The organism is Amycolatopsis sp. NPDC043887, from assembly GCF_056435665.1.
Genome location: NZ_JBWKEB010000026.1, coordinates 1 through 55,385, shown reverse-complemented (window position 1 = coordinate 55,385; position 55,385 = coordinate 1). Strand labels below are relative to the sequence as shown.

Sequence of the window (55,385 nt, the reverse complement as noted above, 5' to 3'; positions counted from 1 at the left end):
GCGCAGCGGGGTCTCCTTCCAGGTGAACGCGTTCCCGTACGGGTTCCGCGCGCCCATGGGGATCCGTTCGACGTCGACCTCGACGAGCGAGTTGCGTTCGCCGTCGATCGCCACGTCCAGCCGCGCGCAGAACAGGTGCTGGTGCACCGGTGCGAACAGGCCGGGCGCGATCTCGTTGGCGTGCGGGTGGTCCGTGCCGGGGTGCGCGGCGCCGGCGAACACGATGCCGGTGGCCTTCGCCTCCAGTTCCACGGTGCCGTCGAGGTAGAAGTACCAGAAGAAGCCGTAGTCGTAGTTGCCGATGGTGGAGATCGACGAGATCACCAGCCGTCGCGAGCGGCGGACCTCGGCGCGGCCGTCGAGATCCGTGTGCTTCCAGAGGATCCCGTAGTCCTCCTCGTGCATGCAGATCGCGCGGGGGATCTCGACCGGATGGCCGTGGTCGTCGGCGACGAACGCGGGGAAGTAGTGGATGACGCCGAGGCAGTCGCAGCCCAGCCGCAGATCGTTGCCGTTCTTGCCGAGCAGGTACTCGCCCGCGTCGAAGTAGCTGATCCAGAACCGGCCGGGCGCGGTGTCGCCGTAGGGCACCACCATCTCCGGTACCGACGCGCGGTGCAGCACCGACCGGTCCTGGAAGCTGATCCGGTGCAGCGTCAGGCCTTCGCGGGCGTTGAAGCCGACCCGGAGCTTCCAGCCCTCCCAGGTGACCTCGTTGCCGTCGACGGTGAAGCTCGGGCCCGCCGGCTGGGTGATCTCGATCGGCTTGAGCGTGGTTCGGGCCGGGACGTCGCCGTAGCGGCCGTGCTCCGGCGGTACGGGCACGTCGCCTTCGTCCTCCACCCGGATGACGCGCTGCCCGGTCAGGTCGATGTGCACGATCAGGCCTTCGACCGGATGCGCCCACGGGCTGTCGGACGCGTCGTCGCGCAGGAACGTCAGCGAGCGGATGACCCGGCCGGTCTCGTCAGACCTGCCGAAGAAGCCGGGGGCCAGAGGAGCGCAGAAGGCGTGCTCGATCCGGTCGCCGAGCCCGCGCCGCTCCATCGCGGTCTGCCACTCCGGTGACGCCTTGGTGATCGACGCGGCGAGGTCGTACTCCTCGAACAGGTACGCAGGCTGACCTGCGCCGCAGTCCTCGTTGGAAACCACTTCGCGCTTAGCCAGCGAGACGACCACGTCGCGCGCCTCGCCGGTCGCGGTGTCCAGCAGCGTGTACTGGACACGGCGGTCGGGGGCGGCGTCGCCTTTCTCGGGCTCCACCGGCAGCACGGCCGGGAACCGCGTGGTCGCGGCGAGCAGGCCTTCGGCGGCCAGGATCTCGCGGCCTGCGGTGAGTTCGTCGGCGGTCAGCGGGTCGAGTGGGTGCGGCCTGGTCATGGTTCGCAGTCTTGCCGGTCCACCTCTCCCTGAAAAGGCCGTCATGCGGCTGCCGACAAGAAGGGTGCACTGACGGCCAACCTCCGTGAAAGGTCCGGACCGGAGGATGGCGGCATGGGTCTGGATCTCGCGGGCAAGGCCGTGCTGGTGACCGGCGCGGCATCCGGTATCGGCCTTGCCTGCGTCCAGGCCTTCCTCGCCGAGGGCGCGCGGGTCGGCGCCCTCGACCGGGCACCCGTCCCCACACTGGCCGACGGTCTCCTGGCGATCAACGCCGACGTGACCGACGAGCCGTCGATGGCGGCCGCCGTCGAGGCCGTGGCGAGCCGGTTCGGCGGACTCGACGTCGTGGTGGGCTGCGCGGGGATCTCCGGACCGGTGGGCACACCGGTCACCGAAACCTCGGCGGCGGATTTCGCCGCGCTCCTGGCGATCAACGTCACCGGCCAGTTCCTGCTGGTCAAACACGCCGCGCCGTGGCTCACCGCGTCGGGTGGCTCGGTCGTGCTGCTGGCCAGCGACTCGGCGTTCACCAGCGCGCCCGGCATGGTCCCGTACTGCGCTTCGAAGGGCGCCGTGGTCGCGATGACCAGGGCTCTCGCCGTCGATCTTCCCGGTGTCCGGGTGAACTGCGTCTGCCCGTCGGTGGTCGACACCCCGATGGCGCGCGGCGATCTCGGCGACGTACTCGACGATCCCGCTTTCCCGGTGCAGGCTCCCGAAGAGGTCGCCTGGCAGGTGCTCCACCTCGCGTCCGCGCGTTCGCGGGCGGTCAACGGCCAGGCCGTGCTCGCCGACTTCGGCGTCTCCGCCCGTTCCGGTTTTCCCGCTTAGAAAGGACTCCGCAAGTGAAGAAGGTTGTCGCGATCACGGGTGGCGGTACCGGTATCGGCGCCGCGGTGGCCCGCCGGTACGCCGACGAAGGCGCCCAGGTGGTGGTGCTCGGACGGCGGCTCGAACCGCTGGAGAAGGTGGCCGCCGAAACCGGCGCGCACGTCATCGCCTGCGACGCCAGCGACCGCGAAGCCGCCGAGAACGCCGCGGCGGAGATCGTCGGCAAGTTCGGCAGGCTGGACGTCGTGGTGGCCAACGCCGGTGGGCACGGCCTGTCCTCGGTGACCGACACCGGTGACGAGGAATGGGAACTGGCCCTGCGCTCGAACCTGTCCAGCGCCTTCGTGTTCTGCCGGGCCACGCTGCCCTCGCTGGTCGAAACCGGCGGTCAGGTGGTCATCGTGTCCTCGCTGGCGGGGTTGTTCGCCGGGCCGAACGTCGCCGGCTACACCGTCGCGAAGCACGCGCTGATCGGCCTGACGCGCTCGATCGCCCGCGATTACGGGCCGAAGGGCGTGCGCGCGAACGCGGTCTGCCCCGGCTGGGTGCGGACCCCGATGGCGGACGGCGAAATGGACCAGTTCGCCGAGGCGGCGGGCTTCGACGGCGGCCACGACGAGGGCTACCGGCGCGTCACCGCCGAGGTCCCGCTGCGCCGTCCCGCCGAACCGGAGGAGATCGCGTCGATCGTGCGGTTCCTGGGGTCTTCGGAGTCTTCGTACATCACCGGTGCGGTGATCGTGGCGGACGGCGGCGCGCACGCCGTCGATCTCCCGACCTTGGCCTTCGAACGGGCGGGGATGGGTTCTTAGACGGGTGCGGGCTCCGTGAAGGCCTCCTTCCCTACCTTGAGAGTAGGGAAGGAGGCCTTCACGGACTTCCGAACGGTCAGGATTCGCCGAGGTAGGCCGCGTGCAGGGTGCCGGGCGAGTCCAGCAGGCCCTGCGCGGAACCCGCATAGGTGACCCGCCCCGAAGAGACCACCAGCGCGTCGCTCGCCACCCCGAGGGCCAGATGCGTGAACTGCTCGACCAACAGGATCGCCGCGCCCTCCTCGGCGAACCGGGTCACCATCGGCAGCAGCCGCGTGAACACCACGGGCGCCAGGCCCAGCGACATCTCGTCGATCAGCAGGAACGACGGCCGCGCGGCGAACGCGCGGGCCAGCACCACCATCTGCTGTTCGCCGCCGCTGAGCAGCGCGGCCGGTGAATCGCGGCGCTTCTCCAGTTCCGGGAACAGCTCGAACAGTTCGTCGGCCCGCGCGCGGGTGCGCGCGGTCAGCATCAGGTTCTCCAGCACGGTCAGGCCGCCGAACACCGCGCGCCCCTGCTCGATATGCGCCAGACCCCGCCGCGCACGGGAGACCCGCGACTGCTTCGTGATCTCGTCGGATCCGATGTGGACGGTTCCGGCCGAGGCGGGGACCACGCCGGAGACGGCCTCCAGCAGGCTGGTCTTGCCGGCGCCGTTCGGGCCGACGAGCGCGGTGATCCGGCCCGGCTCCAGGGTCAGGTCGACGTCCCGGATCACCGGCCCGGCGCCGCGGGTGACGGTCAGTCCCGCTATCCGCAAAGCGTTCACAACAGCTCCGTTTCACCCATGTATGCCTTGAGTACGGCCGGATCGGCGAGCACTTCGGCCTGCGGGCCGGAGGCCAGCACGCGGCCGAAGTCCAGGACGGTGATCGTGTCGCAGACCGAGCGCACCAGGTCGAGGTCGTGCTCGATGAGCAGCACCGACACCCCGAACCGCGCGGGGACCTGCCGCAGCCGTTCCCCGAAGGCGACGTGTTCCTCGTGCGGAAGTCCCGCGGCGGGCTCGTCGAGCAGCAGGACACGCGGCCGCGCCAGCAGATGCCCGACGACCTCGACCAGCCTGCGCGCGCCGACGTCCACTTGCGACAGCGGAGTGCGGGCGGCCGGGCAGCCGAAGAAGTCCAGCGCATCGCCGATTTCGTCGGCGGTGAGCCGCCGCCTGGCGAGGAACTTGAGGTACGCCCCGACCGTCAGCCCCGGCGGGACGCGATCCTGCTGGAACGTCCGGCGCAACCCGGCGCGGGCCCGGTTCGACGGCGACCCGGTCAGCGGGCTGCCGCCGAGTTCCACCTGGCCCTCGGCGTTCGGCAGGAAGCCGCTGATCGCGTCGACCAGCGTCGACTTCCCCGCACCGTTCGGCCCGATGACGCCGAGTACCCCGTGTTCCGGGACCGATATGTCCACTGACGATAGTGCGGCCACGTGGCCGAAGTTCACGCTCAGCCCGCGTACGGTGAGCACCGGTGGACCAGGTGAGACCGGTTCCACCGTGCTCGTCCCGGCGGCGAGATCGAGTTTCGCCGGTTCCTTCCTGGCGCGCCGATACCACACCTGGCGCACCGTGGTGCCCAGGTTCCCGCCGCCGGCCAGCGCCTGGACCCCGAGCACGCCGAACACCACGAAACCCCAGTCCTGCGGGATTCCCCAGCGTTTCAGCAGTTCAGGAACTCCGACCCACAGCACCGCGCCGAACACGGCCATGTCGATCAGGTGCGCGCCCGACATGATCGCCAGCACGTAAAGCGCCAGCGACTGGATCGCGGTGAAACTGGCCGGGAAGGCGAGCCCGACCTGCCCGGTGAGCAGGCCGCCGCTGATCCCGCCGAGGGTGGCGCTCACCGCGAACGCGGTCAGCTTCGACGTCCGCACGCTCGTCCCGGCGGCGGCCGTGCCGCGTTCGGAGAACGCCACCGCCTGCCAGGCGCTGCCCCAGCGCCCGCGGCGCAGGAAGTACACGGCGAGGCAGCAGAGCACCAGTACCACGACGGCGAGCTGGAAGTAGGCCCGGTCGTCGGAGAAGGCGTCCGGCCGTTCGACCGAGATCCCGCCGGAGACGCCGGGGAACTGGAGCTGGACCAGCGCGAGGTCGGCCGCCGCGGCGAGCCCCAGCGTCACGACGGCGAGGTTGATTCCACGCAGCCGCAGCGCCGGCAGCCCGACGAGCACCCCGACCACCCCGGCGGCGAGACCGCCGAGCACCAGCCAGGTGAGGAACCCGCCCGGAGCCTGCGCCTCGTTCAGCGCCGACACCGTCCAGGCGCCGACGGCACCGAAGGTCAGCTGGCACAGGGAGATCATGCCCGCGCTGCCGGTGACCACGCCGAGCCCGAGCAGGGAGATCCCGGCGACGACGGCGCTCATGCCGAGGTAGACGAAGTACCCGTCGAGCCCGACGCTCAGGCCGTACCCCACGGCGATCGCCACGATGGCGACCGCGAACGGAATCCCGCGTTCAGCGAGCCGCATCCCACACCTCCTTGCGCTGTGACCAGAGCAGCAGCGCGACGATGACCGCGAACGGCAGGAAGTACCGCACCACCGAAAGGCCGTCGACCTGCGCGGCCGCGCCCTGGATCAGGCCGAGGCCCAGCCCGCCCGCGACCGCGAGGTCGAGACGGCGGAATCCGCCGAGCAGGGCGGCCGCGGCCGCGGGGACCACGAGCATCGCCAGCGACGTCGCGTCGTTGGACTGCGACGGCGCCACGATCGAGATCACCAGCGTGCTGACCACCCCGGTGACCGCCCATACCGCGACACTGAGCCGTTTCGCCGGGATGCCCAGCAGCTCCGCCGTGGTCGGGCGTTCGGACAGCGCCCTGAGCCGGACCCCCGCCGGGGTCCGGCTCAGCACGATCCGGCTGGCCACCGCCACGAGGACGGCCAGCGCGACCGTCACCACGGTGACCTGGCTGATCACCACGCCGCCGACGGTGACCGCCGGACCGTCCAGGATCGGGTGGAACGGCTGTGGCTTGTTGCCGAACAGGATGAACGACAACGAGATCAGCAGGAGCAGCACCGCCACGGTGACCGCCGATCGGGTGCCGGTGTCCGCCTCGGCGAGCCAGGTGGACACGATCCAGCCGAGCAGCGCGCTCAGCAACCCGCCGAGCAGGATTCCCGCCACCGTGGCCGGCCACGTCGGCAGTCCCGCGTGGACGGACAGGAACACCGCCACGTAGCAGCCGAACATCCCGGTGGCCGACTGGGCGAAGTTCACCACCCGCACCAGGCGCGACATCAGCGTCAGGCACACCGCCAACACCGCGTACAGTCCGCCGGAGGCCAAGCCTGCCAGCGCTCCCTGCAGCATGTTTCCTCCTGTGTGAGGGAAGGGAGCGGTGCGTAGTGGGGCGCGGTGGTCGTGAGTGGCGTTTCGGGTTAGAACCCGAAACGCCGCTCACGACCCAGGTGACCCACCACGCACCCGCCTCCCGTTACTTCTGGGGGATCCGCAGCCAGTCGTCGGCGACGAGCTCCCATTTGTTGGTGCCGGAGGCGAGCTTGATCGGCCAGCCCGCGGTGTTGTCGTGGTGGGTCTGCCCCGGTCCGAAGACGTACGGGGTGCCGACCATCGGATCGGTGATCGGCTTCATCTCGCGCAGTGCCTTGGTCACCGATTCGCGGGTGATGTCACCTTGGATCCCGCGGATGACGTCGAGGAAGTACTTCGCCGCCAGGTAGCCGCCCTGGCTGAACGAGGTCAGCGGGATGTTGTTCTTGGTCATCAGTTCGCGCCAGTCCTTGTTCTGCGGGCTGGTCGCGTCGGTGAACGGGTAGAACTCCGCGGGCACGTACACTCCGGCGCCGGCGTTGGTGATGGCCTTGGCGTAGTTCTCGCTGTAGACGCTGGTGAGCAGCAGCCACGTGACGTCGTTCCAGCCCTGCGCCGCGGCGGCCTTGAGCTGCCCGATGGAATCCGGCTCGACCGGGTTCACCGTGATCGCCTTGCACCCTGCGTTGCGCGCCTTGACGATGTACGAGGTGTAGTCGGAACCGCCGTAGGGCACGGTCGCGTCGAGGTACTTGAGCTTCTTGCCGGTGATGGCCGACCACTCGTCGATCGCCGCCTGGTACGACGGCAACGTGTTGCCCGCGATCTCCAGCAGCGCGCAGATGTCGTTCAGCTTCAGGGTTTCCGAGCCGTAGAGCAGGGTCAGCGTCATGTCGTGGTACGGGCCGACGTTGACCGGGGCGATGTTCGGGCTGGAGAAACAGGCCGGGTCCACGCCGATACCCTGCATGGACAGGATCTTCTGCTGTTCGTAGTACTTGTTGTTGATCTCGCACTCGATGAGGCTGGACGAGCCGACGAGCGCCACCGCCTCGTCCCGGCCGACGACCTCGCGGGCCGCGGCGGCGGCCGCCGCCGGGTCACCCTTGTCGTCGAGGGCCTTGTACTGGATCTGTCTGCCGTTCACGCCGCCGCTCGCGTTGGCCGCGTCGAAGACCGCCTTGGCCGCCTGGGAGGCCTCGGGGAACGTGGCCGCGCCGCTCAGCGCGTTGACCGAACCGACCACGATCGGCCCGCTCGAACCGCTGTCGGAACCGGCGCAGCCTGCTGTGGCGACCAGGACGGCCGCGGCGAGGGCGACGAGGCGCCGCGCGGGTTTCACCGGTTCTCCGAAGCGTTCATAGCGTCGGCCACGGGGACCGAGTCGACGATCTGCTCGAACGAAGTGACCTTGCCGTCGGCGAACTTCCACACGTGCGCGACGCGGGCGGTGAACGAGCGACCGGTCCCGCGGTGCTTGCCCTCGTAGGTCCCGATGCCGATCACCGCGTCACCGGCGTCGAAAAGGTCGCCGAGGGTGAAGGTGTAGCCGTCCCAGTCCTTCGCGATCGCGCCGAAGACGTTGTCCCGGACTTCTTCGGGGCCGGTGTAGGTGCCGGCGTAGGGGAAACCGGCCGCCTCCGTCCAAGTGGTCCCGGGATCGAGCGGGGCCAGCATGCCCGCCAGATCGCCCCGGTCGCTCGCGGCGTAGTGCGCGGCGATGATGTCTAGATTGGACACTGAGGCTCCTTAGACCGGTTGCGCGTCGGGATAGGCGACGGCGCCGAGTGGGTAGATGTGCCCGCCCGCGCGGGAATGTTCCGACCGGCCGTCGCCGGTCAGGCCGAGGAAGACGCCGGTGGTCTTCAGCGCGTAGCCGAGATCGTGCAACCACACGCTGGCCACGGCGATGCGGAATTCGCGGAAACAGAACAGGTAGAGCCCGTCCTGGAACTTCCACACCGTCGACAGGTCCATGTCCCCGTGACCGCGCTGCACACCTTCGAGGCATTGCCAGGCATAGCGTTGCGAGGACACGTACACATGCTCGTAGAGGTGTTCGGGGCTGTAGCGGTAGATGTTGCGCTTGCCGATCAGGTCGCGCGACGGACCCGGTACCTCGCCGGTCGGTGTGCCCGCGTCGGTCGTGCCGGACCAGAACGTCTGCGAGACACGGGGAACGCCTTCGACGTCCTCGGCGCCGATGACCGAGCGCACGGCGAGCGCGCGATGCGTCGTCGTGGAAAAGACGACGGTGAGCGCCTCACCTTCCACGCTGGTGTGTGGGAGATTGACGAAGAAAACGTCTTCCCGGACGGCGACCGCGTCGTACGGATCCTTGATGCCGTTGCAGGTGACGGTTTCAGCGTCCTCGAATCGCAGCGCGAGCGTCTTTCCGTCATCGAGGGTGACGGTGAGCTCGCGTCCCGACAGGTCCGCGTTCGGCAGGCGGTAGGTGGCTATTCCGGCGGCGAACTCGTCATAGGTGCGCCACTGTTCCTCGGGTGCTTCGGGCATGCGGTCATCGTCGAGGCGACCGCACCGGCGAGGCCAGCTGTCACGCGCTGGGCGGCAACAACCGGTCGCTCACGGTCAAGCCGCGGCGCAGTTCGCTCGGCGAGCAGCCGAATTCCGTCTTGAACACCCGGCTGAAATGCGGCGCGTCGACGAAACCCCACTTCGCCGCGATGGCCGCGACGGGCCGGGAAAGGTGCACGGGGTCGAGCAATTCGCGGCGGCAGTGTTCGAGCCGCCGGGTGCGGATCCAGCCCGAGACGGTCGTGCCCTGTTCGTGGAAGAGGCCGTGCAGATGCCGGGTGGAGATGTAGTGCTCGGCCGCGATCTGCGCCGGGCCGAGGTCGGTGGAGGAGAGGTTCGAGTCGATGTAGGCGAGTACGCGGCGCATCAGCTCGTGGTGCGGCCCGGCGGTCGCGCGGGCGAGGTCCAGTTCGCTGGCGAACAGCGTGGCGAGCAGATCGACCGCCGTATGCGCGAGCCGGACGCCCGCCGGCCCGCCGAGCTGGTCGAGGTTGCTGCCGAGTTGCGCGAGGAAGGGCACCACCACGTTGCCCATGCCCCGCTTGCCCGACATGGGTACCGCGGTCAGCTGGCCGACCAGGTCACGGGGGAGATCGATGAGCCGCTGCGGGAACATCACCACGAGCGTGCGGAAATCCTCCTCGAACGCCAAGGTGTACGGCCGGTGCGTGTCGTACAACGCCACGTCCCCGGGGCGCAGCATCGCCTCGCGGTTGTCCTGGACCAGGAGCCCGGTGCCGGACAGGATCAGGCTCAGCTTGTAGTAGTGCCTGTCCGCCCTGGCGATGAGCTCGGGCGTCCGTTCGACCACGTGCGCGGACGCGGTCACCTCGGTCAGCTGGACGTCGTCCGCGCCGCACGAGCGGATGCGACCGCGGAAGTGGTCCCGGTGCTCGCTCGTCACGTGCAGCGGCACGAAGGACTGCGACACCACCGTGCGGAAATCGGTGAAATCTCGCGCGACCGTGGTGGTGGTCGGGTCGGCGGTGGCGGTGGTCACGGGGTCACCTCGCAGCATCGGGGGGTGAATTTCATATACGATAAGCGATACGATGCTGCCGGGCAATGATCGCGGCGAGGTCAGTCGGCGAGGCGGAACAGGAGGGTCCTCGGGTCCACGTCGACGGGTACCACCGTGCCCGTTTCGTAGCGGCCGACGTCTTCGGTGAGGACGCGCGCACTGAACGGAGTCACTCCCGGGCCGGTGACGACGAGGTCGACGTCGTCCGCGGGTGTGCTCACTTCGCCGACCCAGATCCGTTTCCTGGAAACGACTTCGGCGTTCGCGCGGACCCCGGACCGGTCGAGCCCGCGGTGGGCCTCGCGAGCCTTGGCGTTCTGCCTGAGGTGCGAGCCGACGGTGCCCAGGCCGCCGAGCGTGAACACGACGCCCATGGCGATGACCACCAGGCGGTCGTCGTCGCCGGGTTCGAAGTAGCTGCTGATCCAGAGCAGGCCCGGGCCGATCAGGACCAGGATGGTCATGAAGAAGCCCAGGAGGCACCCGTTGACGGTGAAGGCAGGCAGCTCCGGTGCTTCCTTGCCCTCGCGGTCCGTCTCCACGGGCGTGAGGTTACTGGCCGGTTTCCGTCGGTGGTCCGGTAAAAATGCCCGCTTGCCGAAGCGGGTCCGCGCCGAGACGGACCCGTGGTCAGCCAATCACCCGCGAAGGGATTTGTTCGTCCTTTGTGGACATACGGTGGTCTTCACCGGTCAGGCAAGGCAAGGCAGAGGGCGTCCAGCGCGGCACCGAAGGCGTGTTCGGGTGGGGTGCCGTACCCGATGACCAAGCCCTCGCGCCGGGGCATCGCGCTGTCCGGATGCGGATACGCGGCGAGGCCGTCGAGAGCGAGCCCCTGACGCCGTGCGGCGCGCAGCGCGGCTTCCTCGGTACCCGCGGGCAGTTCGAGCACGGCGTGCAGCCCCGCGGCGATTCCACTGACCGTGATGTGCGGGGCGCGGTCGGCGAGTGTGGTCGTGAGCAGGTCGCGACGGTGCCGATAGACCTTCCTCATCCGGCGCAGATGCCGGTCGTAGGCGCCGCTGGTGAGGAAGTCGGCGAGGGTGAGCTGATCGACGACGCCCGACCAGATCTCCCGCGGTCCCTTGGCGGCGACGACCTCGTCCGCCAACCAGCCGGGTACGGCCAGCCAGCCGAGCCGGAGCGCGGGGGAGAGGCTCTTGCTCGCCGAACCGAAATAGACGACGTGATCGGGGTCGAGACCTTGTACGGCGCCGACCGGCTCGCGGTCGTAGCGGAACTCGCCGTCGTAGTCGTCCTCGAGGAGCAGGCCGCCGGTCGCGCGTGCCCAGTCGATGACCGCGGCTCGGCGCTCCGGAAGCAGGGCACCTCCCATCGGGTACTGGTGGGCGGGGGTCAGCAGGACGGCGTCCGCGCCGGTGCCGTCGAGCTCCTCGACGCGTGCTCCGTGGGCGTCCACCGTCAACGGCACCGTTTTCAGCCCGGCCTCTTCGAGCAGCGAGCGGTGGAACTCGAGTCCGTACGACTCCACGGCGACAGGGCCGCGCAGGACCCGGCGCACCAGGCTCAGCCCGTGCGCGAATCCGGAGCAGACCACGATCCGGTCCGGTTCCGTGCGTACGCCCCTGGTCCGCGCCAGGTACTCCACCAGAGCCGTCCGCAACTCCGGCCTGCCGCGGGGATCGCCGGCGCCGAAGGCTTCGTTGGGAGCGGTCGCGAGCGCCCGCCGGGCCGAAGCCGCCCAGGCCGAACGTGGGAAGGCGGAGGCGTCCGGGGAACTGGGCATCAGGTCGTGGACCACGCGCCGTGAGGCCGGGCGCGCCGGACCCCGTGATCGGCCGGGTTCCAGCGGCGTGGCGCGATGCGCGACGCGCGTGCCCGAACCTTGGCGGGCGATGAGCCAGCCTTCTTCGGCCAGCTCCGCGTACGCGTCGGCGACGGTGTTGCGAGCGATGCCCAGGTCGGCGGCGAGGGCGCGATAGGGCGGCAGCCGGGTGCCGGGCGCGAGCCGTTCGGACCGGATCGCTTCACGCAAGGCTCGCATCAGCCGGAACCGCACGCTCCCACTGCCGGCGAGCTCCAGATGCAGATCGCTGCCCCGGTCCATCACGACGCCGCGAGCCGACGGTAATTGACCCATGAAATCTCCACGAGAATGCACCATACCGTGGGTCACTTGCGCTTCTAGTGTCCTTGGCATGACCACAGTTCACATTCCCGAGCGGATGGATTTCTCCCACGTGGCCCCGCGAGTCTTCAAAGCCGTGCTGGCTCTGGACGCCGCGGCCCGCGCCGGTCTGGATCCGGTCCTCCTCGAACTCGTGCAGATTCGCGCGTCCCAGATCAACAGGTGCGCGTACTGCATCGACTACCACACCAACGACGCGCGCAAGGCAGGCGAAACCGAAGAGCGCGTCAACCAGCTGAACGCTTGGGAAGAGTCGAGCCTCTACACCGCGAAGGAGCGCGCGGCGCTCGCTCTCACCGAAGCCGTGACCCTGCTGCCACAAGGGGTTTCGGACGCGGTGTACGACCAGGCGGCTCTGCACTTCGAGGACGCGGAGCTCGCCCAGCTCATCGCGCTGATCTTCACGGTCAACGCCTGGAACCGGATGAACGTGACCACCCGCAAGACGCCGGGTACCGAATAGCCGCTCCCCGCACACGAAGGGCGATGGCCGCTCGCGCAGCCATCGCCCTTCGATGACTCCCCTCCGACCATGCTCTCGAAAGGCTGACCTCGTGACCGCCGCCGAAACCCTGCCCAGGAGCCACTCACCGGTCAAGGGCTGGCTCGCCGTCCTGGCCGTGACACTGGGCATCTTCGCCCTGATGACCTCCGAACTGCTGCCCGTCGGCCTGCTCACGCCGATCGGTTCGGCCTTGGACATCTCCCCGGGAACGGCGGGGCTGATGGTCACCGTGCCCGGTCTGGTCGCCGCGATTTCGGCGCCATTGGTGACCGTGGCCATCGGCAAGACCGATCGGCGGCTGGTGCTGGCGGTGCTGGTCGGTCTCGTGGGCGCGGCCAACCTGGCTTCCGCGTTCGCCACCGGCTTCGCGCTCGTTCTCGTCGCCCGCTTCCTGATCGGGATCAGCGTCGGCGGTTTCTGGGCCCTCGCCGGCGGTATCGCGCTGCGCCTGGTGCCCAAACACCACGTCGCGCGCGCCACCGCCGTCATCTTCGGCGGTGTCGAGACGGCATCGGTGCTGGGCGTGCCCGCCGGTACCCTGATCGGCGACCTCGGCGGCTGGCGGACGGCTTTCGCGACCGTGGGCGTCCTCGGCCTGATTTCCTTGGCCTGCATGGTCTTCCTGATGCCGAAGGTGGAGCCGGACCAGACGATCGCCTTCGCGGATCTGCCGCGGGTGTTCCGTTCGCACGCCGCGGTCCGCGCGGGTATCGCGATGACCTTCCTGGTCATCACCGGTCACTTCGTCGCCTACACCTTCGTGCGGCCGATCCTGCAGGAAGACGGCGTCGCGGACGGCATGATCGGTGTGGTGCTGCTGATCTTCGGAGTCGCGGGCATCTGCGGGAACTTCCTCGCCGGCGCGCTGATCGACCGGTACCTGCGGCAGACCGTGTGCGGGATCGGCGTGGTTCTCGCGACGGCCATGGCCGTGTTCGCCGTGACCGACAACGACACCTTCTCGGCCGCCGCGATCCTCGTCCTCTGGGGGCTGGGCTACGGCGCCGTCCCCGTCACCTTCCAGACCTGGATCCTCGCCGCCGCGCCGGATGCGACCGAGGCGGCTTCCTCGCTGTACGTGTCGGCGTTCAATTTGTCCATCGCCCTCGGCGCGCTCTTCGGTGGCTTGGCCGTCGACGCCATCGCCACCGTCAGTGTGCTGTGGATCGGCGGAGCACTGGTGCTGCTGGCGGTCCCGGTGGTGGGGCGGCGGAGAAGGTGAACGAAACGATCCGCTTACGCGAGCGCGGCGGGGAGCGTTTCGAAGCCGCGCAGGATCCGGGTCTCCCGCCGTCGCGCACCGTCGAGCAGCCGCAGGTCCGGGAAGCGCTCGAAGATCGACCGCAGCCCGATCTCGCCTTCCATCCTCGCCAGCGAAGCGCCGAGACAGTAGTGCCGCCCCGCGCCGAACGACACGTGATCCCGCGCGTTCGCCCGCTCGACGTCGAAGGTGGCGGGGTCGTCGAAGATCTCCGGGTCCCGGTTGGCGCCCGCGAGCACGGTGGTGACGATCGCGCCGCGCTCGATGCGGGCACCGCCGATCTCGGTGTCCCGCGCGGACAGCCTGCCGGTCAGCAGAACCGGCGGGTCGTAGCGGAGGATCTCGTCGACGGCGTTGCTCCACAGGTCCGGATCCGCCCGCAGTTTCGCGAGTTCACCCGGGTGCCGGGTGAGCAGGGCGATGCCGTTGCCGAGGAGGTTGACGGTCGTTTCGAAGCCGGCCGCCAGGACCAGTCCGGCGGTGGCCTTGAGTTCCCGCTCGGTCAGGCCCACTCCGTCCTCGCGCGCGGCGATCAGCTTGCTGAGCAGGTTGTCGCCGGGGTTCCTCCGCAGTTTCTCCAGATGCACGGTGAGCCATGAGTCGAACTCGGCCAGCGTCGCCTCCACCGTGCGGAAGGTCCGCCACGGCAGGCCGAGGTCGAGGCTCGGGGCCGCCGCGCCGCCCAGCGCGAGCACCTTGTCGCGTTCCTCCGAGGGGACGCCGAGGATCTGGCTGATCACGGTGACCGGCAAGAGCCCGCAGTAGTGCTCGATGAGATCGACGGGGTTCGCCGGATCGAGGCCGTCGAGCAGTTCGTCGGTGATCGCCTGGGTGCGCTCGCGCAGCTGCTCGACCGCACGGGCGGTGAAGACGCGGGTGACCAGCTTCCGGTAGCGCGTGTGGTCGGGCGGTTCGCTGGCGAGCAGCGACGGCGGCTCGATCGGATGGATGAGGCCGGACGCCGACCACGCGACCAGCTTGTTGAGCAGCGGGTTGTCCGGGACGAACCGCACGGTCTTGAACGCGTCGCTGGTCAGCACCTCTTTGCACGCCGAATGCCGGGTGCTGACATGGCCGACCCGGGTGGTGGCGATGGCGCCGTGCGAGCGGATTTCGTCGAACAGCACGCTCAGATCCGCTCCGCCGCTCGCCTCGACGGACAGCCTGCCCTGGAGGTCGCCCCGGCGTGCCGCGGCCCGCAGGGCGACCCGGGGGATGGCGTGACCGATGCCCCAGCGGGTGACCGGTTTGGCGATCGCCACCGCCTTGTGCCGGAAGGTCCGTGCGGGAGCGGTCTTGAGTGCGAACATCAGGACTCCGTCCGTGCGAGTTCCCCTTCGAAGGTATCGGAACGACGTGTCAGTAGCCAGCGGCTCCGATTTCTGCGGACGCGACTTCCGCTCGGTAATGTTCTGCACTTCGGGCGGGCCGGGGAGTGCTTGTGGGCGGCTACGGGTTCGACATCGCGCTGGTCGCGGTGCTGGTGGTGCTCAACGCGGTGTTCGCGGGCAGTGAGATGGCGCTGATCTCGTTGCGCGAGGGGCAGTTGCGGGCGTTGGAGCGCGACGGTCGCGCGGCCGGCCGCACGCTGGTGCGGCTGGCGCGCGACCCGAACCGTTTCCTGGCGACGATCCAGATCGGCATCACGCTCGCCGGTTTCCTCGCTTCGGCGACGGCGGCGGTGTCGCTCGCGCAACCCCTGGTGCCGTTGCTGGATTTCCTCGGCGACGCGGCCGGGGCGGTGGCCGTCGCGCTGGTGACGATGGTCCTCACCTTCCTGACCCTGGTACTCGGGGAACTGGCGCCGAAACGGCTCGCCATGCGGAACGCGTTGCGGTGGGCGTTGCTGGTGGCGCGTCCGCTGAATCTGTTGTCGGCGATCTCGAGACCTGTGGTGTGGGCGCTGAGCGTGTCGACGAACTTCGTCGTGCGGGTGCTGGGCGGCCGGGGGGAAGCCGATCCGGATCAGATGTCGCCCGAGGAACTGAGGGAACTGGTCTCGGCGCAACGCGGCCTGAACACCGAGCAGCGCATGATCATCAACGGCGCCTTGGAGATCCACGAGCGACGGCTGCGGGAGGTGCTCGTCCCTCGCCGGGCGGTGCTGACGCTCGCGGCCGAGCAGGACATCGAGTCGGCGCGGAGGCAGCTGGCCGAGTCCGGCCATTCCCGGGCGCCAGTCGCCCGCGGCGGCCACCTGGACGACGTCGTCGGTGTCGTGCGGCTGCGTGATCTGCTCGGCGACCACGAAGACCTCGCCGAGGCCGTCCGGCCGGCGGTCGTGTTCCCCGATTCGCTGCGGGTCTCGGACGCGCTGCGGAGGTTCAAGGCCGAGCGGGAGCAGATGGCGCTCGTCGTCGACGAACACGGCGCCGTCGCGGGCATGGTCACACTGGAGGACCTGCTGGAGGAGATCGTCGGCGAGATCTACGACGAGACCGACCGCGACGTGCTGGCCGTCCGCGACGGTACGGACGGTTCCCTGGTCCTGCCCGGCACCTTCCCGGTGCACGACCTCGTCGACGTCGGCGTCGAGCTGCGCGACGCCCCGCCGGGGGAGTACGCGACGATCGCGGGACTGATCCTCGTGATCCTCGGCCGGATCCCGGAGAAGCCGGGCGACCGGGTGACGGTGTCCGGCTGGACCGTCGAGGTGCTCGGCGTGGAGCATCACGCGATCACGCGGGTGGCGCTGCACCGTGGAGCGAACACGGAGCGGTGAGTTGCGCCGGGCGCGCCGGGTTGGCAGCGTGCCCGGTGTCCCGCCACGAAGAAGGGTGTCCCGATGCCGCAAGACCAGCCGGATTTGAAACCTCGTTCGCGCGACGTGACCGACGGCCTGGAGCGTGCGGCGGCCCGCGGCATGCTCCGCGCGGTCGGGATGGGCGACGACGACTTCGCCAAACCGCAGATCGGCGTGGCGTCCTCGTGGAACGAGATCACGCCGTGCAACCTGTCGCTCGACCGGCTGGCCAAGGCGGTCAAGAACGGCGTGCACGCGGCAGGCGGCTATCCGCTGGAGTTCGGCACGATCTCGGTGTCCGACGGCATTTCCATGGGCCACGAGGGCATGCACTTCTCGCTGGTGTCCCGCGAGGTGATCGCGGATTCGGTCGAGACGGTGATGATGGCCGAGCGGCTGGACGGCTCCGTGCTGCTGGCGGGCTGCGACAAATCCCTGCCGGGCATGCTCATGGCGGCGGCCCGGCTCGATCTCGCTTCCGTTTTCCTTTACGCGGGCTCGATCATGCCCGGCCAGGTGGACGGCCAGGACGTCACGATCATCGACGCTTTCGAAGCTGTCGGCGCTTGCCTGGCGGGGAAGATCAGCCGCGCCGAAGTGGACAGGATCGAACGCGCGATCTGTCCCGGCGAAGGTGCCTGCGGCGGGATGTACACCGCCAACACGATGGCGTCGGTCGCCGAGGCGCTCGGCATGTCGCTGCCAGGGTCGGCCGCTCCGCCCGCCGTCGACAGGCGTCGTGACGGGTTCGCCCACCGGTCGGGGGAGGCCGTCGTCGGGATGCTCCGCCAGGGCATCACCGCGCGCCAGATCATGACCATGGAAGCGTTCGAGAACGCCATCGCCGTCGTGATGGCGCTGGGCGGTTCGACCAACGCCGTCCTCCACCTGCTCGCGATCGCGCGCGAGGCGGAGGTCGACCTGCGCATCGACGACTTCAACCGGATCGGGGACAAGGTCCCGCACCTCGGCGACCTCAAGCCGTTCGGGAAGTACGTGATGAACGACGTCGACAAGGTCGGCGGCATCCCCGTGGTGATGAAGGCGCTGCTCGACGCCGGGCTCATGCACGGCGACGTGCTCACCGTGACCGGCAGGACCATGGCCGAGAACCTCGAAGGCATCGCCCCCGCCGGGGTCGACGGCGAGATCATCCGCCCGCTCGACCGGCCGATCCACAAGACCGGCGGGCTGACCATCCTCAAGGGATCGCTGGCACCCGAAGGCGCGGTCGTGAAGTCGGCGGGCTTCGACGAATCGACGTTCACCGGCACCGCGCGGGTGTTCGACGGCGAGCGAGCCGCTCTCGACGCGCTCGCGGACGGCCGGATCGTCGCCGGGGACGTCGTCGTCATCCGGTACGAAGGGCCCAAGGGCGGGCCGGGGATGCGGGAGATGCTCGCCATCACCGGCGCGATCAAGGGCGCCGGACTCGGGAAAGACGTCCTGCTCATCACCGACGGCCGGTTCAGCGGCGGCACGACCGGGCTGTGCGTCGGCCACATCGCCCCGGAAGCCGTCGACGCCGGGCCGATCGCGTTCGTACGGGACGGCGACCCGATCACCCTCGACGTCGCGAACCGGACACTCGAAGTCGAGATCGACGACATCGAGGCGCGGAAGGAAGGCTGGGCCCCCAAGCCGCCGGCGTACACCCGCGGAGTGCTCGGCAAGTACGCCAAGGTCGTCCGCAGTGCCGCGCACGGAGCCGTTTGCGAGTAGGCGCCACTGCGCGTGAAGGCCCCCTTCCCCTTGGCTGAGCCGAGGGAAGGGGGCCTTCACGCGCTTCACGAACGGGTGATGCGTAGGCCGGAGAGACGCGAGTACGTAATTCACCCGATGTGCCCCGCTACTCCGGAGTAGCAGACTCGGCGGCCCGACGATTCCCGCTGCTCCGGAGGTCGATGATGACCCTGACCGCGTCCCATGCCCCAGCCCGCACCGCCGCCCTCGTGATCGCCCGCGTGGTCGTCGACGGGATCCGGCATTCGCTGCCGGAGCACGCGCCGCTGTTCGACGCGCGCGCCACGGAGTTCGTCGCCTCGGTACTGGAACACGACGGGATGAACCTGGGCATCGCGGCCGGTGCGGACGCCTTCCGCCAGGTCGGCGTCGCCGAGTACGCGGCGGGCAAGGACCTGGAACGGCTCACCCGCGCCTACCACTCCGCGGGCCGGTGCGCCCTGCCCGCGCTGGCCTCGCTGTCGCGGCAGCCCGGGGCCGGGTCGGCCCTGATGGACACCGGGGTGGAGGCCCTGCTCCGCTGCGCGGACGTCCTGATCCGGCTGTCCACCGCCGCCTACCGCGCGGCGCGCACTCCTTCGGTCGCCGAACTGCGGCAAGACCTGCTGAAGGAGATCTTGAGCGGCCGCCCGCCGTCGAAATGGGCGGGCCTCGCGGCGGAGGCGGGCTGGGTGCCGCCCGCCCGGGTGGTGGCCGTCGCCGCGGAGCCCGGCGCGGTCCGCGCCTCGTTCGGCCCGGAGGTGCTGGCCGACCTCACCAGCGAGTACCCGCACCTGCTCGTGCCGGACGACGTCGAGATCGGTGGCGTGCCGGCGGGGACGCGGGCGGCGGTCGGGCCCGCGGTCGCGCCCGCCGAAGCCGCGGTGTCCCTGCGGTGGGCGCGCCGGACCCTCGAGCTGGTCCGGCGTGAGGTGATCGAGGACGGCCCGCTCGTGCGCTGGTCGGACCACCTGACCACGCACTGGCTTTTCGCCGACGAGGTGCTGACCACCGCGCTCGTCACGCGCAGCCTCGCCCCGATCGACGGCCTGCCCGCGAACGAGCGCGCCAAACTCGCCGAAACCCTCGACGCCATGCTGTCGGCCCGCGGCGGGGCACCCGAGATCGCGGACAACCTCGGCGTCCACCCGCAGACGGTCCGCAACCGCCTGCGCCGCCTCCGCGTCCTGTTCGGCGCCCGGCTCGACGACCCGGAGGCGCGGCTGGACCTGAGGATCGCCTTGCGCGCTGAGCTGCTCACGCCCGAACCGGGTCGGCAGGCGACTCCGATGAGGGTGGCCTGAGCGTCAGGCGGATTCCGCGGACCGGGTCACCCACGTGGCGACCTGGACGCGGTTGGAGTAGCCGAGTTTGGTGAGGATGTGGTCGATATGGGTGTCCACCGTCCGCCGGGCGATGCCGAGCCGGTCGGCGATCTCCTGGTTCGTCAGCCCCTCGGCGATCACGTGCGCGATCTCGGTCTCGCGTTTCGTGAGCACCCCTGCGGCCTGCTTCCGCAGTTCGGGGGACCGTTCTTCGAGGGCGTACCCGATGGCGTCGGCGATGGGCATCGCGGCGCCGTCGGTGAACTCCTTGATCGCGACTTCCCAGCCCAGCGCGGCCGTCACGGCCTCGGTGTCGGCCTGCAACGGCTCGGTGAACGCCTCGTACCGCGTCGGCCAGGCGCCCACCGTGCGCCAGACGTCCATCGCGGCACCCTGCAGGATCGCGGCCCGGTTGGGCCGTCCGGTGCGGGCGGCGCAGCCGGCCAGCACGGTGAGCGTGAACCCGACGACGACGCGGTCGTCCACCCGGGCGTGCAGGCGCAGGACCTGCTCGCAGCAGCGGCTCGCCACCGCGAGGTCACCCTGGAGGTACTCGGCGGCGGCGCGCGACCACAGTGCCCAGCCCCGCCAGAAGACCTCGCCCCGCCGCTCGCAGCGCTCGACGGCTTCCGCGAGCACCGCCCGGCCGCGGTCGATGTCGCCGTTCAGCCAGATGGCCAGCCCGTGGTTGTAACTCGCCCAGAGGTCCGCGCCTTCGTCGCCGTGGGCGCGGAACAGGTCGATGGCCGTGCCGAAGAGGCGTGACGCCTCGGCCATGTCGTTGCCGATCAGCGCGGCGTAGGCGCGGACGTGGAGCACGTACGCGGCGGCGAGCTCGTCGCCGCTGGACTCGGCTTCGGCGGCCGCCCTCTCCAGCATGCGGCGGTGAGCGGGCAGGTCTCCCTGCACCAGGGCCAGGAAACCGGAGAGCCACAGCACGTGCGCCCGCTCCGGAACACCCGGCGCCGCGGCCTCGTCGAGACGGCGGACCCAGATCCGGCCTTCGGTGTTCAGGCCGCGGACGATCCAGAACTCCTTGACGTCGCGCAGCATCCGCAGCCCGATGATCGCGTCTTCGGGGTCGCCGGTGCAGTAGTCGAGGGCGACGCGAAGGTTCGCGTGTTCGCGCCGCAGCCGTCCGATCCAGCCGAGCTGATCGGTCTCCAGCCATTCGGTGGCGTACCGGCCGGCGAGCTCGGCGAACCAGTCCCGGTGCCGTTTCCGGAACTCCACCGTCCCGCCTGTCTCGGTGAGCCTGTCGACGCCGTACTCGCGCACCGATTCCAGCATGCGGTACCGCACGCCGCCGGGGTATTCCTCGCGCAGCAGGATGGACTTGTCGAGCAGCCCGTCGACGACTTCGAGGACCCGTTCGCGCGGCAGTTCGCCGCCGGAACAGACCTGTTCGGCGGCGTCGAGGTCGAAGCTGCCGGAGAACACCGACGCACGCGCCCACAGCAGCCGTTCGGGCCCGGTGCACAGGTCGTGGCTCCAGTCGATCAGGGCCCGCATGGTTTCGTGCCGCTCCGGCCGCCCTCGCCGGTCCTTCGTGAGCACGGAGAACTGCCGGTCGAGGCGGTCGGCCAGCTGACGCACGGACAGCGCCCGCGCGCGGACGGCGGCCAGCTCGATGGCCAGCGGCAGCCCGTCGAGCCTGCGGCACAGCCGGATCAGCGGTTCGGTGTCCTCGTCGGTGAGCCGGAACGACGGCGCGACCGCGGTCGCGCGGTCCACGAACAGCCGCACGGATTCGTCGTTCATCACGCGCTCGAAGGACTCGCCCTGTTCCGGGATCGCCAGCGGCGGCACCGGCAGGACACGTTCGCCCGCCACGCCGAGGGACTGCCTGCTCGTGGCCAGCACGGTCACCTGGGGGCAGGCTCGGACGACGGTGTCGGCGAACCAGGCGCAGCTGTCGACCAGATGCTCACAGTTGTCCAGCACCAGCAGCAACCGGCTCGCCTGAAGCGCCTCGACGACCACCTCGATGGCCGGTTTCGCCGAGCGGTCGCCGAAACCGAGGACGTTCGCCACGGTCGGCACGAGCAACGCCGGTTCCCGCAGCTCGGCCAGCGACACGAACGCGACCTCGTCGGCGGTCGCCTCGCGGTGGGCCGCGGCGACCCGCCACGCCAGCCGCGTCTTGCCCACGCCACCCGGCCCGGTCAGCGTGACCAGCGACGACGCCTCCAGCAGGCGCCGCGCTTCACCGGTTTCGGCATCGCGGCCCACGTAGCTGGTCACTTCGGTGGGATCGGCAGACCACCCCGCGAGTGAGCCAACTCCGTCCGCCATGCATTCTCCCGCTATCGACCAGACCCGCGAGTTCCGTCCGATGTAGACGGAAATCGCCCGGCTGCGGATACTAGCGGACCGGCGTCCTCCTAGCGGGAAGCTTGCTTCCCGCGATCATGGGCCCAGCCCGCCAGTACCGTTCCCGCGGCCACGAGCAGCAGGAACACGATCAACCTGCCGCTCCAGTCACCGGGTACCCAGTCGAACGCGCCCCACAACTGGGTCGCGGAATGATCGAACAGGCTGCGGATGGCGGCCTGCGCGAAGACGGCGATGGCCACCATCCCGACGATCTGCAGCCCCAGATAGCCGCCCTTGGTCATGCTTCCTACCTCCTGGTTCACGGTCGGGCCCCAGCATCGCCGCCGCGGGGCCGGGCGCACATCGGCAGCGCGTCGCACTTCGCGTCCGACCAAAGTCGAGCCCCGGGTCGTCCTGTGTCCGGCTGCGCCGCCGCGAGCGGGTCGACCATGATGGGCCCGTGATCACCGACGCCGGCGCCCAGCCGCCCCTCAGTCCGTGGGGACAGGCCTGGCGCCTGCTCGCCGCGGCCGGACTGGGCGTGCTGCTCTGGCTCGTCACGGCGTCGCAAGTTCCGGTGGGCGCGACGGGGTCGAGGGTCGACTGGATGATCACCGGTGATCCGCTGATCGCGCTCGCCTGCTTGACCGCCCTGCTGTGGCGCCGCCGCTTCCCGGTCGTGATCACGATCGCGGTCATCCTCGCATCGACGGTCTCGGTATTGGCGGGCGGCGCGTCGTTGCTGGCGCTCTGCTCGCTGGCCGCCCGGCGGCGACCGGCCGAAACGGCGGTCGCGGCGGTGTTGTCGGTGATCACGGCGGTGCTGACCGCCGACCTGTACCCGCAGCGCGAGGTGCCCGGACCGCTGTGGCTGGTGATCAGCCTCCCCACCTTGATGGTGGGCATCGTGGTGGCCGTGGGCGCCGCGATCGGAGCGCGCCGGGAGGAGGTCCGCTCCCTGCGCGAACGGGTCGAAAGCGTGGAGCGGGAGCAGGCCGCGCGGGCGGCCGAGGCGCGGATCATGGAGCGGCACCGGATCGCCCGCGAGATGCACGACGTCCTCGCGCACCGCGTCTCGCTGGTCGCGATGCAGGCCGGGGTGCTCGGGCATCGTCCGGATCTGCCCGCCGACCAGGTCGCGGAACTGGCCCGCGGGATCGCCGACGGCTCCCATCAGGCGCTGGAAGAGCTGCGGGACGTCCTCGGCGTGCTACGGGCCAGCCCGGATGAGGTGGAGCCCCCGCAGCCTTCGCTCGCCGACCTGTCGGCGCTGGTCGCGGACGCGCGGGCGCTGGGACTGGACGTCACCTTGACGACCACGATCTCGGGCGAGCCGCCCGACGCGATCGCGAGGACCGTCTACCGGGTCGTCCAGGAAGGCCTGACCAACGCGGGCAAACACGCGCCGGGTGCGAGAGTGGCCGTCACCGTCGAGGGGGAAGCGGGGGACGGCGTGCGGGCGACGATCCGGGATTCCGGCGCGGCGCGGGCGGTCGCGGGGCCGCCCGCCTCGGGTTTCGGGCTGCTCGGCCTCTCCGAGCGGGTCGGACTGGCAGGCGGCGAGCTGGACCACCACGCGGAACCTGGCGGCGGGTTCGTCCTCGCCGCGCGGTTGCCGTGGCCGGTCCGCGAAGGGAGCGAGTGAATGGGCAACGAGCGGGTGCGGGTCGTGCTCGTCGACGACGAACACCTGGTGCGGATGGCGCTGCGGCTCATCGTCGACGGCGAACCCGACCTCGTCGTGGTCGGCGAGGCCGCCGACGGCGACGCGGCGGTGACCGTGGTGGGGGAGCAGCGGCCCGACGTCGTCCTGATGGACGTCCGGATGCCCGGGCGCGACGGCCTCAGCGCGACCGAGGAGATTCTCCGGCTCCCGGAACCGCCCCGCGTCCTGGTGCTCACGACGTTCGACTCCGACGAAATGGTGCTGGGCGCGCTGCGCGTCGGCGCGCTCGGGTTCCTCCTCAAGGACACGCCGCCGCCCCGGATGCTCGCGGCGATCCGGACGGTCGCGACCGGCGAACCCGCGCTCTCGCCCGCCGCGACGTCCCGGCTGATCGCCGCGGCCACCGGGCCGCACTCGTCCGACGCGCGCCGGGCGTCCCGGGAAACCGCCCGCGGGTTGCTGGCGACGCTGACCGACCGCGAACGCGAGACCGCGAACGCCATCGCCGAGGGCCTGTCCAACACCGATGTCGCGCGGAGACTGGACATCACCGTCGCCACGGTGAAGGCGCACACGAGCAGCATGCTCGCGAAACTCGGCGTCGAGAACCGGGTGCAGATCGCCTTGCTCGTGCGCGACGCGGACGGCTGAAAATTTTTCTGGCGCGGTGTCGAATCCGGCGTTCCCCGGTCGACGCAGTGTCGGAAGCAGGTTGAAACAACCCAAGGAGAAACCAGATGCGCACCCTGATCGCCACCGCGTTCGTCTCGCTCGACGGCGTCGTCGAAGGGCCCGGCGGGGAGCCGGGCTACCGCAATTCCGGCTGGACCTTCGACGGTATCGAGTTCGACGAAGCCGCCTACGAGCTCAAGGGGCGTGAGCAGGGCGAGGCGACCGCGATGATGATGGGCCGGGTCAGTTACCAGGCGTTCGCGCCGGTGTGGCCAGGCATGACCGAGGAGTTCGCCGAGTACAACGCGATGCCGAAGTACGTCGTCTCGACCACCCTGCGGGACGAGGACCTCGTCGGCAACTGGGGCGAGACCACGATCCTGCGTTCGCTCGACGACGTCGCGAAGCTCAAGGAGACCGAGGGCGGGCCGATCATCATCCACGGCAGCGCGGAACTGAACCGGAACCTCGCCGACGCCGGGCTGATCGACCGCTACCACCTGCTGCTGTTCCCGGTCCTGCTCGGCGCGGGCAAGAAGATGTTCGGCGACACCGACAAGGACAAGCAGAACCTCAAGCTCGTCGAGAGCGAGGCCTACGGCAACGGCGTCCAGAAGCTGGTCTACGACGTCATCCGATGATCGGACCCCAGGCGGGCGCCTGGCACGTGTCCTGCGATCATGAACCGCGTGAACAAGCCCGTCTTCGTGCAGCCGAACCTCGACGGACCGGCGGTGGAGCTGTCCGGGGTCGAGGTCCACGTGGGTCGCGTGCCGCTGGTGTCGGACGTCGACTGGCGGGTGGACTACGGCCGGCGCTGGGTCGTCCTCGGCCGCAACGGGGCCGGGAAGTCGACCATTCTTTTCGGTGGCCGCGACCCAGCGGTTCCCCAGCGCGGGGACGGCCGTCGTGCTCGGCCATCGCATGGGCGCGGTCGACCTGCGTGACGTGCGGACGCATATCGGCTTCGTCGGCGCGAACCAGCGGCTGCCGGACGCGGAGAACCACGACGCGCACACCGTGGTGCTCACCGGGTTCAGCGGAAGCGTGCTGCCGCTGTGGGATCGCTACGACGACGCGGTCCGGGACAGGGCGTCGAAACTGCTCGAACTGGTCGGCTGCACCGAACTGCGCGACCGGCCGGTGCGCGTCTGCTCGCAGGGCGAACGCGCCCGGGTCCGGCTCGCCAGGGCCCTCATGGCCGACCCGCTGCTGCTCCTGCTGGACGAGCCGTTCGCCGGTCTCGACCTGCCCGGCCGCGAGGATCTCCTGATGGCGCTGGAAAACCTGACTTTGGCCCAGCCGGAGCTCGCGACGGTCACGCACGCGCTGATGGTGCGCCGCGGCAAGGTCACCGGCGCGGGGCCGATCGACGAGGTCCTCACCGGCGAAGGGCTCTCCGCCTGTTACGAACGGGACGTCGAGGTCCACCGCATCAACGGGCGCTGGGCCGCGCACGTGGTGCGACGTTCGTGAAGACGCTCGTCACCTTGCCCTTCCGCCTGACACCCGTGTCAGGCGGAAGGGCAAGGCCAGGCGAGCCGGACGATGGTCCCGGTCGGCGTGCTCGTCACCGTCGCCTCCGGCGCGAAGGCGCGGATGATCGGCAGGCCGCGTCCGCCGTCCGGGCGGCCTCCGTCGCGCCAGCGGCCCTCGTCGGCGACGCTGATCCTGAGGTGACCGTCGCCGTGGGCGGCGGTCACCTTCATGACGTTGTCGTCGGTGCCGTCGGGGTAAGCGTGCTTGACGACGTTCGTCATCGCTTCGTAGGCGGTGAGCTTGAGATCTTCGGCCAGTTCCCGGGGAAGACCCCGTTCGAGTGCCCATTTCGCCAGGACGTCCCGTAGCGCGGCTGCCTGGGCGGCGACGGCGGCGACCTCGAGGACCAGCTCGTCGGTGCCGTCGCGCACCGGCTCGTCGATCGGTATCACGAAGCTTCTCCTCGTCGTCCGCCGCGGTCCACGACCGCCTGATCCATCGACAAGGCTAAGGCACCGCCGGGGATCGGGACACGAGTGTCGCGCGAGCGGGCGCTGTCATCCGATATGTTCGGAGTATTCGGGTACCGATCACGAGGGGTGGATGACGGTGACGAGCGGAGACGGCGAAAACCTGGAAGTTCCGTTCTCGGTGACCGTCGCCAGGCCGGATGGCGCCGAGGTCGTCATCGCGGTGGCGGGGGAGATCGATCTGACGACCTCCGAAGATCTCAAGGAGACGTTCGAGAACGCGCTGGAGCCCGCGCCGGGCAGGCTCGTCGTCGATCTCGAAGGTGTGGAGTTCTGCGATTCCACCGGTTTGGCGACCCTGGTCAGGATCAACGACCGGTGCAGTACCCAGGGGGTCGACCTGAGTTTCCTGCCGTCGCCCACGATCCGGCGGCTGGCCTCGAAGACTGGACTCTCCACGCTCCTGCCGCTCGCCGGATCCTGAGCGGCAGGCGGCTCAGCGGTTCGGCACTTCGAGGAGTGCGTGGTCGAGGTGCCGGTACACGGGGACATGGCTGTCGACGCCGAACAGGTGCAGCAGGCGCAGTACCGGCCGGGCGTCCGTGACCACCCCGGTCGTGCGGTGTTCGGAGCGGGCGCGGGCCGCGGCGGATTCGATGATCCGTAACCCGGCGACGCCGAGGAAGCCGACCTCGGTGAGGTCGAGCACCGTCGCGGCCGGGAGCCTGCCCCGAAGCGCGCGCTCCAGCCGTCCCGCGGTGGCGAGATCGATCTCCCCGGCCGCGGCGACTACGAGCAGGTCTTCGTTCCACCGGATCCGCTTTACCCGCAACAGGTTCTCGGCCGAAGGACGCGGCGGCGGAACGGCGGGCCGGGCAGCGGCGCTGAAGGCGGGGCCGTCGCGGCTGCTCCGCGTGAAAGGAATACGTTCGGTCATGATGCTGTCTCCCGGATAGCCGGGACGAGACGACAACGGGTAAGCCTGCACAACGGCTGCGCAAGTCAACTCGCCGCCGCGTCGCCCTGTGACAAGGTGCTGGGCCGCGGACATGCGGGTCGTTCGTGCGGGCTGGTGGACTCAACCTCACGTGCTTCTCACCGTACGCCGTTCACCGCACCTGGCAAGGCCGTCTGGGGTGAACGGCGGGATACATGGCCGTGCATGGTCACTCGCGAAGTGCGTTTTCCCAGGCGAGACCCCATTTTCGAGCGGGTGCGACGCGTCGAGGAGCCGTTCGCCCAAAGGTGTCAGGCGGTAGCCTTCCCCGCCGGTCTCGCCGAGGCGGGTGGCGAGCACGCTCGAAGACATGAGTTCGCAGCGGCGCCGCGGCTCGCGGAAGCCGACGTCGCCCTGGCGGAGTTCCCAGATCACCGCAGGTCCATCGGCGTCCCATCAGGTCGAGCGCGGCCATGAGCGGACGGCGACTCCCGGCATCCTGTCTGGTCCGAGCGGCACCGTGCGCTGACCCGCGCCGTCGACGAACTCCACGACACCGCAACGGTTTTCGGCGAGACGTGGGCTGTCCGTATCCGGCCGTCAGGGGCGGTGCGAATCGATTTCCCTGGTGTCGCCCCGTTCTCGTTTCGAGGACTTCCAGGCGGCGAGAACACACAGAAGTGCCGCCGCGAAGCCGGCGGCGGTGAGTGTCCCGGCCCAGACGGCGCCGGTGCTGGCGAGAAGGTAGAGCTGGACCACGGCGGTGCACGCGTAGACGACCGCCAGACCCAGCCACAGCCGTTGCGGCATCATCCCCCCGTCTCCGTTCGCTCGATACGGGGTCAATCGCGGCGAGGCGGGATCGGGTTACAGGCTGTTCGAAAGCGGCCGTTCCTGGTGGCGGGCTCAGCCAGGGCAAGATCCTCCGGCACGCGTTGCGAAAGTGGCTTTCGCAACACCCTCTCGCCTGGTCCCGCGACCCGCTCACGCACCGTCCACGCGGAAGAAGTCCACCAGCCCGTCCCAAGACCGGGAACTCCGCCGCCGCTCCCACCAGGTCCGGAACGGGGTCGATGCCATGGCGTGCCGCGTGTACGACGTCATCACCGCGCGGTACACGTTTTCCGCCTGGTCCCACGTCAGCCGTTCCTTGCGCCACGCAAGCACGAGCCGCATCCGCATGGGGTCGCCCTTCAGCGGCCGGACGACCATGCCGGGCAGTTCGGGCGCGGTGGGTTCGACGAGTTGCACCGCCTGCCCGGCGGCGATCAGGTGCCGTCCGCCGCCGTTGGGGCATTCGAACCGGATCCGCGGCGTGAACCCGGCGCGATGCGTCGCCGCGCGCAGCGACGTCAGCGAGCCGTCTTCGGGGCCGGGCGGCCCGATCCACGCTTCGCCGGCGAGCTCGGCGAGGTCCACTTCGAACCCGCCGGCGAGCCGGTGCTGGGCGGGAAGACCGATGAACACGGGCACCCACGAGAACAGCACCCGGTGCCCGAGGTGTTTCGCCAGCGGCACTTCCTGGTCGTCGGACATGGCGATGACGGCGATGTCGAGCGTCGCGCGGGCCAGGGCCTGAGCCAGCACCGCGCTGGAGGGTTCCACGTGGACGGTCACGTCCAGCCCCGGCAGCGCGTCGTCCAGCCGTTCGACAAAGGTGGGCAGACAGTCCATTTGGGACGATCCGAGCCGGACCGGACCGTCGCCGAGCGCGCCGAGGAGATCGCTCTCGAACCGGTCGAACTCCACGAGCAGGGTCAACGCCCGGCGCAACGTCTGCTCGCCGACCTGGGTCGGGGTCACGCCGGTGTGGCTGCGGACGAACAGCGGCGCGCCGATCTGCCGTTCGAGCCGCTGGAGCAGTGAGGTCAGCGACGGCTGGGACATGCCCAGTGCGGCGGCCGCCTGCGAGAGGCTGCCCGCTTCGGCGATGGCGCAGATCGCCCGCAGGTGCCGGATCTCCAGGGCCATAGGCGGAGTCTATCGCCGCCGGTCATTACGGCCCGGCCGTTCGCGGTGCGAAGGTGCGGCCAGAACCGTGACTACCTGAAAGGGGGAGCCGATGACCGGCGACCGAACCCGGCCGGATCTGCGCGCGCTGCTGGCCGCCAAGGGGTTCCGGAACTGGATCAGCGACGGCTGGGAGCCGGCCGACGACGTCGTCGAGGTGCCGGCGGGTACCGCCGAGGCGGCCGCGGCCCATCGCGGCAGGCTGTCGGCGGAACTGCCCGGTCAGCGGATCGCGCTCGCGGCGGGCCGTGCCGTGGTGCGGTCCAACGACACCTTCCACGGCTTCCGCGCCGACAGCGACTTCGTCTGGCTCACCGGGTGCCGGCGTGAGGGCGCGATCCTCGTGATGACCCCGGCAGGGGACAGCCACCACGCCACGCTGTACGTCCCGCGACCGGCCGAGGCGCACGAGCCCGACTTCGTGGGCGACGCCGACACCAGCCCGCTGTGGGTCGGCTCCGCCGCCGGACCGGCCGCGTACGAGGGTGCGCTCGGCATCGAGTGCCGTCCGCTGGAGGACCTCCCGCACGGCTTGCGCGGGCGGAACCCGAGCTTCCTGGTCGGCGCCGGGGTCGATCCCGCGCTCGACGCGTACGGCTTCGGCCACAGCGAACGGCTCCGGACCGTCCTCGCGGAGCTCCGCCGGATCAAGGACGACTGGGAGATCGGCCAGTTGCGCGCCGCCGTCGACGCCACGGCCCTCGGGTTCGCCGACGTGCTGGCCGCGCTTCCCGAGGCGGTCCGCGGGGGCGGGGAACGCTGGCTTCAGGGCACCTTCGACCGCCGTGCCCGTACCGAGGGAACCGGACCCGGCTACACCTCCATCGTGGCGGCCGGGCCGCACGCGCCGATATTGCACTGGACGCGCTGCGACGGGCAGGTCACCGAGGACAGTCTCCTGCTGCTCGACGCCGGCGTCGAGGTGGATTCCTTGTACACGGCGGACATCACCCGCACCTTCCCGGTCGGCGGGGAGTTCACCGAGGCGCAGCGCGACGTCTACGACCTGGTGCACAAGGCGCATGTCGCGGCGTTGGGCGAGGTCCGACCCGGCCAGGACTACGGCGCGTTCCAGGCGACGGCTCTGCGCGTGCTCGCGGAGGGGTTGCACGATTGGGGCCTGCTCCCGGTGTCGGTGGACGAAGCGCTGTCGCCGGACGGGCAGCAGCACCGCCGGTACATCGTCTGCGGTACCGGCCATTTCCTCGGGCTGGACGTCCACGACTGCGCCGCCGCCCATCCGTCCACGTACCGCGAGGGCACGCTCGCCGAGGGGATGGCGCTGGCGGTGGAGCCCGGTCTGTACTTCCACGCCGGCGACCGCACCGTGCCGCCGGAGCTGCGCGGCCTCGGCGTCCGGATCGAGGACGACGTCGTGGTCACCGGATCGGGGTACGACCTGCTCTCCGGCGGTTTCCCTTCCACCGCCGACGAGATCACCGCCTGGGTCCAGGCAGCCAGGGGCTGAAGGACGGACGAGGGGTAAGGCAAAGGTGGCGTGAGCCGAGTCAGTGGTGGAGTAGGGCGCCAAGGAGGCCGGCAAGCTCTTGACCGTCCACAAGGGACGCCGGTCGGGCAGTAGTATCCGTTTTGGGTACTTTGCGCGGGGGTCGTGAGTGGCAATGTGCGTTCTAACCATCATTGCCACTCACGACCCCTCTCGAAAACCGCACATATAGCCACTAATCAGACTTTTCGCCGCTCAAATGTGTCCCTTGTGGACACTCAACGCACGGCCGGCTCTCGTGGCCAGTCCGGAACCACGCCGCGAAGGCCGCCTTCTCTGCCTTGACCCAGCGAAGGGTCCTTCACCGCAGAGGCTCGGTCACGCCACATTTGACTTGCCCCTCACCGGAGGGCCGGACTTAGGTCCGGCCTTCACCTACCGTCAGTACCGGATGGTGTGTCCGGCGAGGATCCGCTCGGCGGCGCCGGTCGTGGACAGACCCGCCGCGGGCCGGTCTTCGGTGAAGTACTCACGGAAGTCCTGGCTGAAGTGGCGGGTCATCAGCGCGATCGTGCGGTTCCAGTTCCCGCCGTCCGGCCCGTCCGGCGCCCACAGGTCCAGCAGCGACGAGCCGACCCTGCCCTGCACGGTGTCGCCGTCGTCCCAGCCAGGAGTCGAAGCGTCGTTTTCGAAGCTGTACGAGGTGCCGTTGTCGTAGACGTAGCGGTAGTCGCCGAGCGCGTAGGCCGCGACGGCGTCGGCGAAGCCTTCGGTCCACGCGCACGATTCCGAGCTGTGTTTCTCGATGTAGTGCGGGTTGCAGCCGTCGACCACGGGGAAATCACGACCGTAGAGCTGCCACTGCAGCCAATGCCCGGCCTCGTGGAGGATGAGGTGCTTCGAGTCGGGCATCGTCGCGCCGAGGAAGACATAGTTCGTGTTCGGGTAGTCCCAGTAGCCGCCCTCGGCGACCTTCGGATCCCAGACGAAGGTGATCCGGTCGCAGCGCCCGTCGGACTGCCGGGCCGTCCAGCACGACGAAGCCGGGTTGGCGCGTTTCCAGTACAAGACGTTGAGGGTGTCCACGACCTTCCACGCCCGTTGCAGCGTCGACGGCACCTTCACCGTGCCGAGGTCCTGGGTGCCGGACACGTTCGTGCGGTGTGCCGAGTCGAACGTGTAGTCGGTGGTGTTGTTCGCCGCCTTGACGACCCGCCACATCGAGGTGCTGCTCGACCGGAACCGCACGTACGCCTCGGTGAGTGACGCGGTGTGGCAGGCGGTGAACCGGCCGTCGGACGCACCGGTGATACCCGCCGCGAGCCGGGTCGTCGTGCCGGAACCGGTGCGGCCCCACAGTTCCCAGTTCGCGTTCCGGGCAACCTGCGTGCGCAGGGGCTTGCTGGTACCCGCTTCGGCGTCGAGATGGTCGAAGGCGAGCGTGCCGGTGAGACAGGCGTTCGTGGCCGCCGTCGCCGGCACGGTGGACACGGCCGCGGTCAGCCCGAGGGTCGTGATGAGCACCGCGCCGAACGCTCGAAGTCGTCGGCCGGCGGATCTGCGGATCAGCTGCACGGGAATCTCCTCGCTGGAGGGAAACGACGGTGCGCCCGTGACCCTGTGTCGACGGTGACACACCGGTTGGTGAAGGAGTTTCATCGCGGCCGGCGCCGCCCACCATCGCGCCGTCCCATCGGCCGCGGCTATGCCCTCCCCGCCACGGGGCGTGTCATGATGTCCGCGAACTCGATCGGCAAAGCGAACGATTCGCCCATCCGGTCGTACGGTTTGACGAACGACAGGGAGCAGCGATGGAGGACGAGACGCCCTCGATCCGGGACATGCTGGCGGTCAACCTGCGCGCGGCCAGGGCGGCGAGGGGCATCTCGCTGTCGGAGCTCTCACGGCGGTCAGGCATCGGCAAGGCGACGCTGTCGCAATTGGAGTCCGGCGGCGGCAATCCGACCATCGAGACCGTCTTCAGCCTGTCCAGGGTGCTGGAGGTGGCGATCTCCGACCTGCTCGACCACCGGGCGGGCGGTGCGCTCACCGTGGTGCGCGGCGCCGACGTCGAGGTGCTCAGCGGTGAGGGAGTGGATCTCCGGCCACTGCGGCGGATCGAGACCGGCGACGGCGTCTTCGAGGTGTACGACCAGGTGGTGCGCGGGGACGCGCCACAGCGTTCGCAGGGGCATGTCGGGGTCGAGCACACCATCGTGCAGACCGGATCGCTGCTGGTCGAGGTGGCGGGCCGGACCGTCGAGGTCGGCCCGGGCGATTACGTCGCCTTCGACGCCCGCGAGCCGCATTGCTACACCGCTTCGGAGGGGCCGGTGCATTCGGTCCTGCTGCTGCAGTACCGCGCCGACGAACGGCTCGACGGAAGGCCGCATCCGGTGCTGAAGGGCTGACCGCGCCCGAAGTATTGACACCCGTCCGGGGCGGAACCTACTCTCCGATCGTTCGCTTTACCGAACACTGGAGGGTCGATGAACCGAACGCGCGTGGTCGTTCTCGGCGCGGGCATCGTCGGCGCCGCGTGCGCCCGTGAGCTGAGCCGGGCGGGCTTCGACGTCGTGGTCGTGGATCGCGGCCGTCCCGCCGGGGGAACCACTTCGCACGGCGAGGGCAACATCCTCGTCTCCGACAAGGGGCCCGGCGCGGAACTCGAACTCGCGAAGCTTTCGACCGCGTTGTGGCCCCAGGTGGTCGCCGAGATCGCCGACGAGGACGTGCGCGCAGCTTCGGCGATCGAATACGACCCCAAGGGCGGCATCGTCGTCGCCACCACGGACGACGGAGCCCACGCTCTCACCGCCTTCGCCGCGTCGCAGGCCGGCGTTCGCGCGGAACCGTTGTCCCCCAAGGAACTCGCCGAAGCGGAGCCCGCTCTGACCCGTGAGGTGGCCGCGGCGTTCCACTACCCGGAGGACGCGCAAGTCCAGCCCGCTGGAGCGGCGCTGGCCCTGCTGGGCTCCGCGCTGCGCCACGGCGCGCGGCTGCGCTCCGACACCGAGGTCGTCGGCGCGACCGTCCACAACGGACGGATCACCGGCGTGCGCGTGCCCGGTGAGGTCGTCGAGGCGGACGTCGTCGTGAACGCCGCGGGCCCCTGGGCCGGTCAGGTGTCGGCGCGTCTCGGCGCCGCGATCACGGTCCGCCCTCGCCGGGGCGAGGTACTGGTGACCACTCCGATGCCCGGCGTCGTCCGGCACAAGGTCTACGACGCCGATTACGTCGGCGCGGTCGGTGCCGATTCGAGTGAGTTGCAGACCTCCGCCGTCGTCGAGTCGACCTGGGGCGGCACCGTGCTGATCGGCTCGTCACGCCGCCGGGTGGATTTCGACGACGCGATCCGCCCGGACGTGCTGAGCGCCATCGCGGTCAAGGCACTGCGCCTGTTCCCGGCGCTCGCCGACGTCGCGATCATGCGCGCGTACGGCGGATTCCGGCCCTACGTCGATGATCACCTCCCGGTGCTCGGCGAGGATCCGCGGCTGGGGAATCTCTGGCACGCCACCGGGCACGAGGGCGCCGGGATCGGGCTGAGCGTCGGCACCGCGCGGTTGCTGCGCGAACTGCTCACCGGAGCGGAGCCGGCGATGCCGGTCGAGGAGTTCACTGTGGACCGTCCGGCCGTGGTGGCGGCATGAGCGGGTGGCTCCTGCCGCGCGACCGCGACCCGGTGGGCCGGACCGATCGGCCGATCCGGATCACCGTCGACGGCGAACCCGTGACCGGGATCGCGGGCCAGAGCGTGGCGGGGATGCTGCTCGCCGCGGGATGGACCTCCTGGCGGAGAACGCGTTCCGGGGCTCCGCGCGGTGTGTTCTGCGGTATCGGCGCGTGTTTCGACTGCCTGCTCACGGTGAACGACGTGCCCGACGTCCGCGCGTGCCGCCGCCCGGCGGCCGACGGGGACGAAATCCGCACCCAGTCCCGGGAGGAGAACGCGTGAACGTGGTGATCGTCGGCGCCGGGCCCGCCGGGCTCGCGGCGGCCGAGCACGCGCTGCGGGCCGGTGCCCAGGTCACGGTGCTGGACCAGGCGGACACTCCCGGCGGCCAGTACCACCGGATGCTCCCCGAGGCGTACGCGGCGCGGTACCCGGAGCGGGTCCAGCACGGGCGGGCGGAATTCGGCCGGCGCCGCAGGGTACTCGCGCATCCGCGATGTCACTGGTGGCCAGGCTCCACCGTCTGGGCGTTCGACCGTGCGGAGAAGTCGGTGCACATCCTGCGGGGACAGTCCGACGGAGGTGGACGGCGGCGGCTGACCCTCGTCCCGGACGCGCTGATCCTGGCGACCGGCGCGCACGACCGCACCCTGCCGTTCCCCGGCTGGGAACTGCCCGGCGTGTACACCGCGGGCGCGGCACAGGCGTTGGCGAAGGGGGAGCGGGTCGCGATCGGCGAGCGGGTCCTCGTCGCCGGGGCCGGGCCGTTCCTGCTGCCGGTCGCGGAAGCGTTGCTGGGCGTCGGGGCCGAGGTGGTCGCGGTGCTGGAGGCGAACCCGTTCTCGACCGTCCGGAAAGGATGGTCGTCCCGTCCGTGGCGCCTGGCCGCCCACGCCGGGAAGGCCGGCGAGTTGGCTCGATACGCCGCGACGCTGGCCCGGCACCGGGTCCCGTACCGGCTGGGGCGGGCCGTGATCGAGGCTCGCGGAGTGGACCGCGTCCGCGAGGTCGTGACCGCGCGGGTCCGCGCCGACTGGTCGATCGTCCCCGGCACCGAGCGGATCTACGAGGTCGACGCGGTCTGCGTCGGCCACGGCTTCGTCCCGCAGCCGGAACTGGCCGTCGCCGCCGGCTGTGCCCTGGTTGACGGGTTCGTGCGGGTCGACGCCGCGCAACGGACCACAGTGGACGGTGTCTTCGCCGCGGGAGAGATCACCGGGATCGGCGGCGCGGTCACCGCCGCGGCCGAGGGAGCGGTGGCCGGGTGCGTCGCAGCCGGGGGCGAGCCGTCGCCGGAGCTGATCCGCGCCCGCGACCGGGCCCTCGCGTTCGCCGAACGCCTCGCCACGGCCCACCCGATCGGTGCGGCCTGGCGAAGCTGGCTGCGCGAAGACACGATCGTCTGCCGCTGTGAGGAAACGACGTACGGCGAACTGACGCGCGCGGCCGAAGACACGGTCTGCTCCGGCCCGCACGCACTGAAACTCGGCACCCGGGCCGGCCTCGGCCCATGCCAGGGCCGCATCTGTGGTCCGACCGTGTCCGAACTCCGCGGTGGCACCGAACGGCACCACCGCCCGATCGTCCAGCCGATCCGGCTGGGCGAACTCGCCGCCCGAACCGAAGGAGAACCTGAATGAGCACCCCCGACCTCGGCGGCGTCGTCGTCGCGACCGCCCTCCCGTACCGGGCGGACGCGTCGGCCCCCGCCGGGCTGGCCGTGGACTACGACGCCTACGCCGCGCACTGCCGGTGGCTGGTCGACAACGGCTGCCGGGGCGTCGGCCCGAACGGCTCGCTCGGTGAATACTCGTCGCTGACCGACGAGGAACGCCGTCGCGTCGCCCGCACCGCGATCGAAACCGTCGGTGAGGACGGGATCGTCGTCGTCGGCGTGCACGGCCCCGGAGCGCACCAGGCCAAGTACTGGGCCGAGGTCGCCGCCGAGGACGGTGCCGACGGCCTGCTGTGCCTGCCGCCCACGATGTACCGCGCGAACCGCGGCGAGGTGCTCGCGCATTTCGAAGCGGTGGCGTCGGTCGGGCTGCCGGTGATGGTCTACAACAACCCCATCGACACCAAGGTCGACCTCATGCCCGCCCTGCTCGCCGAGATCGCGCGGATCGACAACGTGGTCGCGGTCAAGGAGTTCTCCGGCGACGTCCGGCGGGTGCTGGAGATCCGCGAGCGGGCACCGGGACTGGACGTGATCAGCGGCGCCGACGACGTCGTGCTGGAAAGCCTGCTGATGGGCGCGACAGGCTGGTTCGCCGGGTTCCCCAACGTGTTCCCCGCCGAGTCGGTGCGCCTGTTCGACCTGGCGCGGTCCGGAAAACTCGAAGAGGCCAGGGCGCTTTACGAGCCGCTGGTGGCCGCCTTCCGCTGGGACTCGCGCACCGAGTTCGTCCAGGCCATCAAACTCGGAATGGACCTCGTCGGCCGCTACGGCGGGCCGTGCCGTCCGCCGCGGGGGCCGCTGACCGAGGAACACCGCGAGCAGGTCACCGCCGACATGCGCCGCGCGCTCGCCTCGCTGGGGGTGGAGTAGGTGCGGTCGATCCGGTCGATCACCGCCGTCGACTCGCATACCGAGGGCATGCCGACCCGGGTGGTGACCGGTGGGGTCGGCGTCATCCCCGGCGATACGATGGCCGAACGCCGCCGGTACTTCATGGAGCACCTGGACCACCTGCGGCAGTTCCTGATGAACGAGCCGCGCGGTCACTCGGCGATGAGCGGCGCGATCCTGCAGCCGCCCGCCAGGCCGGACGCAGACTGGGGCGTGGTGTACATCGAGGTGTCCGGCTGCCTGCCGATGTGCGGGCACGGCACGATCGGCGTGGCGACCGTGCTGGTGGAGACCGGCATGGTCGAGGTGAGCGAACCGAAGACCGTGGTACGACTGGACACCCCGGCCGGGCTCGTGCACGCCGAGGTCGAAGTCCGGGACGGCCGCGCGGTCCGCGTCAAGCTCCGCAACATCGCGTCCTTCCTCGCCGAGCGAGACGCCGTGGTCGAAGTGCCCGGCCTCGGCGAGGTGCGTTACGACCTCGCCTACGGCGGCAACTTCTATGCCATCCTCGAACTGTCCCAAGTGGACATCCCGTTCGACCGGGCGGCGAAGGACCGGATCCTCGCCGCCGGGCTGGACATCATGGCGGCGATCAATGACCAGCGTCCGCCGAAGCATCCCGCCGATCCGCTGATCGGCGGCTGCAAGCACGTCCAGTTCCTCGCGCCGGGGTCGGATGCTCGCGCTTCGCGGAACGCGATGGCGATCCACCCGGGCTGGTTCGACCGGTCGCCTTGCGGCACCGGCACTTCGGCGCGGATGGCCCAGCTTCACGCTCGCGGCGAACTGCCGCTGCACACGCCGTTCGAGAACAGCTCGTTCATCGGCACCAGCTTCACCGGGGAACTCGTCGCCGAGACCACCGTCGGCGGCGTTCCCGCCGTGGTGCCGGAGTTCTCCGGACGTGCCTGGATCACCGGCAACGCCACCTATCTGCTCGACCCGGACGACCCGTTCCCCGCGGGCTTCGTCCTCTGAGGTTGGCGGCGCGCGCCGGTCCGTGAAGGCCTCCTTGCCTACCCTGAGAGTAGCGAAGGGGCCCTTCACCACCCGGCGGCGTGGTCCCTGGCGACATCGAGACGGTTCGGAAGCCGTAGCTGCGGCCCCCGTGTCGCGAAAGTGGCTTTGTCGTGTCGATCGCGGTGGTGGTGCTGCGGCGCACCAGGCCGGATCTGCCGCGGTCGTTGCGCACTCCGTGGGTCCCGTCCGTGCCGCTGATCGTGAACCTGGACGCGCTGACCTCGGCCTGGATGGTGCTCGGGCTGGTGGTGTACGCCGTGTTCGGATTCCGGAACTCGGTGGAGAACCCGGAGAGGAAGGAAGCATGAAGCAGATCGAGAGGGCGGCGGAGATCGCCGCTGAATGGGCCGCGACCGACCCGAAGACGCGCACGGCGGTGCTCACCGGCGTGGCCGACGCCCTGGACGAGGCCGGTCCGTCCTTGATCGAGATAGCCGACGCCGAGACCCGGCTGGGGACGAAACGGCTGACCGGCGAGCTGGCCCGCACGACGTTCCAGCTGCGACTGCTCGCGGCCGAAAGCGGCTCATACTACGACGTCCGGATCGACCGAGCCGACCCGTCGTGGCCGCCAGGACCCCGGCCGGAGCTGCGCCGGTATCGCACCGCTGTCGGTCCGGTCCTGGTGTTCGCCGCGAGCAACTTCCCGTTCGCGTTCAGCGTGGCGGGCGGGGACACCGCGTCGGCGTGGGTGGCCGGATGCCCGGTGGTGGTCAAGGGCCACCCCGGCCATCCGGAGTTGTCCCGCAGGACGGCTTCGGTCGTCGTGGAAGCCCTCGGCCGCCGGGGTGCGCTCCTGGGCCTTGTCGAAGGAGAAGCCGCGGGCGTGGAGGCACTGCGTCATCCGGCGATCGCGGCCGCCGCGTTCACCGGGTCGGTGTCGGGTGGGCTCGCGCTGGCGCGGATCGCGGCCGAGCGGCCGGTCCCGATCCCGTTCCACGGCGAACTCGGCAGCGTCAACCCGGTGATCGTCCTGCCCGGCGCGGCACGCTCGCGGGCGGAGGAACTGGCGGCGGGCTACGCCGGTTCGCTGATGCTGGGCAACGGCCAGTTCTGCACGAATCCCGGTCTGGTGTTCGTGCCGTCGGAAAGCCCGTTCGGGGATCTCGTCGCCGAACGGTTGCGCGAGGTCCCGGCCGCGCCGTTCCTGAACGACCGCATCGCGTCGGGTTTCCATACCGGCGCGGCACGGCTGGCCGCGATCCCAGGGATGCGTGAGGTCGTCTGGGGACCAGGCGCCCAACTGCTCGAAGTCGCGCTGGAGGACTTCGTACCGGAAGCGGCTGAAGAGTGCTTCGGCCCGCTGGGCGTGGTGGTGCGATACTCGCGACTTTCCGACGTCCAGCCGGTGCTGGCGGCTCTGCCCGGTCAGCTCACGACGACCGTGCACGCCCTCCCCGAAGAGGCCCCCGACGTCGAGGCACTGCGCCCGGTACTGGCCGACCGCAGCGGGCGGATCCTGTGGGGCGGCTGGCCGACCGGGGTCGCGGTGACCTCGGCGATGCAGCACGGCGGACCGTTCCCGGCGACGACGTCACCGGCCTCGACGTCCGTCGGGACGGCGGCGGTGGAACGCTTCCTCCGGCCGGTGTCCTATCAGGACTGGCCGTCGCACCTCCTGCCGGAACCGCTGCGGGACGACAACCCGTGGGACGTCCCGCAGCGCTTCTCGTGACTCGTGAGTGGGCGCCGGGGGTAGCGAAGGCCTCCTTCCCTACCTTCAGAGTAGGTAAGGAGGCCTTCACTACCGCCTGGGCCGGCTTTCGCAACCCGCCACCTCGCCTTACCCCTCAAAGGGAACCGGCCACTCCACTCACGAGTCAGGGGGAGACGACGGTCCCGCCCTGCACGACGTGCCGGAATTTCTCCGGCTCGGCCAGGACGCCGATGTCCTCCAGCGGATCCCGGTCGACGACGAGCAGGTCCGCGTGCGCGCCTGGAGCCAGCGTGCCGATCTCGCCGGTCAGGTTCAGCAGGTCGGCCGCCGTCGATGTCGCGGAGCGGACCACCTCCAGCGCGGACTGGACCTCGCCGCGCAGCCGGAACTCGTGGTTCTGGTGCCGGTGCATCCCGCCGAGGAGGTCGCTGCCGTACACGAGTTTCACGCCGCCCCTGGCCGCCCGCTCGAGGGCGGCCATGCCCGCGCCGAGCACCTCGTCGACCTTGCGCCAGCTGGATTCCGGCAGCCCGTGCTCGCGCCCTTCCTCCTTCAGCGCCCAGTAGGTGACCAGGGTGGGCACGAGATACGCGTCGTGCCGGAGGAACAGTTCGACACTGAGGTCGTCGATCAGGTTGCCGTGCTCGATCGACCGCACGCCCAGTTCCAGCGCGCGGTTCACCGCGCGGGCGGTATAGGCGTGCGCGGCGACGTAACGGTTGGCCGCCTCCGCCTCTTCGACGATGGCGCGCAGCTCCTCGGCGGAGTACTGCGTCGAGTCGATCCGGTCGGTGGGGGAGGCGACACCGCCGGAGGCCATCACCTTGATGTGGTGCGCACCCTTGCGCAGCTCGTCGCGCGCCGCGGCGCGGACCGCGTCGACCCCGTCGGCGACCCGGCCGAGGCCGGCGCAGCACGGGTGATCGTCGCTGGCGTTGGCGCCGCGCGTCCGGCTGTCGCCGTGCCCGCCGGTCTGGCTCAGCGCGCGTCCGCAGAACAGCAGGCGCGGGCCGCGGAACAGGCCCTCGGCCTGCGCGTCGGCGAGGCCGTAGTCGGCGCCGGAGGCGTCACGGACCGTCGTGAAGCCCCGGTCCAGCATGCGGCTCATGGTGCGGGCACTGTGCGCGGCCACGTACGACGGTGACGACGCGGGCAGCGACCCCAGATCCGCGGTCGACGCGGTGACGTGCACGTGGGCGTCGATCAGTCCGGGCAGCACGAACGCACCGCGCAGGTCCTCGGTCCGCGCGTCGTCCGCGGTGAGCCCGTCACCGATCTCGACGATCCGGCCGTCGGCGCACCGGAGGTCTCCCTCGGTGTACTCGCCCTTGACCGGGTCGAGCAGGCGGGCGTCGCGCAGCAGCAGCGATCCGTTCATCGGTTCTCCTCCAGGAGTTCGCGCAGGGCCGGGACCGCCAACGGTGCCAGTGAACGGGCCGCCGCGACGGAATCGTCGTCGTAGCTGCCTTCTGCGTCGAGGAGGTTGAGGACGCCGAGCGTGCGGCCGCCGTCCACCACCGGCACGTTGATCACCGCGCCGCAGCCGAGCCGGTCGATGAGTTCGTGGTCGGCGAAGATCTCTCGCACCGCCGCGCTGTCCGATCCGAAGTAGGGCTCCTGTCCCGTGATGCACCGATCCAGCCACCCGGCCGCTACCTCGACGGTCTTCTCGCCGCCGATCGGGTACTCGACGGGGTGGCTGCTGTGCACCCGTCGCAGTGCCCGCCGTTCGGGCACCCACGCCAGTACGGTGAACAGCCGTACGCCGATCGTGGCTCGGGTCTTGTCCTCCACAGTGGACAGTGACACGGTCACTTGGTCATCTCCTTGGCGGTCTTCACGGGCGCGCCGTGTTCGGTCAGTTCTTCCAGGGAACGGCCGGCGGTGGACAGGCCGAACACGACCACGCACACCACCCCGGCCGCCAGGACGGCGGTGGTGAGGCCGAAGACGCCGGCGAAGCCGAGGCTCGCCGCGGACAGGCCGATGATCGTCGGGGCGAGGATGCTGCCCACCCGGCCGAACGCGCTGGACAGCCCGGTCCCGCTGGCGCGGATCCAGGTCGGGAACACCTCGGGGGTGTAGGAGTAGACGCCGGCGTAGGTGCCGTTGAGGAAGAACGACAGCACCGCCCCGGCGAGGGTGATCGACCACGGCGCGTCCATCTGGCTCAGCCAGAACGCGCTCACCGCGGAGCCCGCGAGGTACAACGCGATGGTGTGCTTGCGGTCGAGCCGTTCCGACAGCCACGCGGCGGAGAAGTATCCGGGGATCTGCGCCAGGTAGATGATGATCGAGAACTCGAAGCTCTTGGTCACCGTGATGCCGCGCTCGACGAGCAGTGTCGGGATCCAGGAGAAGAAGCCGTAGTAGGAGAACGTGATCACGAACCACACGGTCCAGATCACCGCGGTGCGGCGCGCCATCGCCGGGCTCCACAAGAACTTCAGCGCGCTGAGGAGATTGACCTTGGGGGTCTCCGTCGCGGGCTGGGCCTCGGCCTCCGCGACGGCGGGAAGTGCTTGCCCCGTCGCCTTTTCGACGTCCCGCTCCAGCTTCGAGACGATCTTCTCGGCCTCGGCATGACGCCCGTTCGCGACCAGGAACCTCGGTGATTCCGGCAGCGAACGGCGCCACCACAGCAGCATGACGATCGGCAGCGCGGTGATCAGCTGCGCGACCCGCCAGCCCTCCGGCACCGTCGGGACGACGAACCGCCCGATCAGCGCGGCGGCGACGAACCCGAACGAGAAGAACCCGGCCAGCGCGCCGACGAACCAGCCGCGGCGTTTGGCGGGGACGAACTCCGACAGGAACGGCGCGATGATGGCGCTTTCGGCTCCCGCGCCTGCCCCGGCCAGCACCCGAGCGCCCAGGAAGACCTCGTAGTTGGGGGAGAAGGCGGCGACCACCGAGAACACCGCGTAGAAGGCCAGCGCGTACATCATGACCTTCTTGCGGCCGATGCGGTCGCCCAGCAGCCCGGCGGCGATCGCGCCGAAGAGGAAGCCGAACGGCGTCGCCGAACCGATCAACCCGAGCTGGCCGTTGTCGAGGCCCCAGGCGGCTTTCGCGCTCGGAAGGAGGAAGGCGACGACGGCGGAGTCCATTCCGTCGAAGGTGTAACCGAGCCCGCCGATGAGCAGGAGTTTGTAATGGGGACGGCTGAGCGGGAGCCGGTCCAGTCGTGCCAGAAGCGTCATGGGGAACGCCTTCCGTGGTTCGGGCGACGAGGAGTGCGGACAACGTATACTGCGTTTCGGCAAAACTGCAATGGTTGTTGCAAATGGTTCGCCGGGCACGATGCGTTACCGTGACGCCGTCGAGGGAGGGTGCGCGTGACAGGGACGGGAACCGACGACGGTTTCGAGGCGTGGCTTCGGGACCGCGCACCGGAGCGCGGCCTGCGGCCGAAGGCGGCCGCCGTGCTCGAAGTGCTGGTCTCGCAACCGCGCCGGGCGTCGTTCGGCTCGACGGCCGAGCTCGCCCAGCTCGCCGGGGTCAACGTCGCCACCGTCACCCGTACGGCGCAGGCGCTGGGTTTCGCCGGCTGGCCGGCACTGCAACAGGAGTTGCGGGCGCGGTACATGTCGTCGCTGAGCGCGCCGCAGGTGGCCGAGGAACACCGGGACGTCGACTCGCCGGGTTCGGCGTCGCTGCGCCGCGACCTCGACAGCCTCGCTCTGCTCAACCGGCGCGTCGCCGAGGACGAGATCCGCAACGTCGCGGAGGCCGTCGCCGGGGCGCGCCGCACGGTCGTGATCGCCGACGGCAGCTACGCCGCGGTCGGGATCGCGTTCGCGCACAACGCCCGGCTCGCCGGATACGACGTCCACGCGATCACGGCGGGCGACGCCGAACTCGCCAACGCCACGGCGAAACTGACTTCCGAAGACGTCCTCATCGCGATCAGCTTCTGGCGGCTGTACGAGAGCACGGTGCTCGCCGCGAACGAGGCCAAGGCCAGGGGAGCGCGTGCCTTCGCCATCACCGACGCGGCCAGTCCCGCGCTGGCGGCCGCGGTCGAACAGGTGCTGATGGTGCCCGCCGAGGGCGTGACCTTCTTCCCGTCGCTGACCGCGGGGATGAGCCTGGTGCAGGCGATCGTCGCGCAACTCGCCGCCGTCGATCCCGTCCGCACCGGCGAGTCCATCGAGGCGGCCGAGGCCATGTGGTCGCGGTTCGACCTGCTGCACCGTCGCCCGGGATCGGCCGATCGGACAGTGCCGAAAAGGCCGACCGGTCGAGGCGTCTCCGCCGGATGACCGATCCGCCGCCCCCGGCGGGGAGGCGATCCTGGTTCCAGGCCGCCGGAACAGGCGGCACGGGGACCGAGGAGGCCGAAATGACGATCATCGCGACTCTGGGCGCATACGCCGGGCTCGCCCTTCTGGCACTGATGGCGGCGACCCCGCTGCTGGTCGAACTCGATCAGCGCTTCCCGGTCACCCGCCGGGCGAAGGCGGCCGAACGGGAACGCCGGATGCCCGCCGGGCTCGCTTCGGCGTGACGCAGAGCACAGATTCGCGCGAGGCCTACCTCGCGTGAGTGATTCGGGCTGCGCCAATTCGTAACTTTGTGTCGCGCTATGGAACGCTCTGTGACGTGACCGTGGATTTCTGCGCCAACGCCCAGCCCTCCGACACCTTCGCGGAGTTCCGGAGGAACGTCGACGAACTGACCCAGGCGTTCATCGACGCCTGCCGTCAGGGACGTACGCCGGGCGACGCTTCTCTCGACCTGCTGCAGCGGGTCCATCGCGAAGACCGCAACTGGGTCGTCGTCCATCTGACCTTCGCCATCGCCGCGCTCGCGCATCAGCGCACCCTCGCCCCGGCCGACTCCGTCACCCGGCCAGGTGGTGTGACGGGTGCGCCGGGGCGCGCGTTGTTAGCTTCCGCGAGTGACTGATCCGACCATCTCCGCGGTCATCGCGGTGTTCGCGGGTTTCGTGCTCGCGGGCCTCCTGGCCGTCCCGTACATCGCCGTGAGTTACCGGCGCCGCGGGGAGCTCGGGCTCTGGCGGGTCCTGCTGGTGTTCGGGTTCCTGGTCTACGCCATGTCCCTGTGGACGTACACGTTGCTCCCCATCCCGGAGACGACGGCGGCGTGGTGTGCCGAGCACGCGTCCAGTCACCTGCAACTGCGCCCGTTCCAGTTCGTCGCCGACATCCGTCGCGAACAGACCGGGGCCGGCCTGCGGGCGTTCCTGCGCAATCCCGCCGTCCAGCAGGCGGTGTTCAATGTCGCCTTGTTCGTGCCGCTGGGGATGTTCGTACGGCACCTCTTCCGGCGCGGCTTCGCGGCCACCGTCGCGATCGGCTTCGCGGTCTCGTTGTTCATCGAGTGCACCCAGCTGACCGGGGTCTGGTTCCTGTTCGAGTGCCCGTACCGGCTGGCCGACGTCGACGACCTGCTGACCAACACCCTCGGTGCCGCCGTCGGCTTCGGCCTCGCCCCGCTGTTGCGGCTGCTGCCGGGCAACGAGCCGTCCGCGCCGCCGGGAACGCCGCGGCCGGTCACCGCGCGCCGCCGCCTCCTCGGGATGGCCGTCGACGTCGTGTCGGTCGTCCTGCTCGGCACCACGGTCGGAATCGTGACGACCCTGCTCGTGGGTGAACCGAACACCGTGGTCACCGCGCTGATCGGCACCTTCCTGCCCGCGCTGCTCCTGCTGTTCGTCATCCCGGTCGTGGGCAACGGTGCCAGCTTCGGCCAGCGGGTCGTGTTGCTGCGCCCCGCCGGCCCGGACGGCGGGAAGCCCGCGCTGTGGCGGATGGTCGTGCGGTTCCTGGCCGGCTCCGGCGGCTATTTCACGCTGCTCACCTTGGCGTCGGTGGCCAACGGCGGGTTCGAGCCGCTGGCGAACCTGTTGTTCTTCGCCAGCGGAATCCTCGCCTTCCGGCCCGAAGGTCACCAGGGACTGTCCGGGCTGATCGCCGGCCTGCGGATGACCGACGTGCGCGAACTCGACGAGCCGGCCGAACCGAGCCTCGTGAGCGGTAAGGAGTCTTAGGTGCTTCCGTGGATTCCGGCCGCGGTCGATGTCAGGCCCGGTCCGTGAAGGCCCTCTTCCCTCGGCTCAGCCGAGGGAAGAGGGGCCTTCACGCGCAACGGGCCTTGGGTTTTGGAGGGGGCTGGGTTGCGAAAGCCACTTTCGCAACCCCTCCGGCCAGGCCCGGCCGGTGAGTTCCACCCGATCGGGTCGACCCTGCCCGTCGTGCGCGTCATTGCGCCTGGCAGGACGCACGGGCCGGAACACTCGCCCGGTGGACGTGGAGTCGATGGACGAAGTGGCCGACTGCCTGCTGTCGGTGGCCTGGAACATCTTCCCGCTGATGGGGAAACCGCCCGCGAGCCCGGGGAACCGGCCGGAGGAGATCCGGACCCTCCTCGTCGACGCCTGCCACGACGCCGGGATGCGAGCCCGTGAGTGGGCCGCGGAGCACGGGGCGGGAACCGAAGAAGACCGCCGTCCCTTCCTGCGGCTGGCGGAGGTCGGAACGGACGCTAACCTGTTCCTGGGCATGGTTTCCGGCACGTTGGTGCCCGATCACGAGCGAGTCCGCCGCCGCTGGGCCGAGATCGAGACCCTGGTCGTCGAGGCGGGTGAACTCGCCGTCCTGATCAAGGGACGGCCGCCCCTCGCCACGGGAGATCAGTCTTTTCGAGCGTCAGGTCGTAGCGGTCGAGCACCTCCTTGACGGGCTGGAAGAACGTGGTGCCGCCCTCGGCGCAGTCACCGGAACCGCCCGAGGTCATGCCCTGTGCCTGCACGAGTTTCGTGCCGGAGCCCGACGAGGGGCGGCTGACGAACGAGCCACCGGAGTCGCCCGGTTCGGCGCAGGCGTCGGTCTGGGTGAGGCCCCGCACGATGTTCCCGTTGCCGTAGTTCACCGTCTGGTCCAGCGCTTCGACCCGCCCGCAGTGCCAGTGGGTGGTGATCCCGGACCGGCAGACCCGGCCGCCGACGCCGACCACGTCGGCGCCCTCGATCCGCACGTCGGACCCGTCCTCGTACCGGTCGACCCGCGGCGGGGTCGAGACATCGGAGTGTGTCACCTTGACCGTCCCGTAGTCGTTGCCGGGGAAGGAAGACCTCGCGACCTTGCCGATCGTGCCCCCGGCGCCGCGCACGGTGCCGCCGAGTTCGGTGCAGTGGCCCGCGGTGATCACGTAATGATCGTCGTCGTCGTAGGCGGTGAACCCGACCGAACAGGCACCGCCGCTGAAGTACAGGCCTTGCCCGCCGACCACGCTCCACAACGGCCGCGGCGCGCTCTTCACGTGTTCCACCCGGACCGGGACCCCGGCGGAGGTGGCCCACGCCAGTCCGGCGGGATCGCCGCCCACCACACTGACCACGACGTCGTTCGACGGCACGTCGACGTACCAGCCGGCGACCGAGCGGGGCAGGCCCGCGGTTCTGTTGTCCAATGTGGACTGGATCTGCCGCAGTTCGGCGGCGCTGTGCCGCAGTACCTTCGGGATCGCGCCTGCGGCGCGGATTCGGGAAGACCGGCTCGCGTCGGTGGTACCGACGATCAGTTCACCGGTCGTGGCGTCCAGCCAGGACCCGGCGAACGCGGCGCCGAGCGAGGTGCCGAGATCCTGCTGGGCGGCGGCCACCGTGGCCGTGCCCGCCGCTTCGTTCAGCACCGATGTCGCGGCGGAAGCCGGTGCCGCGAAGGCGGTGACGGCTGCCGCCGCGCCGATCAGGACGGTCAGGGTGCGCAGAGGACGTCGGATCACGAAAACCTCCATGGGTTCACGGAATTCGTTGCGGGAGAAGCGTTCCTTGATCGACGTTACGACAGGGGGACACCGGCCGAATGCCGCCATTTGAGTAGCGCTGGGAATTCGCCTTTCCGGCTCAGCGGAATGGCGGCTCCTCACTCGTGTGAGTGGGGATTGCACGATTTGCCGTCCCCGATCCGCTGACCGGCGAACGACGCTCAGCGACGTTCATACGCCCGTTCGGGAAAGGGGCTTCCCAGGCAGGAAATCGCAGATCACCTGATGGTGTCCGCGCTGAACCCGTTCGCCCGCATCGGTGACGAACGCGTTTCTTTCAGCAGCAGGAAACGAGGCCCGCCGTGAACATCAGGCCGGCGGTGAGCACGGGCGCGGCGAACAACGCCAGCGCTCCGCCCGCGACGGCTCGCACCCGTTCCGGGAAGCGCGCCGGACCGCTCGCGTGCCGGGACAGCCAGCGCAACCGGAGCGCGGTGTCACCGCCGCCGGCCGCGTGGATCGACAGCAGCGCCGAACGCACGGTCTCCGGTCCGTGCCCGGCGGGTCCAGCGCCAAGGTCGCGTCGTTGGCGGCGAGCTGGGCTTCCCGTTCGAAATGGACACCGTAGTGCGTGGCGACCGGCTGGTCGCCACGCACTACGGCTTCTACAACATGGTCGTCGGCGTGGGCATCCTCCTCGGCAACCTCTTCACCGGGACTGTCTTCGACCTCGCGCGCCGGGCAGGCTGCCCGGAATTCCCGTGGCTGGCCCTGACGGTGATCGGCGCGCTCTGTGCCTGGGGATTGCGTGGTCTCGACCGGAGCCGCCTTCAGACGAGCGTCGTCCAGTAACTCCAGAAGGCCTGCAGGACCGCGACGGTGATGGCGGCGTACCAGACCACGAGGACCACACTGTGGTACCGGATCGCCGCCTTCACCTCCGGTCCTTTGTGGAGGTTGTGCAGGGTCGTGTACCAGAAGACGGCGATGGTGACCGCCCAGACGACCATGCAGTACGGGCACAGCGCGCCGATGACGTACAGGCTCTGCAGCATCAGCCAGTGCACGAAGACGACACCGAGGGCCGCGCCGGCTCGCAGGCCCAGCCAGTACCAGCGAGGGAGCTTTGCTCCGCCGAGCAACGCGACCCCGGTCGTCACGACCACGCCGAACCCGGCGATCCCAGCAACGGATTGGGGAACCCGAACAGCTCGGCCTGCGGCGTCTTCATGATCGACCCGCAGCTGAGCACCGGGTTGACACTGCAGGTCGGGATGTAGGAGAAGTCCTTGAGCAGCGCGATCTTCTCGACGGTGAGCACGAACGACGCCAGCAGCCCGATCGCGCCGCCGACCAGCAGCACCCACGGTGTCACCCGGACGGCGAACGGCGTCATTTCGCCAGTTCCCGGTCGATGACGGCCTTGAGGCCCTGATAGGACGGTGAACCCGAGAACTTGACGCCGTTGACGAAGAACGTCGGCGTGCCCTCGACGCCGATGTTCGCGCCGTCGGTGCGGTCGGCGAGCACCCGGCCGAGGGTGACCGGGTCGTCGAGCGCGGTTTCGAAGGCCTGCAGGTCGAGACCCAGTTCGCGGGCGAACCCGAGGAAGGTCTCGCGGTGGGAGACCTGCTGGTCGCCCCACTCCGGCTGCTTCTCGAACATCAGGCGGTACATCGGTTCGAGCTTGCCCTGTCCGCCCGCCGCCTCCACGGCCCGCGCGGCGAGTTCGGCGTTCTGATGGCTCGGGATGGGGAAGTAGCGCATCACGAAGGTGACACGGTCGCCGTACTCGGCTCGGAGGCGTTCGACGCCGGGAAACGCGGCGCCGCACGCCTCGCATTCGAGGTCGAGGAACTCCACGACGGTCACCTTGCTGCCCGGCGGGTCGGAGAGCCGATGGCTGTCCGGCCGGACGAGGATCGACGCGGGTACCGCCGGGGGTGTGTCCGCCTGCCCGCTCGGGGCGCCCTCACCCAGATTGGTGACGACGAGCAACGCGGCCACGACCGCGACGACGACGGCCACGACCGTCAGGGAAACCTTGGTGTTCTTGGTCATTCTGTTGTGTCCTTGGTTCGGTTCCGGCGACTGAAAGCGGCATGGGCTTTGCCGGATCAGGTACGGGAAACGCAGAGCTGGACGAGCGGTGGAGTGGTCGTCGAACGCCTTGCCGGGGAGGACGGCGGTACTCCCGTCCCACCGGGGCGATGATGCCGGACGAGCAGGACGAGCGCGGCCAGCAGTGCCATGCCGATCCTCGCGACGTCGTCGAGGTGGTTGTCCGGAAGGGGCCGTTCCGCCGGGCTCAGCAGGGACGCGGCCGGCTCGCATTCGTCGGCCGGGGTCGTGGGGTGGGTGGCTTCGGCGGCGAACAGGGGAGCACAGGGCGAGCCGGCCGCCGCCGCTCCGTCACTGCACAAGGAACCCTGCAAGAGGGCGACAGCGGTGAGCACGGCCAGCACGGCGAAAAGCCGCGCGGTCATCCTCACAGTCCGTCTGCCGGTCACGCGGTGCAGGGTAAAGGTGACCTTGTAAAGCCGGGGCGAACTCGGACGAACCGGCCTACAGTGGTCGGCGATCCCGAGTGGAAGGACGTCGCCTTGCCGAGGTTCAAGGATGTCTACGCGGTCCTGCCGGTTTCCGACCATGCCGCCGCCGTCGCCTGGTACGAGCAGTGGATCGGGCGGCGGCCCGACACCGAACCCATGGAAGGCGTCGCGGAATGGCAGATCACCGGGAACGCCGGGCTCCAGGTCGCCCACGACCCGGAAGCCGCGGGCAGGAGCACCGTGGTCCTCGTCGTCGAGGACATCGACGAGACCGTCGGCGACCTCGCGGGGCGCGGCGTGGGGTGCGGCCCGATCCAGGACTTCGGCTTCGTCAAGCTGACGGAGATCGCGGATCCGGCCGGCAACAAGGTCACCTTCGTCTGGGAGAACCCTTCGCAGGAGTAGGCCGCAGCCAATTCTTTCCGGAAGATGACGGGATCGCGCGGGGCGTTGCCCGTGGCGGGCCGCCGATGGTCCGATTCCCTCCGTCATCGACACTGGAGGGAATCCCATGAAGCATTCGAGGCGCAAGACTCTCGCGCTGGCACTGCTGGCGCCGTTCGCCACGCTCGTCGCGGTGCCCGGCGCCGAGGCGGCGACCGAACGCACGATCAAGGTCGTCACCTACAACGTGGGTGACGCGGGCGGTCTCAAGGCCGACCTCGTCCGTCTGATCGAGACCGAACGCCCCGCCGTCATCGGGCTGCAGGAGGTCGCCGACCGCGAGGCGGTGGTGAAGGAGGCCGCGGCCGCGACGGGATACGTCGCCATCTACGAGTCGGACCGCCGCGCGATCAAGCACAACGCCATCCTCGTGCGCGGCAATATGACCGTCACCGGCCACGGCGCGCACGAGATCTCACCCGCGTCCAAAGTGGATCCGTCCACACCCGGTACCGGCCCCGCGGAGCCCGGCGACTGTGGCTGCTGGGTGCCACCGAAGTACGTCAACTGGGTACGGGTGGGAGGCGCGGGCTTCGAGTGGGTCGTGGGCGTCGTGCACCTGACCCCGTCCGCGCAGCGGTTCGCCCTCAATCGTGAACTGCACAATCTGCAGGTCCGCACCACCGCGGACTGGTTCTCCTCGCGTGGGGCCGAGCCCGTCGTCATGGGTGACTTCAATGCCGAACCGGGTTCGGACCTGATGGCGGGGCTGCGGCGAGTGGCCGATTCCTACAGCGCTCCGAGCCATGGCACCAGGTCCATCGACCACGTGTGGGCGAAGAAGGACTCGACCGGGTCCGCGGTGGACGCCCTCGGCGGCTACGGAAGTGACCACCGTCCGGTGCGCGTTCGGGTGACGGTGACCCGATGACGCGACGCGCCCTGATCGCCCTCGTATGCGGCGTCAGCCTGCTGACGGCCGTGCCGTCCGCGACAGCCGAAACCGGGCCGCGCGACGAGTCGCTGGACTTCCGGTTCCCGGCGGCGGATCTGATGCGGGTGCCGGAGACGAACACCTATGTCGCCGTCGGTGCGAGCATCCCCGGCAAAAAGCTGCCGTACACGAAAGTCGAGTTCAGCGGCGGATCGTTCCAGCGCCGAGGCGCTGTCGACGGCGACGCCTGGGACGGTGTCACATTCCCCGCGGGCTACTGGGCGAGACCCGACTCTCCACTATGGACACCGGCATTGTTCGCGCATCAGGAGGACGGCCGCGTCGTCTACTACGTCTTCTACAGCGCGGCGCTTCCCGGACCCGAGCCCGCCGGCCAGGCGAAACACTGCGTCGGCTACGCAACCTCGTTGCGGGCCACGGGAGGCTTCGCCGCCAACGCCGATCCGCTGTTCTGCCCGGATCGCGGGTGGGCGATCGACGCCGACGTGAGCAGGGGACAAGGCGAGGTCTGGCTGACCTTGCGCAACGGCGCGTGGACGCAGGACCGCGTCACCGCTCTGGGGGCGGCGAAACTGGACTTCGACCGGCCTCGCCACGTGCGGCGGATAGCCGAAGCCGACGCGAAGAAGCTCATCGACAACGCGAATCTCGAGTGGACGCACCACAACAGTCCGTCCGACGACGTCCTCACGATCGAGAATCCCAACGCCGTCCGCATCGACGGTGACTGGTACCTCTTCTACTCGGGGAACAACTGGTACGCGAACCGCTATGCGACCGGTGTCGCCTACTGCGGAACCGCGCTGACCGACAACCGGTGCACCCCGATGGCCGAGCAACGGGCGTATTTCTCCTATCAGCCGGACCCGGACGGTGAGCCGCGATTCCGGCCCGGTCTGCCGGACAAGTACCGCAAGAAGAACCTGCCGGGCAACAAGCGGGGTCCTGGTGCGTTCAACGCGTTCCAGGCGCCCGATGGTTCGTGGTGGGCTTCGTGGAACTACATCACCGACGCGAGCTTGCTTCCGCATGAGGATCCTTCGCCGGAACGGCGGAGCCGGATCGCTCGGTTGGTGAAAACCGGCAGTGGGGCAGCGGCCGAATTCAGCGTGCGGTGGTGACCCGCCGGATGATTGATCTCCGGATCACCGGGTAATCGCCTCGTGTCGGCCTCCACCAGCCGGATGCGACACCAACGGAGTTGAGAACCATGACACACGCATACGAAGATCCCCAGTCATCGGCCGAACGGGTGGCCGTGCCGGAACCACGCGGCGAGAACGATGCCCTGGAGGAAACAGCCCTAGAGCTTGAGCCCACGATCGTGCTCGGCCGGGAGTGAGTCTTCACAAGGGAAGGAGGCCGGCTCCTACGACGAGCCGGCCTCTCCCCATGACGACCTCGGTGCCGGTCGTTACCGGCTCTGCCGGGCGCGAGCGGTCTCGCGGCGGCTGGCTTTCTCGAGCGCCTTGACCAGTTCGCTCTTCGACATGCGGGAACGCCCGTGAGTCCCGAGCTCGCGGGCCCGCTGATACAGGTGTTCCTTTCCGGCTCGCGCGTCGACGCCTCCGTGGGTGCTCTTCGTACGCTGCCCGGCACCGCCCGCGGCCTGCTCATCGGACGGCCCGCGGCGCTCCTTCGGCTCCCAATGGTCACCGACTTTTTCGAAGGAGTGCTTCACGGCGGCGAACGCGGTCTGGCTGGCGCGGCGGCCGGGCCCGTAGGTTTCGAGCGCCGAATCATGCGCGGCCACCCAGGTGTCCTGGGCCTCGCGCGGCGAACGCAAGAGCGTGCTGGGCAGGTCTTCCCGTCCTGGCATGACGGACCTCCTTCCTCACGGATCACGCTCTCGGATAACCGATCCCGGCCCGGCCGAAACCAATGGTGAGTAGGGCGAGCCCTACCACGCGGTGTCCAGCAGTCACCACGACAAGTCAGCGGGCTGACCCGATGGCCCAGGACGAGATGGACCGCGATGCTGGACGCGATCGATCCGAGCATCCGAACGAAGGAAACGTATGACGAGAGCGGGTTCCGTGCGCAGCCACCTGATTCGTGCCGCCAGTGTCGCGCTGGTGGGAGCTTTCTGCGCGATCGCCCTACCCGGCAGTGCCGATGCCGTGGTGAACGGGAAGGACTCCACCGAGCGCTACGAGTTCATGGCGTCGATCCCGGAGGTCGTGCCCGAGCTGAACAACGCCAAAGGTGTCTGCGGGGCCGTGCTGATCCACCCGCAATGGGTGGTGACCGCGGCGCACTGTGTCGACCCGGGGAACAACCCGGCTCAGCCGGAGGGGACGGTGCGCATCGGCAGCGAGCGACGGACCTCCGGCGGCACCGTCCGCACGATCGACCGCATGGTGCGCCACCCCGGCTACCAGCCGGGCCAGCCGAACAGGAACGACATCGCGCTCGTGCGCCTGGACCGGCCCGTCTCCGAACGGCCCATCCACATCGCCGGCCGCCCCGGCCGCCCCGGCACACCGACCCGCTTGATGGGCTTCGGCACCACGGTCGACACCGCCGACATCACCAAAGTGGTATTCCCCGAACGACTCCAGCAGCTCGACACTCGCCGGGGAGCGGTGTCGGAATGCTCGCCCGGCTACGCGGACTCGACCCGGCTCTGCACGATCAGCCGCAAGCCCGGTGCGATGGCGTGCATGGGGGACTCCGGTGGCCCGCAGATCCAGCGCGGGAAGTGGGGCCGGTGGGAGCTGATCGGCGTCACCTCGGGACCTGGTGACAACGACGTGCCCTGCGCCAACGGACCCGGCCTCTACACCAGCGTGCCCGCCTACAAGGGCTGGATCCACCGCACCATCCACGGACACCGCTGACGCTCCTGCGCTTCGGCAGCGGGCGAGGACGGTGACCTGACCGTCCTCGCCCGCTTGCCGGCGCTTCACCGGGGCGCGAGTGCCTCCAAAGACGACAGCTGGGCCTTGTGCAGGTTCGAGATGATGTTCCTCGGCTTGTCCGCGGCCTTGCTGTAGTAGTGCGCGCCGGACTCGAACGCCAGGTAGACGTTGCTGCCGTAGACCGTCAGCCCCTCGGACATGCTCGGCGCGCGGAAGCAGTGCTTCTTGGCCGTGTCCAGGTCTTTGTCGCCGGCGCCGCGCCGGACCACGTAGAGGTTGCTGCGGTTGTTCCTGCCGTGCGAAGTGCTGTAGATGAACAGGTCCTTGGTGACGATGAGGCCCTGCGTCTTCGTCGGCACCTCCCACGACCCCGGCCGGTAGCCCAGCTTGCCGTCGGCGCCGACGGTGTACGAGTGCATCAGTCCGCGCTTGGAGTCTTCGAACTTGCCCGCCCACAGGGTGTTGCTCGGGCCGTGGCTGGTAAGGAATGAGGCGGCGTAGACGGTCTGCGCCTTGCCTTCCTGCTCAATGGGCAGCGACTTCTTGATCGCGTTCTTCAGCTTCGCCAGCGAGTACTTGCGAATCGTGTCGCCCTTGCCCGACACGAATGCCCAACCCTGCTTCTCGAATACGGCGATCCCGCCGACGTGCGAGTAAGCGAGCAGTGCCTGGCCGACCTGCTTGCCGGTCTTGGCGTCGATCCCGATGATGATCGCGCTGCGGTGGCCCGACTCGTACGAGGTGACCAGGATCAGGTCGTTCGACCCGTCCCAGTTCGACCAGGTCGCCGTGCCCTGGGGGATGTTGGTCGCCAGCGCGGGCACAGGGTGACTCTTGCTGAACCGGTTGTCGTAGGCGTAGGAGGCCGATTCCCCGTGGTAGAAGGGGCCGTCCTTGCCGCTGGACTTCGTGTCGCAGGTGATGGCCGCGGCCTCAGCGGAGGCGGTGCCCACCGTGGTGAGGCCGAGCATCAGCACGCTCGCCGCGGCAGTGATCGTCGCCTTCTTGAGTAGGGTCTTCATTCATCCCCTTGTAGTCGTTGTACGTCCAGTTCTCAACTGGGACTCGCGGGAAGCGCTCGCGGTTCCCTGCGTGCCTTCGCCACGCGCGCATGATCGCGAGGTGCTGATGCGGCAGGACAACAACACCCTTTGCGCCTTGGCGAAAGGGTGTGTGCCGGGTCCGTCTCGCCGGTGACACTGACGCCCACGCCCTGACGAAATGGGGCCGCTGAACCAAGCCGCACCATGAGGGGACGAAAACCTGCCCGAGGTGTCGCTGGTCGCGATCCTCGACGCGGGCAAAGGAGGGTTTCCTCCGCAGTGGCACGTCGCTGATCCAGACGATCGGTCGCGCGGCCCGGAACGTGTCGGGCGAGGTGCACATGTACGCGGACAAGATCACCGA

Annotated in this window: 59 protein-coding genes and 2 pseudogenes (1 of these 61 running past the window's edge); 33 read left to right on the top strand and 28 right to left on the bottom strand. The window is 69.8% G+C overall.

All coding sequences use genetic code 11. From position 1 onward, the window contains the following. Positions 1-1,380, bottom strand: partial view of a primary-amine oxidase gene (locus tag AC069H_RS40220; RefSeq protein WP_478235818.1) — the 5' portion only. It extends 486 nt beyond the left edge of the window; 1,380 of the gene's 1,866 nt are visible here — the first part of the coding sequence; its start codon is at positions 1,378-1,380; its stop codon lies off the left edge, out of view. 114 nt (positions 1,381-1,494) lie between these two features. On the opposite strand from AC069H_RS40220, the gene AC069H_RS40215 reads away from it, so the two are divergent. Then, positions 1,495-2,214 carry an SDR family NAD(P)-dependent oxidoreductase gene (locus tag AC069H_RS40215; RefSeq protein ID WP_478235817.1) on the top strand — a complete coding sequence of 240 codons (720 nt, stop codon included), beginning with the start codon at positions 1,495-1,497 and terminating at the stop codon, positions 2,212-2,214. 14 nt (positions 2,215-2,228) lie between these two features. Beyond that, on the top strand, positions 2,229-3,026 hold the full coding sequence (locus AC069H_RS40210) for an SDR family NAD(P)-dependent oxidoreductase (RefSeq protein WP_478235816.1): 798 nt from the start codon (positions 2,229-2,231) through the stop codon (positions 3,024-3,026). A 76-nt stretch (positions 3,027-3,102) separates the two neighbouring features. Here AC069H_RS40210 and AC069H_RS40205 read toward each other — a convergent pair whose 3' ends face one another. From AC069H_RS40205 to pdxR, 9 genes are all read right to left on the bottom strand, one after another. Continuing rightward, complete coding sequence (locus AC069H_RS40205) at positions 3,103-3,798, bottom strand: ABC transporter ATP-binding protein (RefSeq protein ID WP_340682272.1); 696 nt, start codon at positions 3,796-3,798, stop codon at positions 3,103-3,105. After that, a complete protein-coding gene (locus AC069H_RS40200; protein ID WP_478235815.1) occupies positions 3,795-5,498 on the bottom strand; it encodes a branched-chain amino acid ABC transporter ATP-binding protein/permease in 1,704 nt (567 codons plus the stop codon). The genes AC069H_RS40205 and AC069H_RS40200 overlap by 4 nt, the downstream gene beginning before the upstream one ends. Further along, positions 5,485-6,345 (bottom strand): branched-chain amino acid ABC transporter permease, encoded by an 861-nt coding sequence (locus AC069H_RS40195; protein ID WP_478235814.1) that lies wholly within the window; start codon positions 6,343-6,345, stop codon positions 5,485-5,487. The genes AC069H_RS40200 and AC069H_RS40195 overlap by 14 nt, the downstream gene beginning before the upstream one ends. Before the next feature lie 124 nt (positions 6,346-6,469). Next, a complete protein-coding gene (locus AC069H_RS40190; RefSeq protein WP_478235813.1) occupies positions 6,470-7,648 on the bottom strand; it encodes an ABC transporter substrate-binding protein in 1,179 nt (392 codons plus the stop codon). After that, a complete protein-coding gene (locus AC069H_RS40185) occupies positions 7,645-8,046 on the bottom strand; it encodes a nuclear transport factor 2 family protein (RefSeq protein ID WP_478235812.1) in 402 nt (133 codons plus the stop codon). Before AC069H_RS40185 ends, AC069H_RS40190 begins: the two co-directional genes overlap by 4 nt. Before the next feature lie 9 nt (positions 8,047-8,055). Beyond that, a complete protein-coding gene (locus AC069H_RS40180) occupies positions 8,056-8,823 on the bottom strand; it encodes a MoaF C-terminal domain-containing protein (RefSeq protein WP_192744583.1) in 768 nt (255 codons plus the stop codon). A gap of 40 nt (positions 8,824-8,863) precedes the next feature. Then, positions 8,864-9,862, bottom strand: a complete 999-nt coding sequence (locus AC069H_RS40175; protein WP_478230347.1) for an AraC-like ligand-binding domain-containing protein — start codon at positions 9,860-9,862, stop codon at positions 8,864-8,866. Between the two features lie 62 nt (positions 9,863-9,924). Next, on the bottom strand, positions 9,925-10,407 hold the full coding sequence (locus AC069H_RS40170; RefSeq protein WP_478235811.1) for a hypothetical protein: 483 nt from the start codon (positions 10,405-10,407) through the stop codon (positions 9,925-9,927). A 143-nt stretch (positions 10,408-10,550) separates the two neighbouring features. Then, positions 10,551-11,966, bottom strand: coding sequence for a MocR-like pyridoxine biosynthesis transcription factor PdxR (gene pdxR, locus AC069H_RS40165; protein ID WP_478235810.1), 1,416 nt, complete (start codon positions 11,964-11,966; stop codon positions 10,551-10,553). 58 nt (positions 11,967-12,024) lie between these two features. On the opposite strand from pdxR, the gene AC069H_RS40160 reads away from it, so the two are divergent. Further along, positions 12,025-12,477: a carboxymuconolactone decarboxylase family protein gene (locus AC069H_RS40160; RefSeq protein WP_478235809.1), complete on the top strand. Its 453-nt coding sequence runs from the start codon at positions 12,025-12,027 to the stop codon at positions 12,475-12,477. A 91-nt stretch (positions 12,478-12,568) separates the two neighbouring features. Further along, entirely contained in the window at positions 12,569-13,741 is a 1,173-nt protein-coding gene (locus tag AC069H_RS40155) for an MFS transporter (protein WP_478235808.1), read from the top strand. A 14-nt stretch (positions 13,742-13,755) separates the two neighbouring features. On the opposite strand, the gene AC069H_RS40150 is transcribed toward AC069H_RS40155, so the two are convergent. Beyond that, positions 13,756-15,090: a cytochrome P450 gene (locus AC069H_RS40150; RefSeq protein ID WP_478235807.1), complete on the bottom strand. Its 1,335-nt coding sequence runs from the start codon at positions 15,088-15,090 to the stop codon at positions 13,756-13,758. Positions 15,091-15,221: 131 nt separating this feature from the next. Here AC069H_RS40150 and AC069H_RS40145 point away from each other — a divergent pair, with 131 nt between their 5' ends. The 3 genes from AC069H_RS40145 (at position 15,222) to AC069H_RS40135 (ending at position 19,549) form a co-directional block, all read left to right on the top strand. Next, on the top strand, positions 15,222-16,502 hold the full coding sequence (locus tag AC069H_RS40145) for a hemolysin family protein (RefSeq protein ID WP_478235806.1): 1,281 nt from the start codon (positions 15,222-15,224) through the stop codon (positions 16,500-16,502). 63 nt (positions 16,503-16,565) lie between these two features. Continuing rightward, positions 16,566-18,245: a dihydroxy-acid dehydratase gene (ilvD, locus tag AC069H_RS40140; protein WP_478235805.1), complete on the top strand. Its 1,680-nt coding sequence runs from the start codon at positions 16,566-16,568 to the stop codon at positions 18,243-18,245. 182 nt (positions 18,246-18,427) lie between these two features. Then, positions 18,428-19,549: a helix-turn-helix domain-containing protein gene (locus tag AC069H_RS40135; RefSeq protein WP_478235804.1), complete on the top strand. Its 1,122-nt coding sequence runs from the start codon at positions 18,428-18,430 to the stop codon at positions 19,547-19,549. 3 nt (positions 19,550-19,552) lie between these two features. On the opposite strand, the gene AC069H_RS40130 is transcribed toward AC069H_RS40135, so the two are convergent. Together AC069H_RS40130 and AC069H_RS40125 are read right to left on the bottom strand one after the other, a co-directional pair. Next, positions 19,553-21,865, bottom strand: coding sequence for a LuxR C-terminal-related transcriptional regulator (locus AC069H_RS40130; RefSeq protein ID WP_478235803.1), 2,313 nt, complete (start codon positions 21,863-21,865; stop codon positions 19,553-19,555). A gap of 89 nt (positions 21,866-21,954) precedes the next feature. Then, on the bottom strand, positions 21,955-22,188 hold the full coding sequence (locus AC069H_RS40125) for a hypothetical protein (RefSeq protein WP_478230338.1): 234 nt from the start codon (positions 22,186-22,188) through the stop codon (positions 21,955-21,957). A 158-nt stretch (positions 22,189-22,346) separates the two neighbouring features. Between AC069H_RS40125 and AC069H_RS40120 the strand changes: the two genes are divergently transcribed. The 5 genes from AC069H_RS40120 (at position 22,347) to AC069H_RS40100 (ending at position 25,700) form a co-directional block, all read left to right on the top strand. Continuing rightward, positions 22,347-23,531, top strand: a complete 1,185-nt coding sequence (locus AC069H_RS40120; protein WP_478235802.1) for a sensor histidine kinase — start codon at positions 22,347-22,349, stop codon at positions 23,529-23,531. Continuing rightward, positions 23,532-24,203: a response regulator gene (locus tag AC069H_RS40115; RefSeq protein ID WP_478230336.1), complete on the top strand. Its 672-nt coding sequence runs from the start codon at positions 23,532-23,534 to the stop codon at positions 24,201-24,203. Between the two features lie 86 nt (positions 24,204-24,289). Beyond that, the gene (locus tag AC069H_RS40110; protein WP_478235801.1) at positions 24,290-24,865 is read left to right on the top strand and encodes a dihydrofolate reductase family protein; all 576 of its coding nucleotides are present in this window, start codon (positions 24,290-24,292) and stop codon (positions 24,863-24,865) included. A gap of 48 nt (positions 24,866-24,913) precedes the next feature. After that, entirely contained in the window at positions 24,914-25,171 is a 258-nt protein-coding gene (locus tag AC069H_RS40105) for an ATP-binding cassette domain-containing protein (RefSeq protein ID WP_478235800.1), read from the top strand. Beyond that, positions 25,092-25,700 carry an ATP-binding cassette domain-containing protein gene (locus AC069H_RS40100; protein WP_478235799.1) on the top strand — a complete coding sequence of 203 codons (609 nt, stop codon included), beginning with the start codon at positions 25,092-25,094 and terminating at the stop codon, positions 25,698-25,700. The genes AC069H_RS40105 and AC069H_RS40100 overlap by 80 nt, the downstream gene beginning before the upstream one ends. Before the next feature lie 38 nt (positions 25,701-25,738). Here the strand turns inward: AC069H_RS40100 and AC069H_RS40095 are convergent, their stop codons facing one another. Further along, positions 25,739-26,155, bottom strand: coding sequence for an ATP-binding protein (locus AC069H_RS40095; protein WP_340682251.1), 417 nt, complete (start codon positions 26,153-26,155; stop codon positions 25,739-25,741). Positions 26,156-26,306: 151 nt separating this feature from the next. On the opposite strand from AC069H_RS40095, the gene AC069H_RS40090 reads away from it, so the two are divergent. After that, on the top strand, positions 26,307-26,657 hold the full coding sequence (locus tag AC069H_RS40090) for an STAS domain-containing protein (RefSeq protein ID WP_340682250.1): 351 nt from the start codon (positions 26,307-26,309) through the stop codon (positions 26,655-26,657). A 12-nt stretch (positions 26,658-26,669) separates the two neighbouring features. Here AC069H_RS40090 and AC069H_RS40085 read toward each other — a convergent pair whose 3' ends face one another. From AC069H_RS40085 to AC069H_RS40075, 3 genes are all read right to left on the bottom strand, one after another. Beyond that, complete coding sequence (locus AC069H_RS40085) at positions 26,670-27,110, bottom strand: STAS domain-containing protein (protein WP_478235798.1); 441 nt, start codon at positions 27,108-27,110, stop codon at positions 26,670-26,672. A gap of 600 nt (positions 27,111-27,710) precedes the next feature. Further along, positions 27,711-27,923 carry a hypothetical protein gene (locus AC069H_RS40080; protein ID WP_478230331.1) on the bottom strand — a complete coding sequence of 71 codons (213 nt, stop codon included), beginning with the start codon at positions 27,921-27,923 and terminating at the stop codon, positions 27,711-27,713. Between the two features lie 171 nt (positions 27,924-28,094). Further along, a complete protein-coding gene (locus AC069H_RS40075; RefSeq protein WP_478235797.1) occupies positions 28,095-29,081 on the bottom strand; it encodes a LysR family transcriptional regulator in 987 nt (328 codons plus the stop codon). Between the two features lie 91 nt (positions 29,082-29,172). Between AC069H_RS40075 and AC069H_RS40070 the strand changes: the two genes are divergently transcribed. After that, positions 29,173-30,588, top strand: coding sequence for an aminopeptidase P family protein (locus tag AC069H_RS40070; protein ID WP_478235796.1), 1,416 nt, complete (start codon positions 29,173-29,175; stop codon positions 30,586-30,588). Between the two features lie 420 nt (positions 30,589-31,008). Here AC069H_RS40070 and AC069H_RS40065 read toward each other — a convergent pair whose 3' ends face one another. Next, positions 31,009-32,142: a metalloprotease gene (locus AC069H_RS40065; RefSeq protein ID WP_478235795.1), complete on the bottom strand. Its 1,134-nt coding sequence runs from the start codon at positions 32,140-32,142 to the stop codon at positions 31,009-31,011. Positions 32,143-32,378: 236 nt separating this feature from the next. On the opposite strand from AC069H_RS40065, the gene AC069H_RS40060 reads away from it, so the two are divergent. The 8 genes from AC069H_RS40060 to AC069H_RS40025 all read left to right on the top strand — a co-directional run bounded on the left by AC069H_RS40060 (position 32,379) and on the right by AC069H_RS40025 (position 39,510). Continuing rightward, complete coding sequence (locus tag AC069H_RS40060) at positions 32,379-32,978, top strand: helix-turn-helix domain-containing protein (RefSeq protein ID WP_478235794.1); 600 nt, start codon at positions 32,379-32,381, stop codon at positions 32,976-32,978. A 78-nt stretch (positions 32,979-33,056) separates the two neighbouring features. Continuing rightward, positions 33,057-34,220 carry an NAD(P)/FAD-dependent oxidoreductase gene (locus AC069H_RS40055; RefSeq protein ID WP_478235793.1) on the top strand — a complete coding sequence of 388 codons (1,164 nt, stop codon included), beginning with the start codon at positions 33,057-33,059 and terminating at the stop codon, positions 34,218-34,220. Further along, a complete protein-coding gene (locus AC069H_RS40050) occupies positions 34,217-34,525 on the top strand; it encodes a (2Fe-2S)-binding protein (RefSeq protein WP_478230325.1) in 309 nt (102 codons plus the stop codon). The genes AC069H_RS40055 and AC069H_RS40050 overlap by 4 nt, the downstream gene beginning before the upstream one ends. Beyond that, positions 34,522-35,883, top strand: coding sequence for an FAD/NAD(P)-dependent oxidoreductase (locus tag AC069H_RS40045; RefSeq protein WP_478235792.1), 1,362 nt, complete (start codon positions 34,522-34,524; stop codon positions 35,881-35,883). The genes AC069H_RS40050 and AC069H_RS40045 overlap by 4 nt, the downstream gene beginning before the upstream one ends. Next, on the top strand, positions 35,880-36,791 hold the full coding sequence (locus AC069H_RS40040) for a dihydrodipicolinate synthase family protein (RefSeq protein WP_478235791.1): 912 nt from the start codon (positions 35,880-35,882) through the stop codon (positions 36,789-36,791). Before AC069H_RS40045 ends, AC069H_RS40040 begins: the two co-directional genes overlap by 4 nt. Further along, the gene (locus AC069H_RS40035) at positions 36,792-37,793 is read left to right on the top strand and encodes a proline racemase family protein (RefSeq protein ID WP_478235790.1); all 1,002 of its coding nucleotides are present in this window, start codon (positions 36,792-36,794) and stop codon (positions 37,791-37,793) included. A 152-nt stretch (positions 37,794-37,945) separates the two neighbouring features. After that, positions 37,946-38,143, top strand: a complete 198-nt coding sequence (locus tag AC069H_RS40030; RefSeq protein ID WP_478235789.1) for a hypothetical protein — start codon at positions 37,946-37,948, stop codon at positions 38,141-38,143. Next, on the top strand, positions 38,140-39,510 hold the full coding sequence (locus AC069H_RS40025) for an aldehyde dehydrogenase (NADP(+)) (RefSeq protein ID WP_478235788.1): 1,371 nt from the start codon (positions 38,140-38,142) through the stop codon (positions 39,508-39,510). Before AC069H_RS40030 ends, AC069H_RS40025 begins: the two co-directional genes overlap by 4 nt. Before the next feature lie 145 nt (positions 39,511-39,655). Here the strand turns inward: AC069H_RS40025 and AC069H_RS40020 are convergent, their stop codons facing one another. From AC069H_RS40020 to AC069H_RS40010, 3 genes are read right to left on the bottom strand one after another with little or no spacing between them, the layout of a single operon-like run. Further along, positions 39,656-40,870 (bottom strand): metal-dependent hydrolase family protein, encoded by a 1,215-nt coding sequence (locus AC069H_RS40020; RefSeq protein WP_478230319.1) that lies wholly within the window; start codon positions 40,868-40,870, stop codon positions 39,656-39,658. Continuing rightward, complete coding sequence (locus tag AC069H_RS40015) at positions 40,867-41,307, bottom strand: GAF domain-containing protein (protein WP_478235787.1); 441 nt, start codon at positions 41,305-41,307, stop codon at positions 40,867-40,869. Before AC069H_RS40015 ends, AC069H_RS40020 begins: the two co-directional genes overlap by 4 nt. After that, positions 41,304-42,695: an MFS transporter gene (locus AC069H_RS40010; RefSeq protein WP_478230317.1), complete on the bottom strand. Its 1,392-nt coding sequence runs from the start codon at positions 42,693-42,695 to the stop codon at positions 41,304-41,306. Before AC069H_RS40010 ends, AC069H_RS40015 begins: the two co-directional genes overlap by 4 nt. A 135-nt stretch (positions 42,696-42,830) precedes the next feature. Between AC069H_RS40010 and AC069H_RS40005 the strand changes: the two genes are divergently transcribed. The 5 genes from AC069H_RS40005 (at position 42,831) to AC069H_RS39985 (ending at position 46,196) form a co-directional block, all read left to right on the top strand. Next, positions 42,831-43,757 (top strand): MurR/RpiR family transcriptional regulator, encoded by a 927-nt coding sequence (locus AC069H_RS40005; protein ID WP_340682234.1) that lies wholly within the window; start codon positions 42,831-42,833, stop codon positions 43,755-43,757. Positions 43,758-43,837: 80 nt separating this feature from the next. Continuing rightward, positions 43,838-44,002: a hypothetical protein gene (locus AC069H_RS40000; RefSeq protein ID WP_240598862.1), complete on the top strand. Its 165-nt coding sequence runs from the start codon at positions 43,838-43,840 to the stop codon at positions 44,000-44,002. A 95-nt stretch (positions 44,003-44,097) separates the two neighbouring features. Beyond that, positions 44,098-44,403 carry a hypothetical protein gene (locus tag AC069H_RS39995; RefSeq protein WP_478235786.1) on the top strand — a complete coding sequence of 102 codons (306 nt, stop codon included), beginning with the start codon at positions 44,098-44,100 and terminating at the stop codon, positions 44,401-44,403. Continuing rightward, on the top strand, positions 44,396-45,508 hold the full coding sequence (locus AC069H_RS39990) for a VanZ family protein (RefSeq protein WP_478235785.1): 1,113 nt from the start codon (positions 44,396-44,398) through the stop codon (positions 45,506-45,508). The genes AC069H_RS39995 and AC069H_RS39990 overlap by 8 nt, the downstream gene beginning before the upstream one ends. A gap of 253 nt (positions 45,509-45,761) precedes the next feature. After that, on the top strand, positions 45,762-46,196 hold the full coding sequence (locus AC069H_RS39985; RefSeq protein ID WP_478235784.1) for a hypothetical protein: 435 nt from the start codon (positions 45,762-45,764) through the stop codon (positions 46,194-46,196). Here the strand turns inward: AC069H_RS39985 and AC069H_RS39980 are convergent. Together AC069H_RS39980 and AC069H_RS39975 are read right to left on the bottom strand one after the other, a co-directional pair. Then, complete coding sequence (locus AC069H_RS39980) at positions 46,120-47,244, bottom strand: S1 family peptidase (RefSeq protein ID WP_478235783.1); 1,125 nt, start codon at positions 47,242-47,244, stop codon at positions 46,120-46,122. The genes AC069H_RS39985 and AC069H_RS39980 overlap by 77 nt on opposite strands. A gap of 319 nt (positions 47,245-47,563) precedes the next feature. After that, positions 47,564-47,767: a hypothetical protein gene (locus AC069H_RS39975; RefSeq protein ID WP_478235782.1), complete on the bottom strand. Its 204-nt coding sequence runs from the start codon at positions 47,765-47,767 to the stop codon at positions 47,564-47,566. A 74-nt stretch (positions 47,768-47,841) separates the two neighbouring features. On the opposite strand from AC069H_RS39975, the gene AC069H_RS39970 reads away from it, so the two are divergent. Continuing rightward, complete coding sequence (locus AC069H_RS39970) at positions 47,842-48,078, top strand: hypothetical protein (protein ID WP_478235781.1); 237 nt, start codon at positions 47,842-47,844, stop codon at positions 48,076-48,078. Here the strand turns inward: AC069H_RS39970 and AC069H_RS39965 are convergent. The 3 genes and pseudogenes from AC069H_RS39965 to AC069H_RS39955 all read right to left on the bottom strand — a co-directional run bounded on the left by AC069H_RS39965 (position 48,057) and on the right by AC069H_RS39955 (position 49,736). Continuing rightward, positions 48,057-48,622, bottom strand: a pseudogene (locus AC069H_RS39965) (vitamin K epoxide reductase family protein). The gene AC069H_RS39970 and the pseudogene AC069H_RS39965 overlap by 22 nt on opposite strands. Beyond that, positions 48,619-49,287, bottom strand: coding sequence for a DsbA family protein (locus AC069H_RS39960; protein WP_478235780.1), 669 nt, complete (start codon positions 49,285-49,287; stop codon positions 48,619-48,621). The pseudogene AC069H_RS39965 and the gene AC069H_RS39960 overlap by 4 nt, the downstream one beginning before the upstream one ends. A gap of 56 nt (positions 49,288-49,343) precedes the next feature. Beyond that, on the bottom strand, positions 49,344-49,736 hold the full coding sequence (locus AC069H_RS39955) for a hypothetical protein (protein ID WP_478235779.1): 393 nt from the start codon (positions 49,734-49,736) through the stop codon (positions 49,344-49,346). Between the two features lie 93 nt (positions 49,737-49,829). Between AC069H_RS39955 and AC069H_RS39950 the strand changes: the two genes are divergently transcribed. The 3 genes from AC069H_RS39950 (at position 49,830) to AC069H_RS39940 (ending at position 52,238) form a co-directional block, all read left to right on the top strand. Then, the gene (locus AC069H_RS39950) at positions 49,830-50,183 is read left to right on the top strand and encodes a VOC family protein (RefSeq protein ID WP_478235778.1); all 354 of its coding nucleotides are present in this window, start codon (positions 49,830-49,832) and stop codon (positions 50,181-50,183) included. A gap of 106 nt (positions 50,184-50,289) precedes the next feature. Further along, positions 50,290-51,093, top strand: coding sequence for an endonuclease/exonuclease/phosphatase family protein (locus AC069H_RS39945; RefSeq protein ID WP_478235777.1), 804 nt, complete (start codon positions 50,290-50,292; stop codon positions 51,091-51,093). After that, positions 51,090-52,238 carry a family 43 glycosylhydrolase gene (locus AC069H_RS39940; protein WP_478235776.1) on the top strand — a complete coding sequence of 383 codons (1,149 nt, stop codon included), beginning with the start codon at positions 51,090-51,092 and terminating at the stop codon, positions 52,236-52,238. Before AC069H_RS39945 ends, AC069H_RS39940 begins: the two co-directional genes overlap by 4 nt. A gap of 293 nt (positions 52,239-52,531) precedes the next feature. Here the strand turns inward: AC069H_RS39940 and AC069H_RS39935 are convergent, their stop codons facing one another. Beyond that, positions 52,532-52,936, bottom strand: coding sequence for a ChaB family protein (locus AC069H_RS39935; protein WP_478235775.1), 405 nt, complete (start codon positions 52,934-52,936; stop codon positions 52,532-52,534). Positions 52,937-53,135: 199 nt separating this feature from the next. On the opposite strand from AC069H_RS39935, the gene AC069H_RS39930 reads away from it, so the two are divergent. Then, on the top strand, positions 53,136-53,957 hold the full coding sequence (locus AC069H_RS39930) for a S1 family peptidase (RefSeq protein WP_478235774.1): 822 nt from the start codon (positions 53,136-53,138) through the stop codon (positions 53,955-53,957). A gap of 65 nt (positions 53,958-54,022) precedes the next feature. On the opposite strand, the gene AC069H_RS39925 is transcribed toward AC069H_RS39930, so the two are convergent. Then, entirely contained in the window at positions 54,023-55,000 is a 978-nt protein-coding gene (locus AC069H_RS39925) for a hypothetical protein (protein WP_478230302.1), read from the bottom strand. Between the two features lie 238 nt (positions 55,001-55,238). On the opposite strand from AC069H_RS39925, the pseudogene AC069H_RS39920 reads away from it, so the two are divergent. Continuing rightward, positions 55,239-55,385: pseudogene (locus AC069H_RS39920) on the top strand (helicase-related protein); the annotation flags it as partial.

Excerpts from the sequence above, each read along its gene's own strand:
- AC069H_RS40130 (WP_478235803.1), bottom strand. The coding sequence starts at position 21,865 with ATGGCGGACGGAGTTGGCTCACTCGCGGGGTGGTCTGCCGATCCCACC.
- AC069H_RS40180 (WP_192744583.1), bottom strand. The coding sequence starts at position 8,823 with ATGCCCGAAGCACCCGAGGAACAGTGGCGCACCTATGACGAGTTCGCC.
- AC069H_RS40135 (WP_478235804.1), top strand. The coding sequence starts at position 18,428 with ATGATGACCCTGACCGCGTCCCATGCCCCAGCCCGCACCGCCGCCCTC.
- AC069H_RS40160 (WP_478235809.1), top strand. The coding sequence starts at position 12,025 with ATGACCACAGTTCACATTCCCGAGCGGATGGATTTCTCCCACGTGGCC.
- AC069H_RS39935 (WP_478235775.1), bottom strand. The coding sequence starts at position 52,936 with ATGCCAGGACGGGAAGACCTGCCCAGCACGCTCTTGCGTTCGCCGCGC.
- AC069H_RS40070 (WP_478235796.1), top strand. The coding sequence starts at position 29,173 with ATGACCGGCGACCGAACCCGGCCGGATCTGCGCGCGCTGCTGGCCGCC.
- AC069H_RS40150 (WP_478235807.1), bottom strand. The coding sequence starts at position 15,090 with ATGTTCGCACTCAAGACCGCTCCCGCACGGACCTTCCGGCACAAGGCG.
- AC069H_RS40115 (WP_478230336.1), top strand. The coding sequence starts at position 23,532 with ATGGGCAACGAGCGGGTGCGGGTCGTGCTCGTCGACGACGAACACCTG.
- AC069H_RS40000 (WP_240598862.1), top strand. The coding sequence starts at position 43,838 with ATGACGATCATCGCGACTCTGGGCGCATACGCCGGGCTCGCCCTTCTG.
- AC069H_RS39945 (WP_478235777.1), top strand. The coding sequence starts at position 50,290 with ATGAAGCATTCGAGGCGCAAGACTCTCGCGCTGGCACTGCTGGCGCCG.
- AC069H_RS39940 (WP_478235776.1), top strand. The coding sequence starts at position 51,090 with ATGACGCGACGCGCCCTGATCGCCCTCGTATGCGGCGTCAGCCTGCTG.
- pdxR (WP_478235810.1), bottom strand. The coding sequence starts at position 11,966 with ATGGGTCAATTACCGTCGGCTCGCGGCGTCGTGATGGACCGGGGCAGC.
- AC069H_RS40055 (WP_478235793.1), top strand. The coding sequence starts at position 33,057 with ATGAACCGAACGCGCGTGGTCGTTCTCGGCGCGGGCATCGTCGGCGCC.
- AC069H_RS40025 (WP_478235788.1), top strand. The coding sequence starts at position 38,140 with ATGAAGCAGATCGAGAGGGCGGCGGAGATCGCCGCTGAATGGGCCGCG.
- ilvD (WP_478235805.1), top strand. The coding sequence starts at position 16,566 with ATGCCGCAAGACCAGCCGGATTTGAAACCTCGTTCGCGCGACGTGACC.
- AC069H_RS39925 (WP_478230302.1), bottom strand. The coding sequence starts at position 55,000 with ATGAAGACCCTACTCAAGAAGGCGACGATCACTGCCGCGGCGAGCGTG.
- AC069H_RS40110 (WP_478235801.1), top strand. The coding sequence starts at position 24,290 with ATGCGCACCCTGATCGCCACCGCGTTCGTCTCGCTCGACGGCGTCGTC.
- AC069H_RS40040 (WP_478235791.1), top strand. The coding sequence starts at position 35,880 with ATGAGCACCCCCGACCTCGGCGGCGTCGTCGTCGCGACCGCCCTCCCG.
- AC069H_RS40085 (WP_478235798.1), bottom strand. The coding sequence starts at position 27,110 with ATGACCGAACGTATTCCTTTCACGCGGAGCAGCCGCGACGGCCCCGCC.
- AC069H_RS40175 (WP_478230347.1), bottom strand. The coding sequence starts at position 9,862 with ATGCTGCGAGGTGACCCCGTGACCACCGCCACCGCCGACCCGACCACC.
- AC069H_RS39960 (WP_478235780.1), bottom strand. The coding sequence starts at position 49,287 with ATGACCAAGAACACCAAGGTTTCCCTGACGGTCGTGGCCGTCGTCGTC.
- AC069H_RS39970 (WP_478235781.1), top strand. The coding sequence starts at position 47,842 with ATGGACACCGTAGTGCGTGGCGACCGGCTGGTCGCCACGCACTACGGC.
- AC069H_RS39930 (WP_478235774.1), top strand. The coding sequence starts at position 53,136 with ATGACGAGAGCGGGTTCCGTGCGCAGCCACCTGATTCGTGCCGCCAGT.
- AC069H_RS40215 (WP_478235817.1), top strand. The coding sequence starts at position 1,495 with ATGGGTCTGGATCTCGCGGGCAAGGCCGTGCTGGTGACCGGCGCGGCA.
- AC069H_RS40090 (WP_340682250.1), top strand. The coding sequence starts at position 26,307 with ATGACGGTGACGAGCGGAGACGGCGAAAACCTGGAAGTTCCGTTCTCG.
- AC069H_RS40050 (WP_478230325.1), top strand. The coding sequence starts at position 34,217 with ATGAGCGGGTGGCTCCTGCCGCGCGACCGCGACCCGGTGGGCCGGACC.
- AC069H_RS40125 (WP_478230338.1), bottom strand. The coding sequence starts at position 22,188 with ATGACCAAGGGCGGCTATCTGGGGCTGCAGATCGTCGGGATGGTGGCC.
- AC069H_RS40060 (WP_478235794.1), top strand. The coding sequence starts at position 32,379 with ATGGAGGACGAGACGCCCTCGATCCGGGACATGCTGGCGGTCAACCTG.
- AC069H_RS40195 (WP_478235814.1), bottom strand. The coding sequence starts at position 6,345 with ATGCTGCAGGGAGCGCTGGCAGGCTTGGCCTCCGGCGGACTGTACGCG.
- AC069H_RS40080 (WP_478230331.1), bottom strand. The coding sequence starts at position 27,923 with ATGATGCCGCAACGGCTGTGGCTGGGTCTGGCGGTCGTCTACGCGTGC.
- AC069H_RS40200 (WP_478235815.1), bottom strand. The coding sequence starts at position 5,498 with ATGCGGCTCGCTGAACGCGGGATTCCGTTCGCGGTCGCCATCGTGGCG.
- AC069H_RS40075 (WP_478235797.1), bottom strand. The coding sequence starts at position 29,081 with ATGGCCCTGGAGATCCGGCACCTGCGGGCGATCTGCGCCATCGCCGAA.
- AC069H_RS40010 (WP_478230317.1), bottom strand. The coding sequence starts at position 42,695 with ATGACGCTTCTGGCACGACTGGACCGGCTCCCGCTCAGCCGTCCCCAT.
- AC069H_RS40020 (WP_478230319.1), bottom strand. The coding sequence starts at position 40,870 with ATGAACGGATCGCTGCTGCTGCGCGACGCCCGCCTGCTCGACCCGGTC.